The following is a 55,372-nucleotide window of genomic DNA, read 5'->3' on the forward strand; positions in this document are numbered from 1 at the left end:
ACGATCGCGTCCTTCGGCAGGCGGTCGCGCAACCAGGTCATGACCTGGCCGTACTGGAACGTGCCCGGTAGCTCGCGCGCCTTCTCGGTCCAGGCGAGATAATCGGCATGCGCCTTGGCGGCCTCGCCCTTCCAGGCGACCGCACCTGCGGGCTTCAGCGTCTCGACGGCGGCAGCGAATGCGGCAGGCGTCGCCTGGATCGCGAGCGCGGGCTGATAGAGGCGACCGAGCTCTTCGGAGCCCGGATGCACGTGGATCAGCTTCTGTTGCGGCATCGGAATGTCGAGCAGCGTGTAGGACGAGGACGGCATCTCCGACATGCGGCCGCCGACGAGCAGAATGACATCGGCGTTATCGATGCGCGCCTTCAGGCCCGGACTCGGCCCGATGCCGAGATCGCCGGCATAATGCGAATGATCGGCGTCGATCAGCGACGCGCGGCGAAACGAGGTCGCGACCGGCAGGTCGAACCGCTCGGCAAAGCGCGCGATGCTCTTGGTGGCTTCATCGCTCCAGCGCGAGCCGCCGAGGATGACCAGCGGCGCCTTGGCGCTCGCAAGCATCGCACCGACCTGCTCGATATCGGCGGGCGCGGGCCAGCTCACCGCCGGCTCGATGCGCATGGCGTCGGCGACAGTGGCGGTCTCCGTCAGCATGTTCTCCGGCAGCGCGATCACGACGGGACCCGGACGGCCCTGCATCGCGACGCGGAAGGCGCGCGCCACCAGCTCGGGAATGCGGTCGGGACGATCGATCTCGACCGCCCATTTCGCCATGGAGCCGAACACGGCTTTGTAGTCGAGTTCCTGAAACGCCTCGCGCTCGCGCATGCCGGTATCGACCTGGCCGACGAACAGGATCATTGGCGTCGAGTCCTGCATCGCGATGTGAACGCCGTGGCTGGCATTGGTCGCGCCGGGGCCGCGGGTGACGAAGCAGACACCGGGCCGGCCGGTCAGCTTGCCATAGGCCTCCGCCATCATCGCCGCACCACCTTCGGCGCGGCAGATCACGACGTCGATCGGGCTGTCATGCAGCGCGTCGAGTGCCGCGAGGTAGCTCTCGCCCGGCACGCAGGTGACGCGATCGACGCCCTGGGCGACCAGCTGATCGATGAGGATCTGGCCCCCGGTGCGGGTGTTGCGAATGGTCATGACAGCTCCCTGCAGGCTTTGGCGATGCGCTTTAAGGCTTCGCGCAGATTTTGTTCCGAGGTGGCGTAGGACAGGCGGAAATAAGGTGCAAGGCCGAAACAGCTGCCCGGCACCACGGCCACGTCATGCCTCTCCAGCAGGAAGCGGCAGAACGTCACGTCGCTGTCGATGATGGCGCCATCCGGCGTGCGGCGGCCGATCAGGCCGGCGCAGCTGGCATAGGTGTAGAACGCGCCCTCCGGCCGACGGCAGGTGACGCCGTCGATAGCATTGAGCGCGTCGACCACGATATCGCGGCGACGCTGGAACGCAGCGCGGCGCTCGACCAGCACGCCTTGCGGGCCGGTCAGCGCGGCGATCGCGGCGGCCTGGCTCACCGAAGACGGATTGGTCGTGCTCTGGCTCTGCACCACCGCCATCGCCGCGATCAGTTCGCGCGGGCCGCCGCCATAACCGACACGCCAGCCGGTCATGGCATAGGCCTTGGAGACGCCGTTGACGGTCAGCGTGCGCGATTTCAGGCTCGGCTCGAGCACTGCTGCCGTGACGAACGGCATGCCGTCATAGATCAGGTGCTCGTAGATATCGTCGGCCATCAGCCAGACATTCGGATGGCGCTTGAGCACGTCGAGGATCGGGCGAAGCTGCGCCGCGGAATAGGCCGCGCCGGTCGGGTTGGACGGCGAGTTCAGCAGCAGCCAGCGCGTCTTCGGCGTGATCGCGCGCTCGAGGTCGGCCGCGTCGAGACGAAAGCCGTTGTCCTCGCGGCAGAGCACGTCGACTGGCGTGCCGTCAGCGATGCGGACCATGTCGGCATAGCTGGTCCAGTAGGGCGCGGCGAGGATCACCTCGTCGCCGGCGCTTAAGCTCGCCATGAAGGCGTTGTGGATCACCTGCTTGGCGCCGGCGCCGGCAGTGATCTCGTCGGCGGCATAGACGAGATCGTTCTCGCGGCGGAATTTTTCAGCGATTGCCGCCTTCAACTCCACCGAGCCGTCGAGGATGGTGTATTTGGTCTGGCCGCCGCGGATGGCGCGCATCGCCGCGTCCTTGGCATGGTCGGGCGTGTCGAAATCGGGCTCGCCGGCGCCGAGCACGATCACCGGCCGCCCCTCGCGCTTCAGCCGCTGCGCGACCGCGCCGATCTTGAGGATCTCCGAGACGCCGATCGCGCTGATGCGCTGGGCCGGGCGAAACGTCGACGCGGGAGCCTGGACGGTCACTACCGGCCCCTACTTGCGCGCCGCGATCGCGATCACTTCGATACGGAAGGCGGGATCGGCGAGCTCGACCTTGCCGCAGGCGCGGCTCGGCGTGTTGCCCGGCACGACCCAGGCATCATAGACCGCGTTCATGGCGTCGAAATCGTCCATGGTCTTGAGCCAGACCTGCACGCTGAGCAGGCGCGACTTGTCGGTGCCGGCGCGCGCCAGCATGTCGTCGACCTTGGCCAGCGCCTCTTTGGTCTGCTGGGTGATGTCGGCGGTCTTGGTATCAGCCACTTGCCCGGCGAGGAAAACGAGATCGCCGAACACGGAGGCGCGGCTGCGGCGGGCGTTCTGGTCGATGCGGGTGATATCCGACATGGGATGTCCTTCTGTCTTTACTTGCCGGTGGCGATGATGCGGCGGCAGTGATCGAGCGCCGCGCCGATGAGGTTGTCGCTCGCCTCGGGCGTACGGAACGCCGAATGCGCCGACAGCGTCACGTTCGGCAGTTTTGTCAGGGCATGACCGGCCGGCAGCGGCTCGACGGTGAAGACGTCGAGGCCGGCATGCGCGATGTGGCCGGAGCGCAGTGCATCGAGCATCGCGTCCTCATCGACGACAGCGCCGCGCGCGGTGTTGATCAAAATGCTGCCGGGGCGCATCTGCGCGATGCGCTCGCGCGACAGGAAACCCTTGGTCTCGTCGTTCAGCAGGAGATGCAGCGAGATGACATGGCTCTCGGCCAGCAGCTTTTCCAGCGAGACGAACTCGACACCGGGATGCGTCTTCGGCGACCTGTTCCAGGCGATCACCTTCATGCCGCAGCCCGCCGCCATGCGCGCGGCTTCCGCGGCGATGCCGCCGAAGCCGATCAGGCCGAGGGTCTTGCCGGTGAGCTGCACGGCATCGCGACGCAGCCAATTGCCCTCGCGCATGCCGCGGTCCATCTCGCCGAAGCTCTTGGCGGAGGCCCACATCAGAGCGATCGCGCATTCGGCGACGGCCGTGTCGCCATAACCCTTGATCGTATGCACGGAGATGCCGCGCTCAGCGAGCTCTTCCGGGTTCATGTAACTGCGCGCGCCGGTGCCGAGGAAGACGACATGCTTCAGCGCCTTGCACTGCTCGGCGATCGCACTCGGCACAGCGGTGTGATCGACGATCATGATCTCGGCATCGCCGAGCAGGCCGGGCAGATCGTCGGGCTTGATCGAGGGATTGCGGTTGATGCTGACCGGCAGCTTCTGCGAGGCCAGCAGCTTGTCGGTCACCGCCGCCAGGGTCTCGTTGGCATCGACGAATAGGGCGCGCACAGGCCTCTCCTTCAGCACATCTCGATATTGCGTTCAGTCTTGTATTCAGACTTGAATGCGACTTGCAATCCCTGGCTTTCAGGAATTTTGCGCAATCCTGCCAAGATATTGGGCTCATTTCTGCCTTGCCGCCCAAATGGTCAGCAAGTCGAAATACCGTATTGCATTTTATCCTGAATACAGAAATAGTCCAGTGGCCGGAGACGATCCGACCCAAATTCCAGGGAGACAGAGACCATGAATCGCAGGGACGCTCTCACCACTGTCGCGCTCGCGGGCGCTGCGATGGCTGCCGCAAGCGGTTCGGCCAAGGCCGACGCACCGACCTCCACGCTCGACCGCATCAAGAAGAATGGCGTGCTGCGGGTTGCCGTCATCGTCGGACAGGAGCCCTACTTCCACAAGGATCTCGCCACCAACGAATGGTCGGGCGCCTGCATCGATATGGCCAAGGACATCGCGAGCAAGTTAGGGGCCAAGCTCGAGACGCTGGAATCGACCTGGGGCAACCAGATCCTCGATCTCCAGGCCGACAAGGTCGACCTCGCCTTCGCCGTGAACCCGACGCCGGAGCGCGCCCTCGTCATCGACTTCTCGACGCCGATCCTGGTGCACTCCTTCACCGTCATCACCAAGAAGGGCTTTGCCAAGCCGCAGACCTGGGCCGACCTCAACAAGCCCGAGGTCAAGATCGCCGTCGACATCGGATCGACGCACGAGACCATCGCGCGCCGCTATTGCCCGAAGGCGAACATCCTCGGCTTCAAAAACCGCGACGAGGCGATCCTTGCGGTTGCGACCGGGCGTGCCGACTGCAACGTCTCGCTCGCCGTGCTGTCCGTCTCGACCCTGAAGAAGAACCCGAACCTCGGCGATCTCGCCATCCCGCGCCCGCTGCTGACGCTGCCGACCAACATGGGCATCCGGGCCGAGAGCGACCGCCGCTACAAGGACTTCCTCAGCGCCTGGGCCGACTACAACCGTTCGATGGGCCAGACCCGCGAATGGATGCTCAAAGGCTTCGAAGCGGTCGGCCTTACCGCCGACGATCTCCCGCCCGAAGTTCAGTTCTGATCGATCATGTATGTCTGGGACTTCGCGGCCCTCAAGCCGTATTGGGGCCTGATCTGGCAAGGGCTCCTGGTCACCCTGTTCTACACGGTGACCACGGTGGTCGCGGGTCTCGCCATCGGACTGTTCGTCGGGATTCTGCGCACGACGGCGCCGCGTTGGGTCACGGTGCCGCTGCGTTTCTATATCGAGGTGTTCCGCTGCACGCCGTTACTCGTGCAGCTGATCTGGGTCTATTACGCCCTGCCCGTCCTGATCGGCGTCGACATGTCACCGGCGATGGCCTGCTTCATCGCGTTGTCGCTCTATGCCGGCTCGTTCTACGCCGAAATCTTCCGCGGCGGCATCGAGGCCGTTGACACCGGCCAGTGGGAGGCCGGCCGCGCCATCGGCATGCGCCGCGGCAGGATCTTTCGCCGCATCGTGCTGCCGCAGGCGACGCAAGTGATGATCCCCTCCTTCATCAACCAGACCATCATGCAGTTGAAAAACACCTCGCTGGTGTCGGTGGTCGCGGTCGGCGACCTGCTCTACCAGGGCACGGTGATCACCGCGTCGAGCTATAAGCCGCTCGAGGTCTACACCACGATCGCCGTGCTTTATTTCGTCGTGCTGTTCCCGCTGACGCTGGTCGCCGATAGGGTCGAGCTCAAGATGGGAGCGCATCGATGAACGCTCTGGTCGCAAACAACATCCACAAGGCGTTCGGCGACCACGAGGTGCTCAACGGCGTCTCGCTCTCGGTCGCGCGCGGCGAGGTCGTCACCCTGATCGGCGCCTCCGGCTCCGGCAAGTCGACCTTCCTGCGCTGCCTCAACCTGCTCGAAATGCCGCAGCAGGGCGAGCTTGCGATCGGCTCGCACAGATTCTCTTTCGGCAAGGGCGTGCGCGCCGCGGGCGATGCCCAGCTTGCGCTGCTTCGACGCAGCGTCGGCATGGTGTTCCAGCATTTCAATCTGTTCCCGCACATGTCGGTGCTATCAAACGTCACCGAGGGCCCTGTGCAGGTAAAGGGCATGGCGCAGAACGAGGCCGACGCACTCGGCCGCGACCTCCTGGCAAAAGTCGGCCTCGCCGACAAGGCCGACGCGTTTCCGAGCCGCCTGTCCGGCGGCCAGAAGCAGCGCGTCGCCATCGCGCGGGCGCTCGCGATGAAGCCCGACGTGATGCTGTTCGACGAGCCGACCTCGGCGCTCGATCCCGAACTGGTCGGCGAAGTGCTCTCCGTGATCCGCAGCCTCGCCGCCGAAGGCATGACCATGGTGCTGGTCACCCATGAGATGGCCTTCGCCGCCGACGTCTCCACCCGCGTCGGCTTCATGAACGACGGCGTCATGGCCGAGATCGGCACCCCGGACGAGACCATTCGCCAGCCGCGCAGCGAACGGCTGAAGGCGTTTTTGAGCCGGTTTCACGAGACACATTGACGCGGATGCCCCGAGCAAACCGGGACGCTGATATGCGCTCTGCCTTACGTGGCGCTTCCGGTGTTGACGCGGACTGATGCGGGTTTAAGTAGAGTGCATAAAAGCTGCAGGGGTGGCGACGTTTGCCGGGCTGGTTCCCCTCGACGCCACCAATGCAGGACACATGACGCCCTCGCCTCACGCGACCTCGCCAAGCGCGCCATCGAAGCCGGCTTCCGCGCCCCCTCATCTCGCCATCGTCCTGTTCTCGCTTGCGATGGGCGGCTTTGCGATCGGGACGACCGAATTCGCATCGATGAGCCTGCTGCCGTTCTTCGCGGCTGACCTTCATATCGACGAGCCGACGGCCGGACACGCGATCAGCGCCTATGCGCTGGGCGTGGTGCTCGGCGCGCCGCTGATTGCCGTGCTGGGCGCGAAGTTCGCGCGGCGTACGCAGCTGCTGGCCCTGATGGCCGTGTTCGCGCTCGGCAACGCCCTCACCGCGCTTGCACCCGGGTTCGGCGCAATGATCGCCGCCCGCTTTCTCTCGGGCCTGCCCCACGGCGCCTATTTCGGCATCGCCGCGCTGGTTGCGGCCTCGCTCGTTCCGCAACATCGCCGTTCGCAGGCGGTTGGCCAGGTGATGCTGGGCCTGACCGTCGCCACCATTATCGGCGTTCCCCTGGCCAATCTGATTGGGCAGGCGGTCGGCTGGCGCGCGAGTTTTGGCCTCGTGTCGGTGCTGGCGCTGCTCACGATGCTGCTCTGCGCACTGTTCGCGCCGCGCGACCAGGCTGGCCGGTCGGATCCGCTGCGCGAGCTCGGCGCGCTCAGGAGCCGCCGCGTCTGGAATACGCTCGCGATCGGCGCGATCGGCTTCGGCGGCATGTTCGCCGTATATACTTATCTGGCGACAACGTTGATCGAGGTCACCAAGGTCAGCACCGAGGTCATTCCGTTCTTCCTGGCGATCTTCGGCATCGGCGCCACACTCGGCAATCTGGTCGTGCCGCGCTTCGCCGACCGCGCGCTGATGCCGACGGCAGGCGGCATCCTGGTGTTCGCATTCGTGGCGCTGCTGGCCTTTCCGCTTGCCGCCGGCAATCCCTGGCTGCTCGCAATCGACATTTTTGCGATCGGCGCCAGCGTCGCGCTTGGAGCCGTCTTGCAAACGCGGCTGATGGACGTTGCCGGAGATGCACAGGGGCTTGCTGCCGCGCTCAACCATTCGGCGTTCAATACCGCCAATGCGCTGGGTCCGTTCCTCGGCGGCCTCGCCATTCGCCAGGGCTTCGGCTGGACCTCCACGGGTCCCGTCGGCGCCGGGCTGGCGGTCCTGGGCTTTCTGATCTGGATTGTCGCCTGGCGCGACACCGGCCCCGCGCCGGTCAAGCAGGTCTCAGACAGCGACACGGCGCCACGAGAGGACGCTCCCCTGAAGCGCGCACCGCCGCTGGCGCCGCGTGAGCGGAGCCGTTCGGAGGATCCGGTAGCCTGACGGATTGCAGTCGCCCCGACGGCGCAGGGCAATCGCATTCGCGCTAGTCGCGCGAGATCCGCGGCGTCGAGGGCGTGACGTTGGCAGGCGTGTGGAAATCGAGTCGCGCCCGGTTCTCCTCGCGCACGCCGCTATTATCTCCGAACTCGATGTAGTTCTGGTTTCCCTCAACCCATTGCGGCCATGGCGTTGCCGGTGTGGCGGGATTGCCTGATCGCGCGAAGGCAACGAGCGTGTCCATCATGCGTTCGGACAGCGCGCGGTCGAACTCGGTCCAGTTGCGCGTGGTGCGAAATTTGTTGAAGGCGTCCTGCGTTCCGAACCAGTAAGGCACATCAGAGGTGTGATAGGCGCCGATCTTCTGCGGGCTGTCGAAGAATTCCACACCCGGCGCGAAGGGATGCACCCGCGAGAACATGTACATGTAGAACGGCGCCCTGCCGGTCTTCGCCTGGGCTTCGGCCCAGTTGCGCGTGCCGATCTCGACCAGGCCCTCGCGCGCGGCGAGCAGACCCATCGCCTTCGCCTCGCCGTCGGTCTTGGCAGGATAGAGCGCGAGGAAGCGGTCGGCCTGGTCGCCATAGAGTTTTCGCGCAGCCGCGACATAAGCTTCGAGCGTTCCCGCGGTACGCAAATCGTTCGAGCTTTCGTCGCTGGTGAAGCCGGCGACGGTGGCGACGTCGTTCTGCTTGCCCGCGGCAAAGATGTTCGGAACGGTGTCAGGCAGCACATAGCCGTCGATATCGGGCGTGACCGAGATCGTACCGGCGCAGCCGAGCTGGCAGTCCTTCTGGATCGCCAGAATCTTGTCGGCCTGGATCTGCCGCATCTCGGCCAACGACGATGCGCCAAGCGCAGACTGCACCTCGAGGCCGATCTTCTCGGCCGCCGGCAGCGCCGGGAATTTGAAGCGGTTGTCGAACATGCTCAGGCTCATCGCGAAACCGCGATTGAACAGGCCCTTCGCCAATGGGCTCGCTTCCAGCGCCGACACCGACATCGCACCGGCCGACTGTCCGGTGATGGTGACATTGTCAGGGTCGCCGCGGAACTGCGCGATGTTGCGCTTGACCCATTGCAGCGCCGCGACCTGGTCCATCAGGCCGTAATTGCCGGAGGCATGGTTTTGCGACTCCGCGGTCAGTTCGGGATGGGCGAGATTGCCCAAGATGCCGACGCGGTAGTTGAAGCTGACGAAGACCGTGCCTTTCCTGGCGACGTTCTCGCCGTCATACATCGCCATGCCGCTGGAGCCGAGCGTGAAGCCACCGCCATAGATCCAGACCACGACCGGAAGCTTCGCACCTTGCTTGGCATCGGCGCTCGCCCAAATGTTCAGATAGAGGCAGTTCTCGCTGGTCGCCTCCTCGCCGAAATAATGATTGAGATTGTGCCGGCGCAGCACCTGGATGCATTCCGGCGCCAGCCGGTCGGCGTGATAGACGCCCTTCCACGCCTCGACCTTTTGCGGCGCGCGCCAGCGCAGATCGCCGAGCGGCGGCGCGGCAAAGGGAATGCCGAAATAGGCCCTTACGTTCGACGGCAGCACCTTGCCGGAGACGGCGCCGCTATCGATGCTGACGGGATCTCCGGGAACAGGCGTCGCGACGATCTGCGCTGATGCGGACGAAGCCGCCAGCATCACAAGGAGCGAAGCGATCGACATAGCGGAACACGTAGCATTCCTGTTCAAGATGCTCATACGGCCTCCCTGATGTTGTTTTTATCGTTGGTGCCGGTGCTCAGTTCCGCCCACAGGCGGGAGCGCATGCCTTCGTTGAGAGGCACAATATGAAACGGCTGGCCGAAGATTGCGAGCGGCTCCTTGGGCAGCTCGAACCGCGGCCAGGCTTCAGCGACATCGGGCGCACCTGACGTCACGAAGCGCAGCAGACTCGTCTGAAACCGCGCCGCGACGTCGATATCGGCCGGGGTCATCGGGCCGCCCTTGCGCTTCAGGATCGGGCGATCGATGAAGTCGGGCAGATGCGCCCAGAGGCAGGCATTGTCCGCACCGTGGGTCGGCCCTTGCGACAGGAACGGTTCTAGCGCGGGGCGATGATCGAACCGGCTCAGCCACACCGCGCCACCCGCGGCTGCGTGGCTTCGCGCAAGATCGGCCATCGGGCGGTGCCAGAACGCATCCGACAACAGCGCCTCGTACGGATCCTCGTCAACGCGCGCCGAGCCGCGATAACAGGCGAGCAGCCGCTCCCACCCGGCATCGCCGAAGGCGGCGCGCACATTGCGCTCGGTGGTGCGGATCATCGCGGCCGGCGGCGTGCTCTTAAGGAACATCACCATCTCGTCGCGGCAGGAGCCGAGCCAGAGCGGAATGTCGCGCAAGCTGCCATCAGCGAAGACATCGCGCGGCTCGCGCGAGATCACGGTGCCGTCGAGCACCGGGCCGAACACGGTGCCTGAGGTGGTTTCATCAGCGATTCTGCGGCCGACGCGCTCGACCGCGGCGAAGAGTTTTGGCAACGGCACGGAGGCGATCCCGCTCGCGTCGTGCTCGAGTTCGGCCAGTACGCGGCGCGCGACGTGGTCGGCATGGTCGGCGCTCATGATGTTGCGCCCCGGCGCACTCAGCGCGAGCGCGCGCGCGAATTTGCCCTTGGCCTGCGGCAGCGTTGCGAGCGCAATCACCATCGACGCGCCGGCTGACTGGCCCGACAGCGTCAGCTGGTCCGGATCACCGCCGAAATGAGCGATATTGGCTTGGACCCAGTCGAGCGCGGCAAGCGAATCCGAGATGGCGAGATTGTTGGCCTCGCTTAATCCATGGCGATGCAGCTGCAGGAAGCCGAGCGGGCCGAGCCGGTAGTTGATGGTGACGATGACGGCCGGGCCGTGCGCGGCGAGGAAGGCGCCGTCATAGTCGGCGCCGCCGCCGGTGACGAAGGCGCCGCCATGGATGAAGAACAGCACCGGCAATGGGCGCTTCGCGCCCGCGGGCGTCCAGATGTTCAAGCTGAGACAGGATTCTTCCGGCTGATCGAGATGGCCGGGCTGCGGCGCATAAGCGCCGTAATCCGTGCATTGGCGCGGCTCCGTCCACGCTGGCGGCAGTGTCGCCCTGGCGAAGCGCCGCGCGGTTGCGAACGGCACGCCCTTGAAGGCGCGGACGGTCCCCTGCCCGGCCCCGATGATCGGGCCGAGCGTGGTCGGAACTGCGTTGGTCAACATTTGAACGTTGCCTCTTATGTGCGCCGCTTGCCGAGATCGGCGATGTCGACCTTATGGGTTTCGCGCGCGGTCGATGCGGCCGCGGCCGAAGCGACGCAGCAACCGGCGACGAAGATCGCAACCGGGATCCAGCCGTTCGGTCCTTCGCCGACGAGGCTCGCGCTCACCAGCGGCGTGAAGCCGGCGGCAAGGAAGCCGAGCTGGGTGCCGATCGCGGTGCCGGAATAGCGCACCCGTGCCTCGAACATCTCAGCATAGAACGACGGCCAGATCGCGTTGGGCGCGGAGTAGATGATGTACAAGCCGATCGCCGCGGCGAAGATCGCGGGCGTGCTGCCCGACGTCACCAGCATGAAATAGGGGAACAGCAGCACGGCGCAGCCGAGCACGCCGCCGATGAACACCGGCTTGCGGCCGATCCTGTCGGCGAGCAAGGCCCAGAGCGGCTGGGCGAACAGCGCCACGACATTGCCGAGCACGCCAGCCCACAGCATGGTCGGACGCGCGACGCCGAACTTGCTGGTGGCATAGCCGAGCGCAAACACCGCGGTCATGGTGCTAACGGTCGCGATCAGCGCGCAGACGATGACGCGCAGCACGTCGGGCCAGTAGTCGCGCAGCAGAGTGACCACGGGGAAACGCGCCACCTGCGCCTTGTCCTTGATGTCTTCGAAGACGGGCGTTTCCGGCATGGTCCGCCGCACCAGATAGGCCACCAGCAGCACCAGCGCGGAGAGCAGGAACGGAATGCGCCAGCCCCAGCTCAGCAGCTGATCCTCCGGCATGCTGGAGACGGGAATGAACACCAGCGTCGCCAGGATCGCGCCGGCCTGGGTGCCGCTCAGCGTCCAGCTCGTGAAGAAAGCGCGGTTGGAGTTGGCGGAATGCTCCAGCGTCAGCGAATTCGCCCCGCTCTGCTCGCCGGCGGCCGACAGGCCCTGCAACAGGCGCAGCAGCGTCAGGATGATGGGGGCGGCGTTGCCGATCGTCTTGGCATCCGGCAACAGGCCGATCGCGAGCGTCGAAGCGCCCATCACCACCAGCGTGAACAGCAGCACCGTCTTGCGGCCGATGCGGTCGCCGAAATGGCCGAGGATGACGGCGCCGACGGGCCGCGCGATGTAGCCGATGCCGAACGACAGCAGCGCGAGCAGCGTGCCGGTCGACGGATCGACATTGGCGAAGAACACTTTTGGAAAGATCAGCGCCGCCGCGGTGCCGTAGATGAAGAAGTCGTAGTATTCGAGCATGCTGCCGACGAAGCTGACGAGCGCGGCGCGCTTCGGCAGCTTGGCTTGCGAGACGTCCGCGCTGGACGGCGCGTGCAGCGACGCGATTGAGGTCGAGCTCATCAAAATTCCTCCCCGTGTGTGATGGCGGTTGCGTCCCGCGTCATGCCCGTCCGGCCGTGCGCGCGTTTTTTGCTTTTGGTTGCCGCAACCTTGGTTTCGTCACATAATGTACGAACTAGTACGTTTACGCAAGCCCGCGACGAAAGACGTCGGATTGGCCGAAATTTGCCTTCACATTCAAGGTGATCCATAGAAGCGGGCGGGAGAAACAGTGATGCTCGAGCGCATGCCACCCCCATCGAAGCGCACCAACGACCCCGAGCGCACCAAGCGCGACATCCTCGAAGTCGCGATGGCCGAATTCGCCTCGGAGGGCTATTCCGGCGCCCGCGTCGACGCGATCGCGGCGCGGACGCGCACCTCGAAACGGATGATCTATTACTATTTCGGCGGCAAGGAGCAGCTCTACCTCGCCGTGCTGGAAGAAGCCTATCGCAGCATCCGCGCGCTGGAGGATCAGCTCGACATCGCCAGCTGCGACGCGCGCGAGGGCCTGCGCCGGCTGATCGAGGCGACCTTCGACCACGACGAACGCAATCCGAACTTCATCCGCCTCGTCTCAATCGAGAACATCCACCACGGCAAACACCTGAAGCAGAATCTGCAATTGCGCCAGCTCAACGCCAGCGTGATCGCAACGCTCGACGGCATTTTGAAGCGCGGCCGCGCGGAAGGCGCCTTCCGCGACGATGTCGACGCTATCGACCTGCATCTGGCCATCTCCTCCTACTGCTTCTTCCGCGTCGCCAACCGCCACACTTTTGGGGCGCTGTTCGACCGCGACCTCAGCGAGCCCAAGGTGCTGGCGAGGAGCAGGAGCCAGATTGTGGAGATGATCTTGGCGTGGCTGGCGAAGGGGTGAAGCAGAGGCGAACCCACAATTTCGCTGTCGTCCCGGCGAAGGCCGGGACCCATACTCCCAGGGAGAAGTTCGGCGAAAGCTCGCAGTTAACCTTCGTCGGTACGAACACCGCCCTTCCTCGCTAGATCACGCGGTATGGTCCCGGCCTTCGCCGGGACGACGAGGGGGCTCCGCCCTCACCCACCCCTCTTCTGCCGCGCGCTTGCCGCGAGCACCAGCATGAACGACGCCGCCGTCATCAGTGTCGAGATGGCCGCGATGGTGGGGTCGATCTCGTCGCGCAGCGCAGTGAACATGCGCTTGGTCAGCGGCTGATACTGGCCGCCGGAGATGAACAGCGCGACGATGGTCTCGTCCATCGCCGAGATGAAGGCGAAGATACCGCCGGCGACCACGCTGGACTTGATCTGCGGCAGCGTCACCGCGAAGAAGCTGCGCAGGCGGCTCATGCCGAGGCTGCGCGCCACCATCTCCTGCGCGGGGTCAAAGCTTTGCATGCCTGCGAGCACCGAGATGACGACGTAGGGCAAGCCCAGCATCACATTGGCCAGCACGAGGCCCGGCAAGGTCGCGACCAGGCCGACCTTGGCATAGACGAAGAAGATGCCGACCGCGGTGATGATGATCGGCACCACCAGCGGCAGCAGCAGCGCCATGTGGATCACCCGCATGATGCGGAGCTTCGACTGGCTGATGGCGTAGGCAGCGGCGACGCCACACGGCGTTGCGATCACCACCGTGAGGAGCGCAACCGTCAGCGTCACCTGCGTCGCCTGCATCCAGGCCGGATTGGCGAAATATTGCTGGTACCAGCGCAGCGAGAACGACGGCGGCGGGAAAGTCAGGAAGCGCGCGCTGGAGAACGAGATCGGGGCGATGATCAGAACGGGGAGGATCAGATAGACCAGCACCAGCGTACTGATGACGTAGAGGGCAATTCGGGCGGGCGAGATGCGCGTCATTTCTGCCCCAATATGCGATCGAGGGAAATGAAGCGGCTGACGACGGCGAAGATCAGGAGCACGCTTAAGAGCAGAACCACTGCGACCGCGCTCGCCGCACCGAACTGGTTATAGAGCTCGACATTGCGGCTCACCAGCATCGACACCATCACCGTGCGGCCGCCGCCGAGCAGTTCCGGCGTGATGTAGAAGCCGAGGCAAAGCACGAACACCATGGTGCAGCCCGCGAGCACGCCCGGCAGCGACAACGGCAGGAACACGCGGACAAACGTCAGCGACGGGCTCGCACCCAGGCTGGCGCCGGCCTGCATAAGATCGCCGGGGATCTTCTGCATGGTGGCGTAGAGCGGCAGCACCATGAACGGCAGCAGGATGTGCACCGTCGCCACCACCACGCCGAACGTGTTGTGCACGAGGGCGAGCGGTTCGCCGATCACGTCGAGATAACGCAAAAACTGATTGATCACGCCGGTGCGCTGGAGCAGCGCCAGCCACGCATAGGCGCGCACCAGCACGCTGGTCCAGAACGGCAGCACCACCAGCGACAGGATCAGGATGCTCCACCCCTTCGGCACGGAATTGGCAAGATAAGCCACGGGATAGCCGAGCAGCAGCGCGATGACGGTGACCGCGAGGCTGATCTCGAAAGTCAGCGCAAAGCTTCGCCAGTAGATGTCCTCGGTGAAGACGCGGCGATAGTTCTCCAGCGTGAAGCCGTCATGGTAGATCGACTGCCAGGCCAGCCAGCCGACCGGCAGCACGATCAAAAGCAGGATCACGAGCAGCGCCGGCGACACCAATGCCAGCATCAGGCCGTGCTCACGGCGCTGATGCTTTTGCGATGGATCTGGCACGGATGTCGCCAAGGCTGCCTCACCTACTTCTGCATAAACGACGCCCAGCGCTTCTCGGCGGCTTCGCCCGCGGGCGACGACCACCAGGCGTAGGACATCAGCGCCTGCTTGGCCGCATTGGCCGGCTCGCTCGGCAATTGCGCGGCGCGCTCGGGCTTGATCACGCTGGTCTCGAACGCCTTCGGATTGCCCGGGCCATAATCGATGTTCAGCGGCAGATTGGCCTGGTGCACGGGATCGACGGCCTCATTGAGGAATTTCACGGCGGTGTCGAGGTTCGGCGCGCCCTTGAGGATGCACAGCGAGGTGCTCTGCAGGATGCCCTGGTTGTAGGTGAAGGACACCTTGGCGCCTTCCTTCGCGACCGCGCTGACGCGGCCGTTCCAGGCCATCTCCATGTCGACCTCTCCGTCATTGAGCAGCTGCGCCGACTGTGCACCTGAGGTCCACCACACCGTGATGTTGGGCTTGATCTCCTCCAGCTTCTTGAAGGCGCGGTCGACATCGAGCGGGTAAAGCTTGTCGGGCGCAACGCCGTCGGCCATCAGCGCCGCTTCCAGCGTGGCGATCGGATGATTACGCAGTGCACGGCGGCCGGGGAATTTCTTGACGTCCCAGAAATCGGCCCAGCTCTTCGGCGCGTCCTTCGGGAACGTCTTCTGGCTGTAGGCCAGCACGCTGGAATAGAATTCGTACGAGACGGAATAAGGGCTGCGATAGGCCTCCGGCATCGCCGCCGCGTTTGGAATCTTCGAGAAGTCGAGTTTTTCGATCAGCCCCTGCTCGCCGCCGCGCAGGCAATAGCCGGTCGGCGTATCCACCACGTCCCAGATCGGCTTGCCGCTGCCGACCTGCGTCTTGATCGCGGGCCAGGCGTCGGGGATGGAGTCCTGGTTGATGGTGATGCCGAGCTTCTTGGCGGAGGGATCGAGGATCGCCACCGTCTGCGCCTGCTGATAGGCACCGCCCTGTGAGACGAAGGTGATCTGCTCGGCGCCGCTCGCCGCGGTGGTCATTCCGATCGCGCCCAGCAGCGCGCAGCCCAATCCCAGATTCTGCTTCATCGTCATCCTCACCTCCTCCAAAGAGATCTCACTGACCAATCGCATCGAGAAACTGGTACCAGCCGGCGACCATGCGCACGGCGGGCTCGCGCAGCGGATAGAACGGAATGGCCTTCATGCGGCTGACGTCGAGCAGCCCGACCTCGGGCGTCTCGCCGCGCACGAAGGCGGCGAGATAGCGGCCCATCAAGCTCGACATCGCCACACCCGCGCCGTTGTAGCCGAGCGAGACCAGCGTACGGTCGTCGATCCGGCCGATATGCGGCACAGAGTCCAAGGTCATGCCGACCAGGCCTGACCATTTGTATTCGAGCGGGACGTCGGCCAGATCAGGAAAGATGCCGATCATCGCCTTGCGCAGCGCGTCGAAGGCGGCTTGCGAATCCTGCTTTCCGAACGCGCCACGGCCGCCAAAGATGACGCGGTTGTCGACCATGCGGAACCAGCGCATCATGCGCTTGGTCTCGGTGTAGGTGCGTCCCGTCGGCATCAATTGTCCCGCGAGATTGCGCGGCAGCCGTTCGGTCGCGATCAGCGCGCTGCGAAACGGGATCAGCGTGCGCTGCAGATGCGCGGTCGCGCCGGTCAGATCCGAATAGCTGTTGGTGGCGATGATCGCCTGTTTGGCGCGCACCGCGCCTTGCGGCGTCTCGGCGACGACGCCGTCCTTGTCGCGCCGGAGTTTTAGAACCGGCGATTCCTGGAAGATCGGAACGCCGCGGCGCGCCACGCCATCGGCAAGGCCACGCAGATAGTTCAGCGGATGAATACCGCCCGAACCGGGATTGAGCACGCCGCCGACAAAGATGTCCGAGCCGGTCTCGTCGCGCACGCCGCGCTTGTCGAGGATGCGGACCTCGGCAGAGCCCATCTCGCGCGTCATCCAGTTGGCTTCGTCGATCGCGGCCTTCAGCGTCGTCTCGTTATGCGCAGCCTTGACCTGACCGGTGCGGGTCAGGTTGGCGCTGGTGATGCCGAGCTCCGAGACCAGCTCCTCGACCATATCGGTGGATTCATGCGCGATCTCGTACATCCGCTTCGCCATGGCGCGGCCATGGGTGGCGTCGATCTCGCGGAACGACAGCCGAAACTTTGCGGTGATCACCCCGCCATTCCGGCCGCTCGCACCCCAACCGGGCCGGTTCGCTTCCAGCACGATCGGCGACAGCCCGCTCTTGGTGATGTGGTGCGCAGCGGAGAGCCCCGTATAGCCCGCACCGATGATCACCACATCCGCCTGATACTCGCCGGACAGCACGGGAAACGCGCGCGCCGGCTCCGCCGTGGCTTCCCACAGCGAATTGGCGGATGGCGGCGCGCTCCAGTCCCGTGTCATGCCGGCACTCACGGATTACGCCGCAGGCCCGATGGCCGCGTCGGCCAGCGCCTTCAGCGTCGGGAAATGGAAGTCCGGCCTGGTCAGCGTCTCCACGGCAGGCGTGCCGCCGAATCCGGCGACGCCCTGGCGGCGTTCGATCCAGCACACCTTGTAGCCGAGTTTCCGCGCGATCCCGATGTCGTGATACTGGCTCTGCGCGACATGCAGGATATCGGACTGCTTGTAGCCGAACGCGGACTGACGCCCCTTGTTATAGGCGAAGAACTCGGGATTCGGCTTTGCGACGCCGGTGTCGTCAGCGCAGACAGTGTCGTCGAAGGGATTGCCGAGCGCATGTGCGTAGCAGGACAGCGCGACACGGTCCGCATTAGTCATCGCCACCAGCCGAAACTTCGTGCGCAGGCGCTTCAGCGCTTCGACCGAATCCAAGAACGGCCCCCAGCGCAGCACGGAGAGCTGGAACACATCGCAGGACGCATCGTCCGCCGGCAGCCCAAGCTCGGTGGCGAGATGGCGATAGACGTGGAACATCGCCTCGCTGGAGCGCTCGTAATGCTTGTCACGGCCGCGCTTGTAGGGCTCGAAGATCTGCTCGTCGCTGAGCTCGGCCGGCGTCTTGCCCGAGATCTTGCGCACCGCGGAGAGCACGCCGGTTTCGAAATCGATCAAGGTGCCGACGACGTCGAAGGTGAGAACCTTGAAATTGCTGAACGCGGCTTGGGTCGACATATCAGTTTCTTCTCTCGGTTGGACAAGGTTTTGGTCAGTCCACCCGGGGCACGACGATGGTGTCCTCGGGGTGAAGGGTGACGGTGAGGCTGCCGCCGAGCGGCGGGATGCGGCTGTAGGCCTGGTGGTAGCTCGGCTGGCGCAGGCTGAGCGCGATGCCGCCGGTGAGCGAAAGAAAGATGCGCAGGCTCTCGCCCTGGTAGACGATATCGGTGACCGTCCCGGTCAGCCGATTGCAGGCGGCATCCTGCGCGCCGTCGTCGATCAGGAGCTTCTCGCTGTGCACGGCGAGCATCAGCGCGTCGCCGTCGGGAATGGCACGGGCGCTGCGCAAAAGCGCATTGCCGAGCGCGACGCTGGAGGCATCGACGCGGCGGACCGGCAGCATCGTCGCCTCGCCGATAAAGCTCGCGACAAAGGAATCGGCGGGATGATCATGCAGCCGCTCGGGCTCGTCGATCTGGATCAGCCGGCCGTCCTTCATCACCGCAACGCGGTCGCTCATGGTCAGCGCCTCGCGCTGGTCGTGGGTGACATAGATGATGGTGGCGCCGATGCGCCGGTGCAGCGCGCGCAGCTCGATCTGCATGGATTCGCGGAGCTGCTTGTCGAGCGCGGAGAGCGGCTCGTCCATCAGGATCAGCTGCGGCTCGAAGATCATGGCGCGCGCGAGCGCGACCCGCTGGCGCTGGCCGCCGGAGAGCTGCGCGATGCCGCGCTCCTCGTAGCCGGTCAGGCCTACCATCGCGAGCGCCGCGTGCACCTTGTCGGGCCAGTTCGCTTTCGGCAGGCGCCGCGCGCGCAAGGGAAAGGCGACGTTCTCGCCGACGCTCATATGCGGGAACAACGCGTAGTTCTGGAAGACGACGCCGATGTCGCGCTTGTGCGGTGGCATGTAGGTGACGTCGCGGCCGCCGAACAGAATTGTGCCTGAGGTCGGCAGGATGAAGCCGCCCAGAATGCCGAGCAGCGTGGTCTTGCCGGAGCCGGAGGGACCAAGCAGCGAGACGAACTCGCCGGCGCCGACATTGAGGGAAACGTCGTCGAGGGCGCGAACGGCGCCGTACGCCTTGCTCGCAGACCTGATCTCGACGCTTTCCGCTCGTTTGTCCAACGATCGACCTCGCCTCGTTCCCTGCAATGGCGTGCCTCACTGCGCGCCATAAGCCTGCATTATAGACAGCGTTTTGAAGCATTCGCTGGCACAGCGTGCGCCGCACCAAATCTTCGCTCGAACGCCCTGTGTTTAGGCTGTGATGCCAATGACACCAGACTTGGCAAAACTCGGCAATTGCCAAATTCTCACCGCCCTCATAACATGACGTTATGCCCGAGCTGCGCCGGATGCTGCCTTCCAGTAACGCCCTGTTCGTCTTCGACGCAGCGGCACGTAATGGCAGCTTCACGGCGGCCGCCGCTGAATTGAATGTCACGCAGCCAGCGGTGAGCCGCATGCTCGGCCAGTTCGAGGAACATCTTGGCGTCCGCCTGTTCGACCGCAAAGCGGGCCGTGCGGTCCTGACCGAGGAAGGCGAGCTGCTCTATCGCCGCGTGCTCGAAGGCTTTCGCAGCATCGAGACCGGTCTCACCGAGATCGAGCGGCGCCGCAAGGGCACCGAGACGGTGACGCTGTCGGTCTCCTCCGCCTTCACCACACATTGGCTGATGCCGCGCATCGACAAGCTGCAGCGGCAGTTTCCACAGGTCGATCTGCGCTTCCAGCTGATCTCCGGTGCGCTGCGCGGGGCGGTCGAGAATGTCGACCTCGGCATGCGTTTTCGCGATCGCGACGAGCCGTCGTCGGGCGGAACGCTGGTGATGAAGGAAGTCATGCTGCCGATGTGCAGCCCCGGCTATCTCGACGAGACCGATTCCGCCGAAGGCAACACCATCATCCGCCTCGCCGAGACGCCGGGCGACTGGGCCGCGGATTATTCGTCGCTGCTCACCGGCCGCCGCGGCGCCGCCAAGGCGTTGAGCTTCACCGATTATGCCGTCGTGGTGCAGGCGGCCCTGCTCGGCCAGGGTATCGCGCTCGGCTGGCTGACGGTCGCCTCGCACTGGTTGTTGACCGGCGCGCTGGTGCCGGCCTCCGACAGGCTCACCACCACCCGCCGCATCTGCGAATTCTTGCCGCCGCGCAACCGGCCAATGCGCCCGATCGCCGCGGAGATCCGCGACTGGATCATCACGCAGATGCAAAGCGAGATTGCGGCGATCGACCGGCTCTATCCGAAGCTCGGCGCGATGGCCGCCTGCTATTGAGCAGCGCGCTACCCGGGCCGGAAGCGCAGATTGGCGCGCGACAGCTGGCTGATCGACGTGCACCCCATCAGCTTCATGTCGCGCTCGAGTTCGGCGCGCAGCTGGCCGAGGGCGCGTTCGACACCGGGCTGGCCGGCGGCGGCAAGCGGATACAGATAGTATCGTCCAAGCCCCACCGCCTTGGCTCCGAGCGACAACGCTTTCAGGATATGGGTTCCGCGCTGGATGCCGCCATCCATCATCACGTCGATGCGGTCACCCACGGCGTCGACGATTTCGGCGAGTTGATCGAAGGCTGAGCGGGAGCCGTCGAGCTGGCGGCCGCCATGATTGGACAGGACGATCCCGGCGCAGCCGATATCGACCGCGCGGCGCGCGTCCTCCACTGACATGATCCCTTTCAGGCAGAACGGCCCGTTCCAGGTCCGCACCATCTCCGCGACATCGTCCCAGTTCATCGCGGGATCCAGCATCTCCGTGAAATAGCGGCCGATCGACATGGCGCCGCCGCTCATGTCGACATGCTCGTCCAGTTGCGGCAGCCTGAATTTCTCGTGGGTGAGATACTCGATGCCCCATCTCGGCTTGATCGCGAACTGCAGCATGCCGGCAAGCGTCAGGCGGAAGGGGATGCTGAAGCCGGTGCGCAAATCGCGCTCGCGATTGCCTCCGGTGATGCTGTCGACCGTCAGCATCATCACCTCGACGCCCGCCTCCTTGGCGCGCTGCATCATGGCGCGGTTGAGACCGCGATCCCTGTGGAAATAGAACTGATAGACCTGCGGTGTGTCGTAGGCCTTGCGCAATTCCTCGAGACTCACCGTGCCCAGCGAGGAGACGCCGAACATGGTGCCATATTTCGCGGCCGCCGCGGCGACGGCGCGCTCGCCGTCATGATGAAACAGCCGCTGCAAGGCGGTCGGCGAGCAATAGAATGGCTGCGCGAGCTTCTGGCCCATGACGGTGACCGAGAGATCGACCTGCTGCACGCCGCGCAGCACGTTGGGCAGCAAATCGCAATGCTCGAAGCTGGCGCTGTTGCGGCGAAGGGTCGTCTCATCGTCGGCGCCGCCGTCGATATAGTTGAAGATCGGGCCCGGCAGCCGGTGACGCGCCAGCCGCCGGAAGTCGTGGAAGTTGTGACACTGTGCCAGACGCATCTCTCACTTTCGCTCACACACCGCCGCAGATCTCCTATTGATGCTCGATCGCGCGGACCGCACCGCGGAGCTCGGCGAGGCCGCGGAGGCGACCGATTGCAGTATAGCCGGGATTGGTCCGCTTGGTAGCGGCGAGATCGTCGAGCATGCGGTGACCATGATCGGGACGGAATACGATTCGCTTGTCCGGCGAACGCCGCGCGTTCTCCTTCAACAGCACCTTCAGCACTGCGATCATGTCGACGTCGCCATCGAGATGATCGGACTCGTAGAACGTCAGGCCGTCGGCCTCGCGCTTGGTCGCACGCAGATGGGCAAAGGAGATGCGCGGGCCGAAGCGTTCGGCGATCGCAGGCAGATTATTCTCTGCGCGCACGCCGAGTGAACCCGTACAAAAGCAGATGCCATTGGCCTTCGATGGCACCGCATCGAATAGCGCCTGATAGTCGTCCGCGGTGGAAGCAACACGCGGCAGGCCGAACAGCGGACGCGGCGGGTCGTCAGGATGCAGGGTCAAAGAGACACCAAACTGCTCGGCGACTGGCGCGACGCGCGCGAGGAATTCAGCGAGATGCTGCCGCAGGATCTTTGGCGTGATGTCGCGATAGGTCTCCAGCCGGTCGCGGAATTGCGGAATAGTCATCGACTCCGTGGTCGAGCCCGGCAGCGCGCTGGCGATGGCCATGATGAGGTAGTCGACGTCCGCCTGGCTCATCTTGTCGAACAGCGCTTTCGCGCGCACGCGCTGCTCCGGCGAATATTCCTGCGTTGCGGCCGGGCGCTTGAGGATATGCAGCTCGAACGCCGCGAAGCGGTCCTGGTCGAAGCGCATGGCGCGGGCGCCGTTCGGCAGCTCCCATTCCAGATCGGTGCGACACCAGTCGACCACAGGCATGAAATTGTAGCAGATGATCTTGATGCCGCTCGCCGCGACCGCCTCCAGGCTCGCGATCCATGCCTCGATTGATTGCGTCGCCTTGGCCCCGAGGCGCTTGACGTCATCGGGGATCGGAATCGATTCCACCACCGACCAGGTCAGCTGCGAGCGCCCGGGCTGGCCGCTCTCGATGAAATTCTTGCGCTCCTCGACCGCCTGGCGCGTCCAGGCCTCGCCGATCGGCACCTGATGCAGCGCCGAGACGATATCGCTCGCCCCGGCCTGCCTGACATCATCCAGGGACACGGGATCATTAGGCCCGTACCAGCGCCATCCTTCGAGCATCATGTGCGTTCTCCCAAAGCGTTTTCGAGCGAAGTGGATACCGGAAAATCTGTCAAACAAGAACCTGGAGCCCGTTTCGGTGCGCGGCGCGCGGTGGAGATGCTGGTTTCGGCATGATCATAAAGTGGGCATCAATGCTGCACTGCGTTCAAAGTCGGACTGAAGTCGCGCTTGATTTTTGCCTGCCATTGGCCCACCCGAGAGGCATGGCAAAGGACAACAAAGTCATCGCCGCGAACGCGGCTTTTTACGCCGCCTTTTCGACCGGCGATTTTGACGAAATGAAGCGGATGTGGGCGGATGACGACGCCATTTCCTGCATTCATCCCGGCTGGCCCGCGATCGTCGGCCACGCCACCGTGATCGGCAGCTGGCGCGACATCCTACAAAATCCAGAGCGTCCGCAGATCGTCTGCGCCGAGCCGCAGGCCATCGTCGACGGCGACAGTGCGCGCGTGCTCTGCATCGAGATCGTTGACGGCACCGCGCTCGCCGCCGCCAACCATTTTCGGCGCGTCGGCGACGGCTGGCGGCTCGTGCATCACCAGTCGAGCCCAATCGCGCAGATTGTCGAGCAGGCTGAGGACGATAGAGCGAGCCACCGGGTGCACTGACCGCGGCGGCGTTCTACTGTGCATGGGGTTGTTTTGCGGTTTCTTGTTCGGCGGCGAGTTCCGACAGATCGTCCAGTACGAACCGGGCCGCACTGAAATCATCATCTCGGAAAAACAAGCTGCGCGTGATGAGCACGCGAATCCCGGCCCGCGAGGCAGCGATCAACCCGTTGGCGGAATCCTCGATCGCGACGCAGTCGGACGGCTCCAATTTCAGCCGCGCCAGGACCTCGAGATAGACATCCGGCGCAGGCTTCTTGTGCCTCACATCATCACCGGCAACGATCGCATCAAAATCCGCAGCCCAGCGCGTCCCCAGCGCCGGCGACAGCAACGCATCGATGTTGCCGTGCGAGGTCGTGGTCGCAATCGCGAGCCGCTGGCCGCGCGCCTTGGCAGCAGTGAGCAGGTCCGTCACACCGGGCCGCAAGGGGCAGCGACCGGTCTCGACCAGTTCGGCATAATGGGCGGTCTTGATGCGGTGGAGCACGGCGATATCAGCATCTGACAGGGGCGCCGCGGTCTGCTGCCTGGTGTGGAAGGCGCGGATGCGTTCCTTGCCGCCGGTCACGCGCAGCAGGTCCTTGTAAGCTGCCCGGTCCCAATGCCAGTCCAGGCCGTGACGGGCAAAGGCGTGGTTGAAGGCCCGCCGATGCAGCTCCTCGGTCTCGGCCAGCGTCCCGTCGACGTCGAAGATCAGCGCGGCCGCGTTCCGGATCAGCTCCGCCGCGCCGGATGGCGCTATGGTGTCCACTTCCGCCTGCATGGTCGCCCCCTCCCTGTAAAGGCGTGACCATCGCCTGCCCCGGTGGGCAAAGTAAAATCGCAATGTCTTTTGCCGGACCCAATAATCTCTTATGAGCGGAGGTGCGCGCCCTCGCGCGAATGGGAACTCACGGGAGACGCATGCGGCTCTTCATCCTTGGCCTCGGCTACAGCGCCCGGCATTTCGTCCGCAGGTTCGGCGGCAGCTTCTCGCATGTCGCCGGCACGGTTCGCGATCCCGCGACGCGGGACGACCTTGCGGGGATCGAGGTGCATGGCTTTTCCGGCGGCCGTCCGGCTGACGCGACGGTCGACCGTATCAGCGATGCCGATGTCCTTCTGATCTCGATTCCGCCGGGCGGCACGGGAGATCCTGCGCTTGCGGCGCTCGGCGAATTGCTGGCGGCGGGCCGCCGCAAGGTGGTCTATCTCTCCACCATCGGCGTCTACGGCGATCACGCCGGCGGATGGGTGGACGAAAACACGCCGCCGCAGTCCAGTCTCGATCGCGCGCGGATGCGGGTCGCGGCGGAGCAGGCCTGGACGGACACGGCACACGGCGACGTCGCGGTGCTGCGGCTTGCCGGCATCTACGGCCCCGGCCGCAACGCGCTGGTGACGCTGCGCAACGGTATGGCGCGCCGCATCATCAAGCCCGGCCAGGTCTTCAACCGCATCCACGTCGACGATATCGCCAGCGCCATCATGGCCGCGATCAACCACAACAGCGGCGGCACCTGGAACCTCTGCGACGACGAGCCCGCACCGCCCCAGGACGTGATCGTCTACGCCGCGCAGCTGATGGGCATCGCCCCGCCGGCTGAGGAAGCCTTCGCGACCGCCGAGATGTCGGCGATGGCACGCAGCTTCTATGCCAGCAGCGCCCGCGTCTCCAACGCAAAACTGAAGCGCGAGCTCGGCGTCGCGCTGGCCTATCCGACCTATCGGCACGGCCTCGACGCGCTGTGGCGTGAAGGCGACGGACGATAAGGTTCCTAGCCCGTCCCAGACATGCCCTGCCCGCGCTCAAGTAGAAAGGGCGGCCGATTGGCCGCCCTTTGATATTCAGCGTCAGCTCAACACGCCGTACTTCTTGAACTAGGCCTGCGCCTGCGCCCCTGCGTCTTCCGCCGCATCCTTGCGGTAGCTGCCACGATAATCGGCATGGAAGCCGGGCGCCGCGTCACGTCCTTGATGTACTCGTGCAGACCAAAGATCTCCATCGCGACGATGATCACCGGCGCTTTGGTGTTGCCGGCGGGGCGGGCGAAATAGGCCGGCATCTCCTCGGAACAGACCTTGATCTTGGCATCGCCGGCCTGGAGGCCGCTGGTGTCGGTCGTGATCACCTCGGCGCGGACCGGACCTGCCGCAAGCGTGTAGCCCGCGGCACACTCTCGAATTCCCCGGTGATTGTGTGTCCGATTTAACCGCGTGACCGCATCGCGTCGCAACATCCGTTAACCGAAAAGAGGGGTTCTCCCGCCGCCCGCGGCGCCATCACGTGTTGCAGGCTGTGTGCGGTTTCGCGCAATTCGAAACGTTTCGCCGCAACATTCGGCTCGATCGTGCCGCAACGACACATCATGTTGCCCAGGCACAGCACATCACCCGATATTCGAGCGCGAGCCCGCGCCATTTGACTGAAATTTTCAGATCAGTTGAGCCGTCATATTTACTCGAACTTTCTTCGTGACGCTCTAGTTCCACTCCCGAATGTTCCATCTCCAGAACGGAGAAGCGTCTTCCAAGCGCGGCAATTGTTTCCGCTTCGAGCGAAGCTCGACAGCCTCATTCTGACCCGCAGCGATTGCGCACCCAACCGCACAATTGAATAACGCTTTATCCGATCTGGCATCGATATGAATTTGGCTCGCGAAGCAATTGAATTATTGGGACAGGTGGCGCGAATCCTGTGGTTCGAAGGCACCAGGCACGGCATGCGCGATCGCGAGTGGATGGCGCTGCGCTTTCTCTCCCGCGCCAATCGGTTCTCGAGGACGCCTTCGGCGCTGGCAAGCTATGTCGGCACCACGCGCGGCACCGCCTCATTCATCATCGGCGAGCTCGAGCGTCTCGGCTATGTGGAGCGGAAGCGCTCCGCCAAGGACAAGCGCTCGGTGATGCTGAGCGTGACGCAGCAGGGCAAGAAGTTCCTGGCGCGCGATCCCGTCAATGGCCTCGTCGAGGCCATCGCGGTCCTCGATGACGACGGCAAGGTCCGCTTTCGCGACACCTTGCGACACGTGCTCGATCAGGCGGATGTCGCCGAACAGCGGCACCATACCGACGTCTGCAAGCGATGCATTTTCCTCCGGGAGGATCGCACTGCTTCCGAGAACAAGACGACGGTCGAATTCACCTGCCGGCTGTTTCGCGCGCCGATCGCCGAAGCCGAAATCGACCTGCTATGCACCAGCTTCGAGCATCACCGCCAATAGAACTGTCCGCCGCTCATTTTCGCGCTGAGTAGACGACGCCGCCGCTGGTTTCCACCACCAGACGGCCGTTCTCGTTCCTGATCTCCTCGATGCGACCGAGATTCGGGACCTGCTGGCCGAGCATGGCCTCGACGACGCCGCTCGGACCCTGCAGGATCGCGATGCCTTCATAAGCCTGGCGGACCGACCAGCCCTTGACCGCCTTTCGCGGTGCCGAGCTGCGTTCGGCCGGAGATACCGAGCCCGTGGTCTCGGGTGCCGCGACCGAGGCCATCATCGGCATCGCCGGAGACGGCTGCGCTGCAACGGGAGTCGGCGGCTGGACCTGGGCCTGAGCAAGCCTGTCGAGCTTCGCGGTCGAGGACGAGCTCACACGCTCGATGCGATCCAGATTCTCGGCGAACCGGCCGAAACGATCGCTGGTCGCCTTGCTCGACTGATCGACCGCTGTTCGCAGGCCGTCGAGATTCTCGGACACGCCGGACAATTGCTTGCGCAGCTGCGCGACCGTATCGCGCAGATTCCTGATCTCCGCGTTGGCCGCGGCATTGGTCTGGCTCGGCTGCGTGGTGAGATAGGCAATGACACCGGTGCAGGCGCAGACCACCAGGATGGCGGCAACCGCCAGTGTCGCGAGCGGTGCGACCCATGTCGGACGCGGCGGCGGCGGCTTGGCCACGATCACCGCCGGCTTGATCACCACCGGCGCAGGCTTTGGTATCGCCATCTTATCAAGGCGCGCCTTGGCACGAATGCGCTTCAATCCCTCCAGCGCTGCTTTGGCTGCAACTTCGTCGCTCGCTGCCGATACGGGCTTCACGCCTGACGCGGGCTTGGCCGCACGCGGCGCATTATTGGTCTTCGTGTCGCGCGCTTCCGGAGCCGGCTTCGCCGCTGCATCCGCGGTTTCGGCGGGACGCGTTTTTCCATCGGACAACATTTGAAAATGCTCCGTTCGTTTTCGATCTGTTGAACGAAGCTAGTTGGCGAAGCTTGCCTGAAACGTGCGCATCAAAAAATCTCTTCGTCACAAACAACGCGACATCGAATGAGTCCAACGCGTCATGCACGCGGCGAAAGTGCGACTCGAAAGACACACACTCGCCAAGATTTCGCCAAGCTGGAGTCTCGCCGCCACACATGAGTCGAATTGTCGCAGGCGGGTGCGCGGCCAGGAGAGTCAATCCGGGGTTGAAAACCCCACCCTGCGGTGGCCCCACAGCACTACCCAAAATAGCTGTGTTTTTATGGGCATATGGAACTGTATAACCGTCGCGGTGCAGAAGTAGTTTGAATTTCAAATCAACTGATGAGCTCAGAGATATAAAGAAACAATTAGAAACAAACCAACAGCATCAAGCACACGTAGCAAACGCTTTGTTCCGCACGCTTGATCGGAAATCGGCAATTGTTACGGTCCTACTCAAGTGATTCTCGCCAGTTGGCGAGGAGATCGACTGAGTTCAGTAGCGTTCGGACGCAATAGGCAACGTGGCGCAACTGTTCTAGGTCGCTATCTCACCGCTCCGCAGGGTGATCCGTAAGACACCCGCCGGGCCTCACGCAGTAAGCGTTCAGTATCGAGTCGAAGTAGCAGGCCTGCTCACGCAGGCACTGAATGCGTAGGGCTGCCCGCGAACATCGAAACCATAACAACGGTTCGCGGGAGGGAAATATCGTCAAACAGCATGGCGTCGAGCCGGGGCATCACAACAACTCCCGGCCGCTGCAAGTGCGAAACAGGGGCGACAGACTAATGTATATAATCGTTGATGATCGCGAGAGCGTCACGAACAGCTATGTAGGAGGGCTCGTTCGCGAAGGCGTATCGTCGATCGGATTCTCCTCCGGAGAATTCTGGGACTGGCTGCAATCCGCGAACGAATCGGACCTGGCAGCGGTCGATGCCTTCCTTCTGGGGGACTGCGATGCCCGCGGAAGCCTGCCACGGGCGATGCGCAAGCGGTCCACGGCTCCGATCATCGCCATGAGCGGCCAGAAGATGCTCAAGAACACGCTGGAGCTGTTTGAATCCGGCGTGGACGACGTGGTTCACGTGCCGATTCACCTGCGTGAGATCCTCGCCCGAACGGCCGCGATCGCCCGGCGCCGGGTAGGCGAGCTGCCGAGGCCCTGCGAGACCAGGATCCAGGTCTTCTTCAACGGACGTGACCCCGAGATCGCGGGCCACGCCCTCACGCTGCCCCGCCGCGAGCTGCGCATTCTAGAGTATATGGTCAGCAATCACGGCAAATGGGTCACCAAGACGCAGATCTTCAACGCGGTCTATGGCATCTTCGAATCCACGTTCGATGAGAGCGTGATCGAAAGCCACGTCAGCAAGTTGCGCAAGAAGCTGCGTGACCGACTCGGTTTCGACGCGATCGTGGCACGGCGCTACGTCGGATACCGGCTCAACATCCCCGCCAATGAGGCCATCGACGAGCCGATGCAGGAGTTCGACGAGGTCGGCATCCTCCTGAACCGGGCACATGCCGCCCCGGCGGCGTACCCGGCCGGCAACTGAGCCACGGCTTGCAAACGACCACCGGCCTCTGCGGGGACATCCGCAGAGGCCGGTTTGTCTTCAGCAGCAGAAAACGTCGTTAAGCCGGTGCAGCCTCGCGGCCCGGCGCGTTACGGTTTCTGCTGGAATTCTTCCTTGGAGACGTAGTTGAAGTCCTCGAGGAGCACGTCCTGGATGATGTCGGCCTGCATCCGCTCGTTGACGCGCTGCTTGATGGCGGCGGTGAGGACGGTGAGGTCGTAGCGGGCGAGCTTCCTGAAATCGAGCTTGTCGTCAGCGTAGATCCTGCGGAAGGCCTCGTCGACGACGAACGGCTCGGGCGGAACGGTGAGCTGATGCATGGTTCGCGCCTCCACCGTGTAGACGAAGCGCGCGACGATGTAGCCCTGCACGGCGCCGCCCTCGACCATGGGTATGCTCAGCGCCCGGGTCTTCTGGTATTGCAGCCCGTCGAGATATTCGTCTTTCGCGGGCAGCAGGGTGCCGTTTTCCTTCCAATAAGCCACGCCATAGCTCGTGCCCGCGGTGAGGATGCATACCCAGAGCCCGGCCAGCACCAGTTTGATCATTTTCCGTCCCGCGCTACGCGACCGGTATAGGTGCCGTCGGACTCGGCGTCCTTGATCGCCCTGACGATGATGGTCGCGACCTCACGCACGGCGTCGTAATGCATTTCGAGGAGCGAACGGTTTCGCTCGAGCTTCTCGCGCAGCCGCTGGATCTCCTCGGTGATCTCGGTTTCACCGCCGAGATGCATCCGCGCCCGCATCAGGCGGACGAATTCCAGCATGCTCCGGCTCTTGCGCATGCTGAAATCGTCGAAATCGACTTTCTGTCCGGTCGCGAGCGCGACGGTTTCCGCCTCGACGATGTTCTCGAGCCGGCGAATCGCGGATAGCAGGCCACTAACCTCCTCGGCCCGCGTCGCCTCCAATCTTGCCGCTTCAGCCTCGTCGAACGCCATGTCGCCGCCGGCATTCGGCAGGAGCACGGGCAACAGAGCATCGCCCGGCGCGGTCTCCGTCATCACCTCGGAATCCAAGACCTGAGAGTCCAAGGCTTGGGAGTCCAAGACCTGCCGTTCAACGACCGGTTGCTCCATCACCGGAAGCGTCGCGCCTTGTTCTACCTGCATAGCAAATTCACCCTTCAACTTTCGTCATCCATGTCCCAGACCCATCAGCCCGACTTGCCCGTCACATCCGGACCAGGCGGGTGCGCGGACGCGAGCTGCTTGGCAATCCCGATCCCTTTGCCCTTCGCAAGCTGGGCGCCGAGCTGCTCGGCCAGCATCGATTTCCAGACGCCGCCGGCGGTGCCCTTGCCGAACACCTCCTCCGATTCCTTCGGCAGCATCGTCTCGACGAAGGTCTGGAGGATGAACGCCTCGAACTTGCGATAGACCTCGTCCGGGCCGGGCTTCTTGATCACCTGCACCGGCGGCCCGTTCACCACCCCCGACTGCGCTTCCGTGACCTTTGCGGCGGATTGATCGGCCGCCTTGCTGGCCTCGGCGTCCATCGTCGCGGCGAAATCGGCGCCCGACGATTTCAGCGCGTCGAGCTTCGCCGTCGCGGCGCGCTGCGTCACCGGATCGGCGGCGTCGAGGACGTCGAGGACGAGGTCGGATGTCGGCGTCACGATCATGTCTTGTTCCGGCTGGCTGGCCGTGGCGTCAAATCGCGCACGGCGGCATGTGTCTCCGTCATTTCCGCAAGCGATCGCTTCTCGGCGTCGCGCAGTTTTTCGGCCAGCGCCACCTTGGCGACCTCCTCGAGCTGTTTCACGCGCCTGCTCTCCGAGCGGACCCTGTCGAGCTGCATCGCAGCACGCTCCTGCACGGCGCGCGCACCGACGGTCGTCCTGTTGAGGCGCCTCGCAAGCGAGTCGCTCGACGACCCGGCCGGCGGTTTTCCCTCGTTCAAAGTCCCGACCAGCCAGGCCTGCTCATCCTGCATGGTCTGCTCCTGCTGCCGCAATTGCGCGAGCTGCCATTCGGACAGGCGGAGCTGAAGCTTCACCAGCGAGACGATCCGACCGAGCTTGTCCGCGCGCGAGGTCATGGCCGTCATCCCGCCAGCCACGACGACATGCCGAGCATGAATTGCGTCAACAACTCGTCGCTGATGAGGTAGAGCAGCAGGAGACCGCCAACCAGGACGAACGGCACCGAGACGAAATAGACCGCAATCGACGGCGTCAGCTTGTTGATGAGGCCGACCGAAAAATTGACGATGACGGAATAGACGATGAAAGGGCTGGTGATCCGCAGCGTCAGCACGAACGCGTCGGCAAGGCGGCTCGTGAGCTGGTTCAGCGCCATTTCACCAGTCAGCTTCTCGCCGGGATGCCAGACGTCGTAGGAGTTCATCAACCCGCGCAGGACCTGCCAATGCTGGTCGGTCAGGAAGAACAGGGTGGTCACCGCGGCCATGATCAGCGGCACCGAAGCCGGCGTCGGATCATTGTCGCCGATCGGTACGCCCGGGATGTTGCTGAGCCCGATCGCGCTCGCCATCACGGTGGACATGGTCTGGAGCGCGAGGAAGAACACGCGCCCGCCGAGACCGATGACGCTGCCGACCAGGAGCTCGGTGCCGATCAGCAGCGCGAGCGTCAGCGGTGGTGCATCGTCCACGAGCGGCTTCAGGATCGATATCAGAATCGGCGACAGCGCGAACGTCGTGACGAGCGCGACGAACAGGCGGATCTGTGGCGGAATGTTCGTGCTGGAATAGCCGGGCACCAGCATCAGGCAGGACCCGATACGGCAGAACACGATGAACGTAGCGAGCACGTTGTCGGCGAGGCCGCTGATCACGAGATGGCTCCGAGCGCCCGGATCTCGGCGCTGCGAGCGACCTCGACATGCGACAGGATCGGCAATGTCGGGAACACCCGTTCCAGGATCATGCGGACATAGGGGCGGGCTTCCGGGGTCACCGCCAGCACCACGCTGGTGCCGTCCTCGGTGAATTTTCGGATCGCAGCACTGGCTTCGGTCGCGAACTGTTCGATCAGGCGCGGATCGGCGTCGAACTCGACGACCTCGCCCTTGCCATCGCGCTTCAGGCTCTGGTGGAAGGCGAGATCCCAGCGATTGCCGAGACGAAGGACATTGAGCACGCCATTGTCGGAGAGATCGCCGCAGATCTGCTGAGCCAGGCGCATGCGCACGTGCTCGGCCACCTGCTCGGACCGCCGGACATGAGGTGCGATCTCGGCGATCGCCTCGAGGATCAGATGAAGATTCCTGATCGACACCCGCTCGCCCAGCAGGATCTTCAGGATCGCCAGCAGGCCCGAATAGGAGATCTGTGACGGACAGAGATCGTCGACCAGGCGCTTGTACTCCGGCTCGAGCCGGTCAAGCAGTCCGCGCATGTCCTTGTAGGACAGAAGCTGGGGAAGGTTCGCCCTGAGCACCTCGCTCAGATGCGTGAGCAGCACCGACAGATTGTCGACCGGCTTGCAGCCCTGCCGCCTGACTTCGTCGGTGAAGGCTTCGGTCACCCACAGCGCCTTCATGCCGAACGCGGGCTCGATGACCTCGTCGCCGGGGACGTCGGGCTTGCCGTCCTTGTCCACCAGCACCATCACCTCGCCGATCCTGAGCTCGCCATGGGCGACGCGGGTATCGTGGATGCGGATCTGGTAGCCCTTGGGGTCGATCGACAGATTGTCCGACAGCTTGATCTCGGGAATGACGAAGCCGTACTGCTTGGCGAACTTCTTGCGGATCTTGCTGACGCGGTGGGCAAGCTCGTTGCGCGAGCCGAGCAGATGGACCGACAGATGGCTGCCGAGCGACAGCTCGATCTCGGCGGTCTTGAGCGACTCCTTGACGGATTCCTTGGCATCGCTCTGCGCACGCTCTTCCGCCTTGCGCGCCGCCTCCTTCTGCTGCGCGGCCGCCTGCCGCTTCGGCAGCGAGTAGCCGACGAAGGCCATGACACCGCCCAGGAGCACGAATGGCGCCATCGGCAGCCCAGGCATCAAGGCGAGCACGAACATCATCAACGATGCCGCCGACACCGCGCGCGGATAGCCGCCGAGCTGCCGCAGCACCGCCTGCTCCGCCGAACCCCTGGTGCCGCCCTTGGAGACCAGGAGGCCCGCCGAAAGCGACACGATCAGTGCCGGCATCTGCGTGACCAGACCGTCGCCGACGGAGAGCTTGGTGTAGACGTCGGCGGCGCGCGACAGCGTCAGACCGTGATGGGTGACGCCGATGATGATGCCGCCGAAGATGTTGATCGCGGTGATGATCAGGCCGGCGATGGCATCGCCGCGGACGAATTTCGAAGCACCGTCCATCGCGCCGAAGAAGGAGCTTTCCTCTTCGAGCTCGCGGCGCCGGCGCTGAGCTTCCTTATCGTCGATCAGGCCCGCCGACAGGTCCGCGTCGATCGCCATCTGCTTGCCCGGGATGGCGTCCAGGGTGAAGCGGGCGCCGACTTCGGCGATACGCGTCGCGCCCTTGGTGATCACGACGAAATTCACCGTGACCAGGATCGCGAAGATGATCAGGCCGATGACGAAGTCGCCGCCCATGACGAACTTCGAGAAGCCGGCGACGACATGGCCCGCGGCCTGTTCGCCCTCCCCACCTCGGGACAGGATCAGGCGGGTCGTCGCAACGTTGAGCGCCAGCCGCAGGATCGTCGCGATCAGCAGCACCGTCGGGAAGGCGGAGAAATCGAGCGGCCGCTGGATCCACAGCGCAACCATCAGGATCAGGGCCGACAGCGCGATCGAGAAGGCAAGGCCAAGATCGATCAGGATCGGAGGTATCGGCAGGAACAGGATCGTGAGCATGGCCACGATACCGCCCGCGAAGAAGGCGTCCGCGCCCAAGCGTCGCGCGTTCGGCAGGCTAGCAGCTAAAGTATCGGCCATGGGTCACCGGCAGCAGGGTCCCCTGCAATTTGCCCCGCAAAGCTTACGCGAGGGTGGTGGCCGGAGCTCTCCGCGGATCAGAAGCCGTGCTCGATTCGCGAATAGACCATCTCGGTGAAGGTGGAGATATGCGCGCCGATGAAGGAGCCGGAGACGGCCACGACCACGAGGATGACGACGATCTTCGGAACGAAGGTCAGCGTCGCCTCCTGGATCTGGGTCAGGGCCTGCACCAGCGCGATACCGATGCCGACCAGCATGCCCGCGCCGACCGCGGGTCCGCAGGCAACGAGGATGGTCCAGATCGCCGCCTGGACGATGTCGAGGGCGTCCCGCTCGTTCATGGCTAGCTGATCGTCAGGCCGGGACCGACCGCGACCTTGGTGCCGTTATCGAGGGTCGCGACGGAGCCATTGCTGTTGATGGAGATCGACGCAACCTTGCCGGTGAAGGTCGCTCCGGTCGAGTCGGTGAAGCTGACGTTTTTCCCGATCAGCCCGTCCGCCTGCGACAGCGCCTGCGAGGACAGCAGCGAATCCAGCTTCGTGTTTGTCTGCATCGCCTGCTCGACCGACGACAGCTGGGCGAACTGGCTCATATATTGCGACGTATCCATCGGATTGGTCGGATCCTGGTTCTTCATCTCGGCGATGAGGAGCTGCAGGAACGTGTTGTAGTCGACGGTGTTCTTCGACGTCGTCGTGGTGGACGAGGTCGAGCCGGTGGAATTGGTGCCTGTGGTATCGGTCGCGCTGGTGACGTTCATGTGCCTCTCCGCTGTCAGGCAGCCTCGAATGGGGATTCGGTGGTGGCGCCGGCGAGGATCGCCTGCTCCAGGGGAAACAGCGTCCGGATTCGCTTGAGTGCCTCGAAGTAGCGGGTCCCGCCGACCATCTCGTCGATCGCGGCGAGCCCGTCGAGCATCTCGCGGTTCTCGCACACCGCGAGCAGGGCCGCGTGATGCTGCCCATAGAGCGAGGCGGCGGCGCCGACATCCGTCGGGTTCATCAGCATGAGCTGGACGATGAAATAGAGCTGGCGCATCGCCGTGGTGGCGTCGGAGGCTTGCATGACCTGCCCTTCGAGCAGGAACATCACGTCGTTGACGAGCTCGAGCGAGACCTTGCGGTCCACGCGCAGCACCGCGCCGTTGATGTAGACCCGTTCGCCCGCCCGCAAGGAAATCTTCATTAAAGCGCGTCTCGGATCATGCGGTTGATTTCGACGAGCTGCATCACGTCGTTCGATCGTTCCTCGCGAAGGCGATCGGCTTCCTTGACGACCCACAAGCCGATCGAGATGATGTCGGCGCGCAGCTGTTCGGGCAGTCCGTTCTCCGGATGCGCGAGATCCTCGATGAAGATGGTCCACAGCCGCCGGACGTAGAGCAGGCTCTGGACCTGATCCTCCCTGCTGTGGTCCTCTTTCTGGAGCCGCTCCAGCCGGTCGATGCCGAGGCTGAGCGCCTGGCGCTCGCGCCCCCGCGCCTCGAAGCCGCTGTCTTCAACGACCGTTTCGTAGGCTTCAAAAGTCATCCGGACAACTCTGCGCAGAAAATTGCAAGAAACTAAAAGCGAACGCGACCGCCGCGCAGGCTCAGAGATAGTTGATGAGGCTGATCTTCTGGAGCCGCGAGGTGAGCGCGAGCGCCGTCTGGATCTGGGTCTGCAGCGCATTGACGCGCACCGACGCCTCCGTCGGATCGACCTGCTCCATGCCGACGATCTGATTGTTCAGAATGTCCTTCTGGGTCTTGAGCTTGTCGGTCGCAGTGGTGAGCCGCTGCTGGACCGTGCCGACGCTGCCGCCGAGCGCAGCAAGGTCGGTGATGGCACTGCCGACGAGGCCGATGGCCTTGTCCACGACGACCTGGAACGTCGACTGGCTCAGGTTCGCATTCCCGAGATCGGCCATCATCGTATAGGCCTCGGCAAGCTTGCGGAAGCCGGTCTGGTTGGCGCTGACGGAGGTGTCGGCGATCTCGGTCGTGGAGATGCGGCTTTGCATGACCTGGTCGGTGGCCGATGACCAGTTGGTGTTCCAGGCCGGGCTTGCGAACTCGGCATCGAAACTGGTGTTGAGGAAGCTCTGCATTTGAGCCGGGGTAATGCTGCTCACGCTGGCCGAGGATTGCGAGAAGCCGAAGGCCGCAAGGAAATCGCTATCGACCTTGTTCTTGCTGGCCGAGCCGGCGGTGTAGGCCGTGATCGGCTGGTTCTGCGTGTTGATGCCCGAGAACAGATACGAGCCGTTATAGGAGATATTCAGCGCGCCGATCAAATCCTGGAGGTTGGAGGACGCAGGCGGCAGGATGATGCGCCCGCCGCCGTCGGTGCTGCGGGCCGCGATCAGGTCCTTGAGGAAGTCCGTTGCGGTCGAGCTGAGCTGGGTGATGCGGTCCTGGGTCACGTCCAGGCGTCCCGAGACGAGTCCGTTGGTATCGACGAGCTGATCGGCGAAGCTCAGGTCCGCCCTTAAGGTGACGTCGCCTCCCGTCGTGGCACCAAGCTCGAGGCCGACATCGGCGAAGCGGCCGGTGGTCGCCTCTGTCGACGCCTTGCTCAACGCTGCCTGGTTGCTCGTGATCGAATACCTCAATGACGAGGACAACATCAGGGTGGAAATGTAGTTGGCGCTCATCATGACTAATTCCCCACGGCGGCTAGCAAGGCTTGCAACATCTGGTCGACGGTCGAGATGATCTTCGACGACGCCGAATAGGTACGCTCGACCTGCAGCATCAACGACATCTCGTCGTCCATGTTGACGCCATTGACGTTCGACAACGCCGTCGTGCTGCGGTCGAGCAACGTGCTCTGGTACTGGGAGTTGGCATTGGCGGTCTTGCGCTGGTTTTCGATCCAGCTCGTCGACGACGACGCGTAGTCGATCAGGCTGCCGCTCGGCTTGCCTTGCGTGGTCGCATCGAACGGCTGCGCCGCATCCATGTTGGTGATGAGCTGCTGAAGCCGGGTCGAATAGCCGCCGCTGCCGGCGGTGTTATATTGATAGGCGACGTTGCCGCTGATCGCGCCGTCGCGCAGCAGATTCGGGTTGCCGCCCTTGGCCGGATCGACCGATGCTGCAACCGAGATCGTGCCGGCGAGGCCCACCGAGACGGTGGCGCCCGCGGGCATCGTCGGCGCACCTGGATAGGTGAAGAGACCGGGAACGTCGGGCAGCGATGCGCCCGATTGATCGCTTTCCTTGAAACTGTTGATCAGGCCACGGGCGATTTCGTCGAGCTGGCTCTGATAGGTGACCGTGTCGTTGTCGCGCAATTGGGCGAGACCGGCGAGCTTGCCGGACTTGATCGGCATCACCGAATTGGCGCCGGTCACGGGCACGCCGTCGATAAAGACCGCATTCCCCGTGGTGCTCGCCGAATAGGCGGTGGTCGGGGCGAAGCTCACCGCGCGCGCCGTCTTGTCGAACAGCACCACGCCGCTGTCGGTGTAGAGCGCGGCGTCGCCGTTGGTGCGGATCGACATCGTGACGCCGACCTCCTGGGACAGCTTCGAGACGATGCTGTCGCGCTGGTCGAGATAATCGGTCACGTCGTCGCCGGCGATCGTCCCTTTCACGATCGCCGTATTGACGGTCTGGAACTGGGAGAGCAGCTGGTTGATGTTCTGGACCGAAATGTTCATGTCGGCGTCCGCACCCTCGCGGACCGACTGCACGGTCTGGGTCGCCTGGTTGAGCGCGGTCGCCATATCCTTGGCGGACGTGACGGCGGCCTGGGCCAGCGTGGTATTGTCCGGAGCGTTGGCATATTGCTGAAGCGCCTGCTTCAGCGCATTGAGCTGCGCCGTCGGGGACTGGTCGAGCTGCGGATCGTCCACCGTGGCCGACGCGATCTTCTGCAGACCGTCATAGATCGCGCTCTGCGTGGCGGCCGCCGAGGTCGCGGTCAGGACGTTGCTGTACAGACCTGAACTGGCGGCGCGCTGGATCGCCGCCACGTAGACGCCGGCGCCGGGAAGATTGTCCAGCACCGTGATCTTGCGCGAATAGCCGGTCGAGCTGGCGCCGGCGATGTTGCGCGAGACAGTCGACGACTGGATGCCCGACGCCATGAGCGAATTGCGGGCGGAGTCGAGGGCTGAGGTAAGGGACATGGCGTGCTTTTGCCCGGGATCGGTGCTGAAGGATTCAGCGCTTCAGGTTGACGACGACGTCGAGCAGATCGGCACCGGTCTGGAACGACTTCGAGTTCGCGGTGAAGCCACGCTGCGCCTCGATCATCGAGGTCAATTCGTTGGCGAGATCGACGTTGGAATCTTCCAGCGCGCCGGACTGGATGGTCCCGAGGCCGCCCTGGCCGGCCAGGCCGACCTGCACGTTTCCGGAGTCCAGGTTCGGCGAATAGACGTTGCCGACTTCGGGCGTCAGATGGTCCGGGCTCGGCACGGTGGCGAGCGCGATCTGGAAGCTCGGCAGCTGGGTGCCGTTCTTGAGCACCGCAGTGACCACGCCCTTGGCGTCGATGTTGACCTTTTCGACGGCGGACGGAGCGTTGCCGTCGACGGTCGCCTTGAAGTCGAAGCTCGATGCGACCTGGGTCATGCCCGACATGTCGATCTTGAAAGTGCCCGAACCGCCCGGGATTGCAACAGTGAGCGACGTCGCGCTCGGCGGCGGGCCCACCAGGTCCAGCTTGCCTTTTCCGGTCGAGCTGACGTCGAACTTGAACGTGGTCGCGGCAGAGGGACCGGCCGTCAGCGGAGTTGCGCCGTTGTAGACCTCGATGTCCCAGGTATTCGCGGCGGTCTTTGCAGCGTAGACGTCGAGCGTTACGGCATTGCCGATGTTGTCGTAGGTCACCATCGACGTCTTCGAGGTGTAGTTGCCTGGACCAGCCGCAGCGGCCGGTGTGCCGACAACCGCCGCACTCGGATCCAGGTTGGCAGCCACGGTCGCCAGCGTCGACGGCGATGCCTGCAATGCCATCTGATTGACGTTGATCACCTGGAGGCCGCCGAAGCCGTTGGCGGCAACGTTGGGCGCAGCACCATTCTGGATGTTGTAGCCCATCAACTGGAAGCCGGCCGTGTTGACGAGATTGCCCGAGCTGTCAGGCACGAACGACCCCGCACGGGTCAGGAAGTTGTTGCCGTTGGCGTCCTTCACGACGAAGAAGCCGTTGCCCTGGACCGCAAGGTCTGTCGTCGAGGTCGTGAACTGGAGGTTGCCGGGATCGGTGATGGCGTAGCGGACCGTGGTCTCGACCGCGCCGGAATCGTAATTGCCGGAGCCGCTCTTCAGGATCAGCGAGGAGAATTCCGTCGAAGCCCGCTTGTAGCCGACCGTGTTGACGTTCGCGATGTTGTCCGAGACCGTCGACAGCTTGTTGGACTGCGCGTTCATACCGGAAACGCCGGTGCGCATAACACCATACAGGCTCATGAATTGGGCTCCTTTGGTAGATTGTCGTTACAATGGGGTGTCTTGCTTGCGCGGGGCTGATGATCGGTGACCATGCACAACTTCATGCGACGCATCGTCATTTCACGTCGTTGATTCATGTTGTTTTGGGTTGGCAGAACGAGCGCGCCTTGTCGGTCCACGCGCCGAAGCCGCTGGAGACGAGATGCGCGACGATGTGGCAGACGTAGCGTTTCTGCGCCGGTTGATTGTTGGGGCCGGCGTTGTAGCGGGCGACCGCCATGGTCCAGCTTCCCTCGCGTTGCTTCAACTCCTTGAGGAAGCGCGCGGCGTAGTCGACGTTCCTGGCCGGATCGAACATCGCTCGCACCGACGTGAACTTGTCGCCGTGGAAGTAATGGTTGATCTGCATGCAACCGAGGTCGATCAGCTTGATGCCCTTGGCTCGCATCGCTTCGAAATTCGCCATCGCATCATTCATGTCCTTGGCGAACACGGTCTGCCCATCCGCACCGAGCGCGTAGGGATAGAGCGCGCCGCGCCGGCCGGTCTCGGTGAGGCCGACGGCATAGAGAATGCCGAGCGGAATCCCGTACTGCTGCGAGGCGCGCGCCATCTCGCGCTCGCAGGGGCGCGCAGTATCGGTCGCCGCCGCCTCGGCAGCGCCGGCGCTACAGATAAACAGGGCCGCGACGAGTATGCGGCGCCACGTCCTGGTCATGGCGTGCCTCCTGGTTGGGCTGCTGATCCTGCCGGGCTTGCCTGGCTCCGCCGTCCGATTGACCGGACGGCGTACCCGCGCCGCTGAACGCGCCTTGCGATTGAGATGATTGCTGTTGCTGGCCCGCGAGCTGCGGCTGCGACTGGCCGGATCCGGCCTGGAATCCATCGAGCGAGCCATGCTGTACGGGCGCGACGTCGGCCACGTAGCCCGCCGACTGCATCAGGTCGCGGATCTGGTCGCGCTGCTGATCCAGCATCGTGCTGGTGTCCTTGCGTTGGGCGGCAAGCTGAACCGATACCTCGGTGCCGACGAGACGAAGGCGCACGGTGACGTTGCCAAGATCAGGCGGCTCGAGATTGACGGTGAGGATCTTGACCGGCTGATCCGGTGCATTGTTCTGGGCGCCCACGAGATCGGCCGCGGCGGATGCGGCTGGCGCAGGCGAGCCCTTCAGCTCCGACACCACAGCGTTTGCGACCTGCTGGGTCGCGCTGAACTGCTGCACGGGAGGCAGGTGCGTCTCCTGCTGAACCACCGTGACCTTGGTGGTTTCCGGCAAGGCGTCGCGGCCTGCGGACTTTGCGGCGCGCTCGACATTCGCCGTGACAGCTTCGAACCCGGATGTGGCGGCGGGCATGGCCTTCGGTTGAACGGCGCTCTCCTCCGGCATTGCCTGCAGGGTCGCCGCGGCCGGCTGCGGGCGCGGCCCGGAGGCATCGGCCATGGAACGCGCGACAGTCGACGGCGCCACGGCCGATGACGCGGCGGCGGATCGCGCGACATCTGCCGTCGACGTCTTTGCGCCGGCGATGCTCTGAACGTCGCGCTTCGCCGTAGAGGACCGTTCGTCGCGGGTCGAGGTGTCCTTCCTATCGCTCGACGGCTGCGGCGTCTGCATCGTCACGGTCTGCGCGGCGGCGAGTTCCTGCCCCACGACGGTCGGAGCGCTCAATCTGCTCGGGACGTCCGCCTTCGCCGTTTGATCGACCGGGTCTTTCTTGGTCGGCGATTTGGGCTCCTCGGTGCGCTCGTGCACCGGCTCGTCCTTCGACGTATCGGGCTCGGTCAGCTTGGCCAGGCGCGGGCGTACCGAAGCAGCAGCCTTTGCGGTGGTGTCGCTGCCCTGATCGTCCAGCGCCCGCTTGGCCATGTTCGAGACGGTATGGAGCAGATCGTGAAACGATGAATCGTCCGCCATTTTCGTACCCGTCGTCGCCGTGCCCTTCGCGGAGCGGGACACCCCGCGCGTAAGACTTTCGGCGAGGCCTGCGAAAAGCTGTCCGGAAGTTCCACTTAGCTTGGTCATGGACGGCGATCCTTGGTGAGAAGCTCCAGTTCGCCGAGTTGCGTCTGGGCGCGCGCGAGCATTGCGTTCGACGACGCCAGATCGATCCGCGCCGGCGTGGGCGGCGGCTTGTCGGCTGACATCGCGGCAGCCGAGCCTGCAATCGGCTTACGGACGTCGAGCGCGAGCTGGAGGGTTGCATTGAGAAGAAGGACGTCGCGCTCCGCCAATTTCGCCCGGTCGAGCGCCTTCAGCTCGGCAAGGCCGCCGTCATACTCGTCAGTGAGCGCGCGGGATGCGCCGCGGTAGAAATGGGCGCGCTCGCGATCCGGCGTGGCATCGGCGCTGAGCGTCAGCGCCCGCTCGCCTGCGAGCCGGGTCACGGTGAGTTTCCCGCGAACCAGCGCGCCGCGCGCGATCACCAGATAGAGCTTGAGGCGGCTGGCGCGGTCGACCTGTTCGAGCAGCGCCGCGACCCGTGCAAAGCGGCGATCATCCAGCGCAAGACTCGATTGCGTCAGGCCCGTCGAGAAACGTTGCCAGAAATCGCCCGCATAGACCGAGTTGCGATAGTGGCGGATATAGGCCAGCGTCAGGAACTCGAACTTGTCGAAGTCCTCCGCCTGCCCGACCAGCAGGATCTCGCGCCGAAGCGCGGCCTCTTCGACCAGCGTGCCCGGCAGCAGCAGGCGCGCGTCGTCGAGACGCTCGATCGCGAGCGATGCCTCGGAACGTGCCAACAGCGCGCCCTGGACCAGCGCCACCTGCCCGCCCATGCCGGACGAGATCGTGCGCGGCTTGACGTCCTTGAGCAGGTCCCTCGCCTCGTCCTGCCGGCCTTCGACATAAGCGAGCGCGCCGTCGAACAGCCGCGAATCCACATTGATCTTGTCGCGCGGCAACTTGCGGACGATCTGCGGGGCGCCGCCGCTAAGCAGATAGATCACGACCGCCTGGCCGTTCTGCGGATTGCTCCACACGCTCGCGTCGGCGGCAAGGAATTTTTCGCCGATCTGCCGGATCAGCGCGATGTGGCTGGCATGCGCCGCGGTGTCGCCATTGGCGATGCCGTCCTGCACCGCCTGCAGCGCGCGGACGAGCTCAAACGGCTCCCCGGACGGCGCGGTCGGCTCGGCAGATGCGCGTGTCGCCACGAGCGACAGCACCATCAGCATCACGGCGCGGAGCAACGGCCTGGTCAAGGGCGCTTCTCCCGGATCAGGATCTCGATACGTCGGTTTTGCGCGGCGGCCGGATCGTTCGGAAGCTTTGGTCGGCGGTCGGCATAGCCTTCGACATGCTCGATCCGCTGCGCATCGACGCCGGAGCGAACCAGCATGTAGTAAGCCATCTGCGCGCGCGCAGTAGACAGCCGCCAATTGTCGTAATTGTCCGACTTGTAAGGCCGGTTGTCGGTGTGACCACGGACGATGATCAAGCCGCGGCGCTTCGCGATCAGCGGGCCGATCTTGTCGATGACGCGAACGAGCTCGGGCCGCGGCTCGGCCGAGCCGACCGCGAACATTCCGAAGCTCGCGTCGTCGGTCAGGCTGACCAGCAGACCGTCCTCGACCTGACGGACCTCGGCCACCGGCCCGGCGCCGGCCTTGATATCCGACAGGGCATCGGCGATCGCGGACTGAAGCTGCTTGACGGTTGGCTGCTGGGTCTGGGCCGCGTCACGTGGCTCGGATTCCTTCGGAGCGTCGGTCGGACGTGCCTGCGGCGCCGCGTTGGCCTGAAGGTTGGCCTGCGTGCTCGACTGAACGCTGCCGTCGCGCGCGGACGATGATGGCGCCGGTCCCGGCGGCAATAGCGGCGACTGGCTCGCGGACGACGCCTGCGCGTCGGGGGCCACGCTACCGCCGGTATCATCCGTGCTGCCGCGACGCGGCTCGCCCTGATTTGTGCCGGCCGAATTGTCGCGCGCGGAAGCATTCGGCTTCGGCTCGCCCTCCATGATCCTATCGGCTTCCTTCGAAGCCTCGGGCGCGAGCTTCCAATAGCCGGGATCGAACGGGTCGCGATAGGCATCACCGCCCTTGAGGCCATCCTCTTCGGCCGACGTCAGCGCACCGGCGCGCCGCTGGCCCGAGGCCTGGTTCGAGCTCGCCGCGATTTCGGCGAGCGTTGCGTAGGGATCGCGAAACAGAACCTTCTCTTCGTAGAAGGGCGGCTTCTCGGCCGTCGGCGAGTCGCCGCGGCGCTCCTCGCTCGGCCCGGACGGCTGGCGCTTGCCATCCTGCCCCTCGAACGTCGTCGGCTCCTTCTTGGTGAGATCCTTCAGTCCCTTCGGCGCGGGTGCGTTCTCCGCGAGCTTGATCGGGTTGAAGTAGCTCGCAACGACCTGCTTCTGGTCCTGGTTGAGCGCATTGAGCAGCCACATCACCAGGAAGAACGCCATCATCGCGGTCATGAAGTCCGCATAGGCGATCTTCCAAACGCCACCGTGCGCCTTCTCGTCTTCGAAAGCGCTCCGCCGACGGATAATGACGAGCTCGTGCTTGACCTCCTCCATGGTGAAACTACCGGCGCGCCTCTTTCAGCCGATCCATCCAGGTCGAGATCTGCGTCTCGATCGTGGTCTGATCGGCGAGGACGCGAACCTCGACGGTGTCGGCGGACTGGTACTCGACGCCAGAGCGGCCGGCCAGATTGAGTTGCGTCCTGACGAGGTCGATGAGTTCGCTCGGGCCGGTGACGCGGAACGCCGGCACCGGGGAATTCGAGGTCAATGCCGAGATCTGCTCGACGAGGGATCCGATCGCCTTGTCGCGGACCGCATCGGCGAGGAACGGCAGCAATATCCGCGCGACCGAGCTTGCAATGTTGCTCTCGATCTCGCGGCAGGCCGTGTCAAAACCGTTGACGATCGCGACCGCCTGCTGGTCAGACCACTTGGCCCGCTCCTCGCCGAGCCGGATCGCGCTGCGGACCCGCTCCTCGGCGAGCTTGGCTTCGCCTTCCGCAAGGCCTGCGGTATGGCCGCGTCGGTAGGCGTCTTCGAGCAGATTGACCGACGCTGCTTCCGGCGCGGGTGCCGCAGGCGGCTGAAGTTGCGGCTGGGCTTGTGACTGACGCTGCGCTTGAGGCTGCGGCTGCGATTGAGGCTCGCGCCGGATCTCCTTTCTCGCCAGAACGTCCTGGATCTTGGGCGGCGCAGGCAGCGGAGACTTGGTCCGGCCGTTCGCGTCGAATTGCGTCAGGAGTTTTCCGATTGCCGCGTTCATGCCGCCTCCTCGCGTCGCATCCAGTCTTTAAGGATTGCTGCCGCCTGCATCTGGTCGAGGCGAACGATCTGCTCCAGCCGCTTCTGCGGCGTACGCTGCATCTTGCCTTCAAGGTCCTCGACGAGGTTGAGTTCGGGATCCTGGCTGTCGGCCAATGCGAGGGCCGTGGCAGCCTCGAGCTCGGCGGCCTCCGCCGCCTCGGTCTGCTCCTGCGCAGCGCGATGGGTCAGGATGCCGTTGACCGCGGGCCGAAGTCCGAACCAGACCAGCATTGAAGCGACGGCCAGGATCGTCACCGCGTTGATGACGCTGCCGAGCTGCTTGTTCATCATCTCCACGAAGCTGATCGGCGGCACCGGCGCGAGCTCGCGCGAGCCCTCCACGAAGTCGACCGCAGTCACCTGGATCTGGTCGCCACGCGCCTTGTCCAGTCCGCCGGCGGTCGCTGCGAGCTGGCTGATTTCGGCGAGCTTGCTGTCGACGATGGCCTGGTTGGTCTTGTCGCCGAGGTCGGCGACGAGCCGGGCGCGATTAACCAGGACGGCGATGAAGAGTTTCTTGACCGAGTAACCGTCGCTGACCGTCGTCGTGGTCTTGGACGATACCTCGAAATTGGTAACGTCCTCGCGGCGCGTCTTGTCCTCGCTGGAGTTCTTGGTGCCGCCGGCGTTGACCTGCTGGTCCGGAAGGTTCTGCTGGACGGTCGTCGGCGTCGATCGGTCGGCGTTCGACGACTTTTCGTTTTCTCGGACATTGCGGACCGAACGCTCGGCGCGGGTCTCGGGATCGTAGACCGTCTCGTTGACCTGGCGCTTGTCGGTGGAGAGCTGCGGCGCGACGCTGACCTCGAAATTGTCCAGGCCGAGATAGGGCGTCAGCGCCTTGCGGATGTTTTCCTGCACCATTCCGCCGACCGTCTTCTGGAGACTCGCCATTCTGGTCGGCGCGGCGCTGGCCTCGTCCTCTTCGGCCAGCAGCATCGATCCGTCAGCGTCGAGCACGGTGACCTTGTCGCGCGTCATGCCGGGAATGGCGGCTGCGACGAGGTGGCGGATCGACTGCGCCGTGCGCGCTTCGATCGCACCGTCAGTGCGCAGCACGACCGATGCGGAGGGCGGCTGCTGCGTCGCGCGGAACGAGCCGCGCACCGGCATCACGATATGCACCCGCGCCGCCTTGACGCCCTTCATCAGCTGAACGGTGCGCGCGATCTCACCCTCGAGCGCGCGAAGCTTCGTGACCTCCTGCATGAAGGAGGTCAGTCCGAGCGATCCGATCTTGTCGAACAGCTCGTAGCCGGAATTGGCGCTGGTCGGCAGCCCCTTCTCGGCCAGCAGCATCCGCGCCTGTGCGGTCTGGCTCGGCCGTACCGAGACGGCATCGCCGGCTGCACTGATATCGAAGGCAATGTTCTGCTCGCGCAGCGCGGCGCCGATACGCGTCACGTCTTCGCGGGTCAGGCCGGTATAGAGGGATTCGAATTCCGGCCGGCTCAGGTAGTAAGCACCTCCGACCACGGTGACGAGGACGGCAAAGCCGATCAATCCCAAGGCCATCAGACGTCGCGGCCCAAGTTCCAGCAGATTGTTGAGCAGCTGCTGTAGCTGCGCGCGACTGAGCATATGACCTCGTACCAATGCGAATGGTAAGGACACTCTGCCGTCAACCTTGTCTGAAGGTTGCGCGAAAACGCGAATGTGCCGCGTCGCAGGCGAGGCGTTGCAATTTTACAAGAACCTTGGACGACGCAGGCAGGTCGACGGCAACGGGCGGGCGATCGAACGCGTTACCGCGGGATCGGCTGCAGCCTATTGCATCAGGTCTGGCGTCGGGAGGTCGATTACGGGCACGTCATGTGCCGTCACTTCCGCCGGTCACGGCGGAGACCGTGCCCCATTGGGAGCACGGTCGTTTTCGAAGCGGGAGCTTACTTGAACAGCGAGAGGATGCTCTGGCTGTTCTGGTTGGCGATCGAGAGCGCCTGAACACCGAGCTGCTGCTGGGTCTGGAGCGCCTGGAGGCGGGTGGATTCCGCGTTCATGTCGGCGTCGACGAGCTGACCGACACCGCGCGTCACCGAGTCCATCAGGGTCTTGACGAAGTCCGTGTTGGTCGCGATGCGGTTCTTGACGGCGCCGAGGTCAGCGGCGGCAGAAGCCACCGAATTGAGCGCAGTGGTGACCGCCGTGATGTAGCTGCTGAGCGTGGCCTGGTCGGTCGCGGCGTCAGTCAGCGAGGTGATGTCGATCGTGTTGATCGACACACCGGCGCTCACCTTGTCCAGGATGCCGGTGGTGGACGTGCTGTAGAGCGAGTAGTTGGAGATCGTCAGGGTGATGGAGCCGATGGTGGGCGTGCCACTGACGCGGGAGAACGACGACACGAGGTCGAAGGTCGCCGGCGTTGCCGTCGTCACGCTCAGCCAGTTCACGCCGTTGAAGGTTGCCGCATCGGCGGTGCCCTTCATCTGCTGCTGGATCTGGGTGATGTCAGCCTGGATCTTGGTACGGTCGATACCGGCGGTCTTGGCTTCGACCAGCAGCGCCTGGAGCTTGGTCAGGCCGCCGGTGTTGTCACCGACAACCGCGGTCAGAGCGGTATATTCGGTGTCGACGGTCGCGGCCGACAGACCGAGCGAGTCGGAGACGGCGGAGAGCGCGGCATTGTCAGCACGCATCGAGGTCGCAATCGACCAGTAGGCGGCGTTATCCGAAGCCGTGGCCACGCGCTGACCGGTCGAGATCCGGTTTTCGGTGGTCTGGAGGCTGGAGCTGACGTTGCGGAGGGTCTGCAGCGCGGTCATTGCTGCGGAGTTGGTGAGCAGGCTAGAACTCATGTTCGACGTCCCCTTGAAAACGATTTGAAATTTTTGGGACATACCGGGCTTGCACCGGTACGACAGGGCGGCATCATGCCTTTGAGCTGCGAAAAAGCGCGCTCAACCTGTCGTAACGGCGGCGATAGCACGCGAAGTTTGCGCGAGGCTTGTGGCTCTGTGACCGGACCGCAATTCGAGGCGCGAGATCGCGCCTTTGACGCCCGAACAACACGCGTCAAAATGAAAAGGGCCGCGCTTCGTGAGAAGCGCGGCCCCCTCAGATGGTTCTCAGGCTTAGCGGAACAGCGAGAGGATGCTCTGGCTGTTCTGGTTGGCGATCGAGAGCGCCTGAACGCCGAGCTGCTGCTGGGTCTGGAGCGCCTGGAGGCGGGTGGATTCTGCGTTCATGTCGGCGTCGACGAGCTGACCGACACCACGATTCACCGAGTCCATCAAGGTCTTGACGAAGTCCGTGTTGGTCGCGATGCGGTTCTTGACGGCGCCGAGGTCGGCGGCGGCCGAAGCCACCGAGTTGATCGCGGCAGTCACTTGCGTGATGTAGCTGCTGAGCGTGGCCTGGTCGGTCGCCGCGTCGGTCAGCGAGGTGATGTTGATCGTGTTGACCGACACACCGGCGCTCACCGTGTCGAGGATTCCGGTGGTGGACGTGCTGTAGAGCGAGAAGTTGGAGATCGTCAGGGTGATGGAGCCGATGGTCGGCGTGCCACCAACGCGCGAGAACGACGACACGAGGTCGAAGGTCGCGGGCGTTGCCGACGTCACGCTCAGCCAGTTCACGCCGTTGAAGGTCGCCGCATCGGCGGTGCCCTTCATCTGCTGCTGGATCTGGGTGATGTCAGCCTGGATCTTGGTACGGTCGATACCGGCGGTCTTGGCTTCGACCAGCAGCGCCTGCAGCTTGGTCAGGCCGCCGGTGCTGTCACCGACAACCGCGGTCAGAGCGGTATATTCGGTGTCGACGGTCGCAGCCGACAGACCGAGCGAGTCGGAGACGGCGGAGAGCGCGGCGTTGTCGGCACGCATCGAGGTCGCGATCGACCAGTAGGCGGCGTTGTCCGAAGCCGTGGCCACGCGCTGGCCGGTCGAGATCCGGTTTTCGGTGGTCTGGAGGCTGGAGCTAACGTTGCGGAGGGTCTGCAGCGCGGTCATTGCTGCGGAGTTGGTAAGCAGACTTGAACCCATTTTGATGTCCCTTTGAAGATTGAGTTGATTTGGGGACATACCGGACTTGCACCGGTACGACAGGGCGGCGTCATGCCTTTGGGCTGCGGAAAAGCGGTTAGGCCCAACCTGTCGTAGCGGCGACCGTAACGCGCGAAGCTTGTGCGGGGCTTGTGGCTCTGTGTCCTGGCTGCAACAGCGTAGCCGAAATTGCGGCGTGCGCGGGACGTCACGTCAAACGAAAGGGCCGCGCTTCGCGAGAAGCGCGGCCCTCCCCCAGATGGTCTTCAGGCTTAGCGGAACAGCGAGAGGATGCTCTGGCTGCTGCTGTTGGCGATCGAAAGCGCCTGAACGCCGAGCTGTTGCTGGACCTGGAGAGCCGACAAGCGGGTGGACTCCTGGTTCATGTCGGCGTCGACGAGCTGGCCGATACCGCGAGTCACCGAGTCCATCAGCGACTTCACGAAGTCCGTATTGGTCGAGATACGGTTCTTGACGGCGCCGAGGTTCGCGGCGGCCGAAGCCACCGAGTTGATCGCAGAGGTCACCTGCGCGATGTAGGTGTCGAGCGTGGCCTGGTCGGTCGCCGCGTCAGTCAGCGTGGAGATGTTAATCGTGTTGACCGACACGCCGCTGCTCACCGTGTCCAGGATGCCGTTGGTGGACGAGCTGTAGAGCGCGTAGTTGGCAGTGGTCAGCTGGATGGAGCCGGTGGTCGGCGTGCTGCCGACGCGGGAGAACGACGACACCAGGTCGACCGTCGCCGGCGTGGCCGTCGTCGTGCTCAGCCAGTTCACGCCGTTGAAGGTCGCCGCATCGGCGGTGCTCTTCATCTGCTGCTGGATCTGGGTGACGTCCGCCTGGATCTTGGTGCGATCGATACCGGCCGTCTTGGCTTCGACCAGCAGCGACTGCAGCTTGGTCAGGCCGCCGGTGCTGTCGCCAACAACCGAGGTCAGAGCGGTGTATTCGGTGTCGACGGTCGCAGCCGACAGACCGAGCGAGTCGGAGACGGCGGAGAGCGCGGCATTGTCGGCACGCATCGAGGTTGCGATCGACCAGTAGGCAGCATTGTCCGAAGCGGTCGAGACGCGCTGGCCGGTGGAGATGCGGGTCTGCGTGGTGGCGAGTTGGGAGCTCACAGACCGCAGGGTCTGGAGGGCGGTCATAGCGGTCGAGTTCGTAAGCAGGCTTGACATTGCGAATGTCCCTTTATGTACGCGTTACATTTTCACGAGGGGACATACCGGGCTTTCACCGGTACGGAGGGGCGGCATCATGCCTTTGGACTGATGTGGGTGGGGTCCAACCCGCCGTGCCGCATTGCTAGCACGCCGAATCTTGCTTCCGAATTAAGACGGGCTTGAATTCTGCAGCAAAATCATATGGTTAATGTTACTCTTCGCTAACCTTAACCAACCCTTAGGTTGATGATCGCGGCTATGAGAACGACCGCACCAGTCCGGAGGCAAGCAGGTTCCAGCCGTCGATCAGCACGAAGAACAGCACCTTGAACGGCAGCGCGAGGATCGACGGGGGCATCATCATCATGCCCATCGACATGGTCAGCGTCGCCACGATCATATCGATGACGAGGAATGGCAGGATGATGAGGAAGCCGATCTCGAACGAACGCCGGAGCTCGGAGATCATGAACGCCGGGATGATCACGCGCATGTCGATGCGCTTGTCGTCGAACTTCCTGCGGAAACTTTCGGCGGCCAGCGACTCGAATGTCTGCAGGTCCTTGTCGCGGACATGTGCCAGCATGAATTCGCGGAACGGATCGCTGATCTTCAGATAGGCCTCCTCCTCCGAGATCTCGTTCTTCATCAGCGGCTGCACGCCGGTTTCCCAGGCGCGATCGAAGGTCGGCGCCATGACATAGAAGGTCATGAACATGGCGAGGCTGATCAGCACGAGATTCGGAGGCGTCGTCTGAAGGCCGAGGCCGGCGCGCAGGAACGAGAGCGCGACCGCGAAGCGCGTGAAGCTCGTCACCATGATGAGCAGCCCCGGTGCGACGGACAGCACCGTCAGCAGCGCCATGAGCTGGATGATGCGGCCGCTGGTCGAGCCGTTGCCCGGCGGCAGCAGCGAATTGAGGTCCGGGATCTGGGCGAACGCTACCTCGGGCAGCACGACCAGCAACAAGGCAAGCAGCAGGACTCTCAATTTCACTGGATCACCAACGTCTCAATGATCAATTCGCGGACTTTGCCGGACGAGCGGATGCTGGCGCGTTCGGACAGATCGTCGCGCAGATGCTGGAGCCCACGCGTACCTTCGAACTGCGTGACCGAGGCGGACCGCAGATAAGTGACGATGTCCTCGCTGATATGAGCGGCCAGGATGCCGGCATCCTCGTCGCTCATGCTGTCGGTCACCATGGAGGCTTCGACCCGGGCCCAATTGTTGGCCGGCGCCGCGAGGTTGGTCACGATCGGAGACAGCTTCCTGAGCCGCGCGCTGCCGGCGTAGCTCGACGCAATCGGCGGCGGAGTGGCCCCCTTCTTTGCGTCGGCAACACGTTCGGCTGCGGCGAACAGGTGCAAGCCCGCAAGCGCGCCCGCGCCGATCGCGACCAGGGTCAGCACGAGGATGGCGGCAATCAGGCGCATGACGCCCCCTGCTCCCACGGCGCGCGAGCCTCAGAACGGTGCCACGGCGTCATAGATCCGGTGCCCCCATCCTGGTTGCTGTACGTCAGACAGATTTCCGCGACCGCCATAGGACACGCGCGCCTCGGCGATCTTCTCGTAGGAGATCGTGTTGGTTCGCGAAATATCGCGCGGACGCACGATACCGCCGACATTGAGCACGCGCATCTCCGTGTTGATACCGAACTCCTGCGACCCGCTGATCATCATATTTCCGTTCGGCAACACGTCGGTGACGATGGCCGCAATGGAAAGCTTGATGTCTTCGGAGCGGTCGATCTGGCCGTTGCCCTTGATCTGGGTATTGGTGTTGAGGTTGGCGTTGGCCTGGCCTTTGTCCTGCCATCCGGCGACGTCCATCAGCCAGTTCAGCCCGAACTGGATCTGCGAATCGCGCGAGCGGTCGGTCTTGTTGTCGAGCTTGGCCTTGTCCTGCATCGAGATGATCACCGTGACGACGTCGCCAATCCGCCGGGCACGGGGATCGCGGTAGAGATCGGTGCCGTCGTCCCAGGTCGAGCGATAGCTGACCGGCGTGCGCATGCGGGGCGTCACCGGAATCGGTTCGGCGGGCGCCCTCAGGCCGCTGCCAACGGGCGACAGTTTCGGGCCGGTCAGGATTTCTGCCGGATCATGGGAGCATCCGCCAAGAAGCACGAGCGACAGGATGAGGATCAGCGTCTTCATTTACTTGGTCTTCCGTCATCCACGCGACGCATTCCACCGAGCAGGTCGGCGAGATGTGCTGCGCGCCCGGTCTCCATCTCGTTGAAAATTGCGCTCGAGCTCCTCGGGCTGAGCTTTGCGAGCACCGCAGCGGCCGTCTCGTCAGCCATTCCGGCGATCTGGGTGGCGGCAGCGTCCGGCTTCATGCGCGAATAGATCTCGACAACGCTCGCTTCGGCCTTCTTCAGGAAGTCGTCGCGCAGCGCCATCCACTTCTCGTATTCGGCGCGCTTGGCCTCGACTTCGGCGATCCGCTCCCGCAGCAGGCTCTCGGCCTTCTCCAGCTCTTTCAGCTGCCAGGCGAGCCTGGCGTCGACGGCGGGATCGGCGACGTTGCTGCAGAACAGCGCAACTTCGTTGTCCGCAGGCACGGCAGCTTGAGCCGGCGCCGGCTTCGGCGGTGCCGTGACGTTGCCGGACTTCGCCGGACGCGTCGGCACGGGTGCGGGGGCCGGCGCCGGCGGAGGAGCTTCCGTCGGAACCGCTCCCGTGATTGCAGGACCCGAATCTTCGGCTGCCCAGGCCGTTGCCCGTGAATTATCGCCCGGGACTGGCGTCGCCGGCGCGTGTGGCTTCTGCGGCCCGGGCGCGCGGGCGCGCGCGAAGGACAGCAGATTGAGCGGCTTCGACGGTTTCGGCTCGTCCAGCGCCAGCGCGGGCGACGTGCTCGCCAGCGCGAACATCGCCGCCAGCAGAAGAAGTTGCGCTATGTGATCCAGCTTCAGCATCAGCCCGCGTGCGATTCTCGGTCGAGACCAGAGCATTGAGCGACCAAGCTTGCACGACGCTTATGCATCATTGCACGATGACTTCGGCCTGCAGTGCGCCGGCCGTCTTGATCGCCTGGAGGATTGCGATGATGCCGGACGGCTTCAGTCCGATCTGGTTCAGCCCGCGCACGAGACGCTGGAGGTCGACACCGCTCAGGATCGCCACCTGCGATCCTGCCTCGTTGGCCTCGACCACGGTCTGGGGCACCACGACCGTCTGGCCCTGCGAGAACGGCGCCGGCTGCGACACCACGGGCATCTCGGTGACGCGGACCGTCAGATTGCCATGGGTGACGGCGACGGTGGAGATTCGCACGTCGCGCCCGATCACCACCGTTCCGGTGCGTTCGTTGATCACCACCCGCGCCGGCGTGTCTGGCTCGACGGTGAGCTCGCCGATCTCAGCGAGAAAGCGGACCGGGCCGACATAGCGCGGCTTGGACAGCACGATCGTCCGGTAGTCGCGCTCGAACGCGATCTGGGCGCGATAGCGACCGCCGGCATAGCGATTGACGGCGTCCAGGATTCGCGTCGCGGTGACGAAATCGGGGTTTTTCAGCTCCAGCACCAGGTATTCCATCTCGTGGAGGCTGCCCTTGACCTCGCGCTCGACCAGCGCGCCGTTCGGAATGCGGCCCGCCGTCGGCGTACCCTGGCTGACGTTTTGGGCCTGGCCCCCGACGCTGTAACCGGCGACCGTGACCGCGCCTTGCGCCACCGCATAGACCGCACCGTCGGCCGCGCGCAGCGACGTCATCACCAACGTGCCGCCGAGCAGTGATGTCGCATCTCCGAGCGACGACACCGTCACGTCCATCCGTTCGCCGGCGCCGATCGACGGCAGTAGATCCGCGGTCACCATCACGGCGGCGACGTTGCGCGTGCGCAGCGTGGTCGGCCGCGCCGGGTTGGTCGTGCTGGTCGTCTCGTTCCGGACATTGATGCCCATGTTTTCGAGCATCGACTGCAGCGACTGTTCCGTGAACGGCGCGTTGCGCAGGGTGTCGCCGGTACCGTTGAGGCCGATGACAAGGCCATAGCCCACGATCTGGTTTTCGCGCAGTCCCTTGATGTCCGCGATGTCCTTGATGCGGACGGCGGCCTGGGCGCTGGCGGCGGAAACGATGAAGAGAAGCGCGATCAGGAATCTGGTCATGACCCGTCCACGACCTTGACGGTGCCGTCCGGCTGAACGATGGCCCGGATCATCACGCCCGTGTCGGTGTTCCGCACGGTAATGAGCGAGCCCGGCGCACCTGATTGCATGGCCGCGCCGTAGGTCACGATCGACAAGCCGGAGTCCTCGACCACGACCTTGACCATGGCGCCGCGGGCGATGGTGAAGGGATCCTCCACCGAATTGGTCGGGATCGGCTGCCCCGGCAGCAGCGCCCGCCGTGCCATGCGGCCTACGAGGACCTGACGCCCTTCAATGAACATGGCGACACCGAGCGCGTTCGTCGCAAAGATGCGCTCGGTGATCATATCGTCCCTGATCAGCTCGCCGGCGCGGATCGCTACCGCCGGCACCGGAAGCCGCTTCTCGTCTGCGGCGGCGAGCCGCGCAGAGACGAGAACCAGCAGCGCGGCGGCCAACCCGCGCGCGATCAGGCCCACCCTGTTCAACATGGACACACCGGAACTAGCGACTGAGATTCTTCGACACCGTCTGCGCCATCTCATCCGACGCCTGGATGACCTTGGCATTCATCTCATAGGCGCGCTGTGCCGAGATCAACTCGGTGATCTCCTTGACGGGATCAACGTTCGAGGCCTCGAGATATTGCTGGTTGATCTTGCCGTAGCCGGCATCGCCGGGGAGCCCGACGACCGGCGCACCCGATGCCGTGGTTTCGCGATAGAGATTGCTGCCCAGCGGCTCGAGACCCGCCTCGTTGGCGAAATTGGCAAGGTTGAGCTGGCCGATCTGCTGCGGATTAACCACCGTATCCAGTTTGGCGAACACTTGCCCGGTCTGGTTGACGGTGACCTGCACCGTTCCCTGCGGCACCGTGATGTTGGGATCCAGCAGGTAACCGTCCATCGTCACCAGCTGGCCGGTGGCGTTGGTGTTGAACGAGCCCGCGCGGGTGTACTGCACCTCGTTGTTCGGGCCGAGCACCTGGAACCAGCCGCGACCGTTGATTGCGAGGTCATAGGGGTTGCCGGTCTGCGTCAGCGCGCCCTGGATGTGCAGCTTGCGGATCGCGGCCGACTTGACGCCGAGGCCGAGATTGGCGCCTTCCGGGATCGGCGAGGCGCCGTTGACGTTCGCGACACCCTGCATGCGGTCCATCTGGTAGAACAGATCGGTGAATTCCGCACGTGCGCGCTTGAACGACGTGGTGTTGATGTTGGCGATGTTGTTCGCGATGACTTCGATATTGGTCTGCTGGGCATTCATGCCCGTGGCCGCGATGGCGAGCGATTTCACAGCGTCATTCCTTCAGATCAAATCGACATACGAACGACTTCTTGGTAGGCCTGCACCACCTTGTCGCGGACCGCGACCGCGGTCTGCAAGGCCTGCTCGGCCGACATCAGCGCTTCGACGACTTTCCGCGTCGACTCCTTGCCCTGCATCGCCGAGATTGACGCGCTCTCACCGGCCTTCAGCGTGCCGATCGCGTCCGTGGTCACCTGCTTCATCACGGAATCGAAGCCAACGTCGTCGCCGGCCTGAACCGGGGAC

The 55,372-nt window shown here is 64.2% G+C and carries 57 protein-coding genes and 1 pseudogene (2 of these 58 cut by a window edge); 10 read left to right on the forward strand and 48 right to left on the reverse strand.

From position 1 onward, the window contains the following. The 4 genes in view from ACLFLU_RS33195 to ACLFLU_RS33210 are tightly spaced (at most 17 nt apart) and all read right to left on the reverse strand, a layout consistent with a single transcriptional unit that may run on beyond the window. A protein-coding gene (locus ACLFLU_RS33195; RefSeq protein WP_426408924.1) for a thiamine pyrophosphate-binding protein crosses the window boundary here: on the reverse strand, positions 1-1,154 show its 5' portion. The gene continues 508 nt to the left of window position 1, outside the view; the window shows 1,154 of its 1,662 coding nt (coding positions 1-1,154); the start codon lies at positions 1,152-1,154; its stop codon lies off the left edge, out of view. Continuing rightward, positions 1,151-2,377 (reverse strand): pyridoxal phosphate-dependent aminotransferase, encoded by a 1,227-nt coding sequence (locus tag ACLFLU_RS33200; RefSeq protein ID WP_426408925.1) that lies wholly within the window; start codon positions 2,375-2,377, stop codon positions 1,151-1,153. Before ACLFLU_RS33200 ends, ACLFLU_RS33195 begins: the two co-directional genes overlap by 4 nt. A gap of 9 nt (positions 2,378-2,386) precedes the next feature. Beyond that, the gene (locus ACLFLU_RS33205) at positions 2,387-2,740 is read right to left on the reverse strand and encodes a RidA family protein (protein WP_426408926.1); all 354 of its coding nucleotides are present in this window, start codon (positions 2,738-2,740) and stop codon (positions 2,387-2,389) included. A gap of 17 nt (positions 2,741-2,757) precedes the next feature. Beyond that, complete coding sequence (locus ACLFLU_RS33210) at positions 2,758-3,675, reverse strand: NAD(P)-dependent oxidoreductase (RefSeq protein ID WP_426408927.1); 918 nt, start codon at positions 3,673-3,675, stop codon at positions 2,758-2,760. Between the two features lie 237 nt (positions 3,676-3,912). Between ACLFLU_RS33210 and ACLFLU_RS33215 the strand changes: the two genes are divergently transcribed. The 4 genes from ACLFLU_RS33215 (at position 3,913) to ACLFLU_RS33230 (ending at position 7,653) form a co-directional block, all read left to right on the forward strand. After that, positions 3,913-4,749, forward strand: a complete 837-nt coding sequence (locus ACLFLU_RS33215) for a transporter substrate-binding domain-containing protein (protein WP_426408928.1) — start codon at positions 3,913-3,915, stop codon at positions 4,747-4,749. A 6-nt stretch (positions 4,750-4,755) separates the two neighbouring features. Further along, positions 4,756-5,418, forward strand: coding sequence for an amino acid ABC transporter permease (locus ACLFLU_RS33220; RefSeq protein WP_426408929.1), 663 nt, complete (start codon positions 4,756-4,758; stop codon positions 5,416-5,418). Next, positions 5,415-6,173: an amino acid ABC transporter ATP-binding protein gene (locus ACLFLU_RS33225; RefSeq protein WP_426408930.1), complete on the forward strand. Its 759-nt coding sequence runs from the start codon at positions 5,415-5,417 to the stop codon at positions 6,171-6,173. Before ACLFLU_RS33220 ends, ACLFLU_RS33225 begins: the two co-directional genes overlap by 4 nt. A gap of 163 nt (positions 6,174-6,336) precedes the next feature. Beyond that, positions 6,337-7,653: an MFS transporter gene (locus tag ACLFLU_RS33230; RefSeq protein ID WP_426414123.1), complete on the forward strand. Its 1,317-nt coding sequence runs from the start codon at positions 6,337-6,339 to the stop codon at positions 7,651-7,653. A gap of 43 nt (positions 7,654-7,696) precedes the next feature. Here ACLFLU_RS33230 and ACLFLU_RS33235 read toward each other — a convergent pair whose 3' ends face one another. From ACLFLU_RS33235 to ACLFLU_RS33245, 3 genes are read right to left on the reverse strand one after another with little or no spacing between them, the layout of a single operon-like run. Beyond that, positions 7,697-9,319, reverse strand: coding sequence for a carboxylesterase/lipase family protein (locus tag ACLFLU_RS33235; protein WP_426408931.1), 1,623 nt, complete (start codon positions 9,317-9,319; stop codon positions 7,697-7,699). A 32-nt stretch (positions 9,320-9,351) separates the two neighbouring features. Beyond that, on the reverse strand, positions 9,352-10,842 hold the full coding sequence (locus ACLFLU_RS33240) for a carboxylesterase/lipase family protein (RefSeq protein WP_426408932.1): 1,491 nt from the start codon (positions 10,840-10,842) through the stop codon (positions 9,352-9,354). A 14-nt stretch (positions 10,843-10,856) separates the two neighbouring features. After that, on the reverse strand, positions 10,857-12,194 hold the full coding sequence (locus ACLFLU_RS33245; protein ID WP_426408933.1) for an MFS transporter: 1,338 nt from the start codon (positions 12,192-12,194) through the stop codon (positions 10,857-10,859). Positions 12,195-12,408: 214 nt separating this feature from the next. Here ACLFLU_RS33245 and ACLFLU_RS33250 point away from each other — a divergent pair, with 214 nt between their 5' ends. Next, positions 12,409-13,056 (forward strand): TetR/AcrR family transcriptional regulator, encoded by a 648-nt coding sequence (locus tag ACLFLU_RS33250; RefSeq protein WP_426408934.1) that lies wholly within the window; start codon positions 12,409-12,411, stop codon positions 13,054-13,056. 176 nt (positions 13,057-13,232) lie between these two features. Here ACLFLU_RS33250 and ACLFLU_RS33255 read toward each other — a convergent pair whose 3' ends face one another. From ACLFLU_RS33255 to ACLFLU_RS33280, 6 genes are all read right to left on the reverse strand, one after another. Further along, entirely contained in the window at positions 13,233-14,018 is a 786-nt protein-coding gene (locus tag ACLFLU_RS33255; RefSeq protein ID WP_426408935.1) for an ABC transporter permease, read from the reverse strand. Next, positions 14,015-14,827: an ABC transporter permease gene (locus ACLFLU_RS33260; protein WP_426414124.1), complete on the reverse strand. Its 813-nt coding sequence runs from the start codon at positions 14,825-14,827 to the stop codon at positions 14,015-14,017. Before ACLFLU_RS33260 ends, ACLFLU_RS33255 begins: the two co-directional genes overlap by 4 nt. Before the next feature lie 68 nt (positions 14,828-14,895). Further along, positions 14,896-15,942 carry an ABC transporter substrate-binding protein gene (locus ACLFLU_RS33265; RefSeq protein WP_426408936.1) on the reverse strand — a complete coding sequence of 349 codons (1,047 nt, stop codon included), beginning with the start codon at positions 15,940-15,942 and terminating at the stop codon, positions 14,896-14,898. Between the two features lie 22 nt (positions 15,943-15,964). Then, positions 15,965-17,272 (reverse strand): NAD(P)/FAD-dependent oxidoreductase, encoded by a 1,308-nt coding sequence (locus ACLFLU_RS33270; RefSeq protein WP_426408937.1) that lies wholly within the window; start codon positions 17,270-17,272, stop codon positions 15,965-15,967. Positions 17,273-17,287: 15 nt separating this feature from the next. Next, complete coding sequence (locus ACLFLU_RS33275; RefSeq protein WP_426408938.1) at positions 17,288-18,004, reverse strand: HAD family hydrolase; 717 nt, start codon at positions 18,002-18,004, stop codon at positions 17,288-17,290. Between the two features lie 34 nt (positions 18,005-18,038). Further along, positions 18,039-19,118 (reverse strand): ABC transporter ATP-binding protein, encoded by a 1,080-nt coding sequence (locus ACLFLU_RS33280; protein WP_426408939.1) that lies wholly within the window; start codon positions 19,116-19,118, stop codon positions 18,039-18,041. A gap of 212 nt (positions 19,119-19,330) precedes the next feature. On the opposite strand from ACLFLU_RS33280, the gene ACLFLU_RS33285 reads away from it, so the two are divergent. Beyond that, positions 19,331-20,269 carry a LysR family transcriptional regulator gene (locus ACLFLU_RS33285; protein ID WP_426408940.1) on the forward strand — a complete coding sequence of 313 codons (939 nt, stop codon included), beginning with the start codon at positions 19,331-19,333 and terminating at the stop codon, positions 20,267-20,269. Between the two features lie 8 nt (positions 20,270-20,277). Here the strand turns inward: ACLFLU_RS33285 and ACLFLU_RS33290 are convergent, their stop codons facing one another. Together ACLFLU_RS33290 and uxuA are read right to left on the reverse strand one after the other, a co-directional pair. Then, positions 20,278-21,429 (reverse strand): alpha-hydroxy acid oxidase, encoded by a 1,152-nt coding sequence (locus ACLFLU_RS33290; RefSeq protein ID WP_426408941.1) that lies wholly within the window; start codon positions 21,427-21,429, stop codon positions 20,278-20,280. Positions 21,430-21,463: 34 nt separating this feature from the next. After that, complete coding sequence (gene uxuA, locus ACLFLU_RS33295) at positions 21,464-22,654, reverse strand: mannonate dehydratase (protein ID WP_426408942.1); 1,191 nt, start codon at positions 22,652-22,654, stop codon at positions 21,464-21,466. Positions 22,655-22,857: 203 nt separating this feature from the next. Here uxuA and ACLFLU_RS33300 point away from each other — a divergent pair, with 203 nt between their 5' ends. Then, complete coding sequence (locus ACLFLU_RS33300; protein ID WP_426408943.1) at positions 22,858-23,265, forward strand: nuclear transport factor 2 family protein; 408 nt, start codon at positions 22,858-22,860, stop codon at positions 23,263-23,265. 13 nt (positions 23,266-23,278) lie between these two features. Here the strand turns inward: ACLFLU_RS33300 and ACLFLU_RS33305 are convergent, their stop codons facing one another. After that, positions 23,279-24,031: an HAD family hydrolase gene (locus tag ACLFLU_RS33305; protein ID WP_426408944.1), complete on the reverse strand. Its 753-nt coding sequence runs from the start codon at positions 24,029-24,031 to the stop codon at positions 23,279-23,281. Positions 24,032-24,171: 140 nt separating this feature from the next. Between ACLFLU_RS33305 and ACLFLU_RS33310 the strand changes: the two genes are divergently transcribed. Further along, positions 24,172-25,020 carry an SDR family oxidoreductase gene (locus ACLFLU_RS33310; RefSeq protein WP_426408945.1) on the forward strand — a complete coding sequence of 283 codons (849 nt, stop codon included), beginning with the start codon at positions 24,172-24,174 and terminating at the stop codon, positions 25,018-25,020. Between the two features lie 134 nt (positions 25,021-25,154). On the opposite strand, the pseudogene ACLFLU_RS33315 reads toward ACLFLU_RS33310, so the two are convergent. Next, positions 25,155-25,433: pseudogene (locus tag ACLFLU_RS33315) on the reverse strand (dienelactone hydrolase family protein); the annotation flags it as partial. 459 nt (positions 25,434-25,892) lie between these two features. Between ACLFLU_RS33315 and ACLFLU_RS33320 the strand changes: the two are divergent. After that, the gene (locus ACLFLU_RS33320; RefSeq protein WP_426408946.1) at positions 25,893-26,471 is read left to right on the forward strand and encodes a MarR family winged helix-turn-helix transcriptional regulator; all 579 of its coding nucleotides are present in this window, start codon (positions 25,893-25,895) and stop codon (positions 26,469-26,471) included. Between the two features lie 13 nt (positions 26,472-26,484). Here ACLFLU_RS33320 and ACLFLU_RS33325 read toward each other — a convergent pair whose 3' ends face one another. Continuing rightward, positions 26,485-27,411 (reverse strand): hypothetical protein, encoded by a 927-nt coding sequence (locus ACLFLU_RS33325; protein WP_426408947.1) that lies wholly within the window; start codon positions 27,409-27,411, stop codon positions 26,485-26,487. Positions 27,412-28,227: 816 nt separating this feature from the next. Between ACLFLU_RS33325 and ACLFLU_RS33330 the strand changes: the two genes are divergently transcribed. Then, positions 28,228-28,998 carry a response regulator transcription factor gene (locus tag ACLFLU_RS33330; RefSeq protein ID WP_426414125.1) on the forward strand — a complete coding sequence of 257 codons (771 nt, stop codon included), beginning with the start codon at positions 28,228-28,230 and terminating at the stop codon, positions 28,996-28,998. A 110-nt stretch (positions 28,999-29,108) separates the two neighbouring features. On the opposite strand, the gene ACLFLU_RS33335 is transcribed toward ACLFLU_RS33330, so the two are convergent. From ACLFLU_RS33335 to ACLFLU_RS33480, 30 genes are all read right to left on the reverse strand, one after another. Continuing rightward, positions 29,109-29,567 (reverse strand): hypothetical protein, encoded by a 459-nt coding sequence (locus ACLFLU_RS33335; protein ID WP_426408948.1) that lies wholly within the window; start codon positions 29,565-29,567, stop codon positions 29,109-29,111. Then, on the reverse strand, positions 29,564-30,133 hold the full coding sequence (locus ACLFLU_RS33340; RefSeq protein ID WP_426408949.1) for a flagellar biosynthesis protein FlgN: 570 nt from the start codon (positions 30,131-30,133) through the stop codon (positions 29,564-29,566). The genes ACLFLU_RS33335 and ACLFLU_RS33340 overlap by 4 nt, the downstream gene beginning before the upstream one ends. A 44-nt stretch (positions 30,134-30,177) precedes the next feature. Next, positions 30,178-30,645, reverse strand: coding sequence for a rod-binding protein (locus tag ACLFLU_RS33345; protein WP_426408950.1), 468 nt, complete (start codon positions 30,643-30,645; stop codon positions 30,178-30,180). Further along, positions 30,642-31,061 carry a hypothetical protein gene (locus tag ACLFLU_RS33350; RefSeq protein WP_426408951.1) on the reverse strand — a complete coding sequence of 140 codons (420 nt, stop codon included), beginning with the start codon at positions 31,059-31,061 and terminating at the stop codon, positions 30,642-30,644. Before ACLFLU_RS33350 ends, ACLFLU_RS33345 begins: the two co-directional genes overlap by 4 nt. Before the next feature lie 5 nt (positions 31,062-31,066). After that, positions 31,067-31,819 carry a flagellar biosynthesis protein FliR gene (gene fliR / locus ACLFLU_RS33355; protein WP_426408952.1) on the reverse strand — a complete coding sequence of 251 codons (753 nt, stop codon included), beginning with the start codon at positions 31,817-31,819 and terminating at the stop codon, positions 31,067-31,069. Continuing rightward, complete coding sequence (gene flhA / locus ACLFLU_RS33360) at positions 31,816-33,897, reverse strand: flagellar biosynthesis protein FlhA (protein ID WP_426408953.1); 2,082 nt, start codon at positions 33,895-33,897, stop codon at positions 31,816-31,818. The genes fliR and flhA overlap by 4 nt, the downstream gene beginning before the upstream one ends. A gap of 77 nt (positions 33,898-33,974) precedes the next feature. Continuing rightward, entirely contained in the window at positions 33,975-34,241 is a 267-nt protein-coding gene (fliQ, locus tag ACLFLU_RS33365) for a flagellar biosynthesis protein FliQ (protein WP_148772940.1), read from the reverse strand. 2 nt (positions 34,242-34,243) lie between these two features. Continuing rightward, positions 34,244-34,663 (reverse strand): flagellar hook assembly protein FlgD, encoded by a 420-nt coding sequence (gene flgD, locus ACLFLU_RS33370; protein ID WP_426408954.1) that lies wholly within the window; start codon positions 34,661-34,663, stop codon positions 34,244-34,246. A 14-nt stretch (positions 34,664-34,677) separates the two neighbouring features. Beyond that, positions 34,678-35,088 carry a flagellar biosynthesis repressor FlbT gene (flbT, locus tag ACLFLU_RS33375; protein ID WP_426408955.1) on the reverse strand — a complete coding sequence of 137 codons (411 nt, stop codon included), beginning with the start codon at positions 35,086-35,088 and terminating at the stop codon, positions 34,678-34,680. Then, positions 35,088-35,432: a flagellar biosynthesis regulator FlaF gene (gene flaF, locus ACLFLU_RS33380; protein ID WP_426408956.1), complete on the reverse strand. Its 345-nt coding sequence runs from the start codon at positions 35,430-35,432 to the stop codon at positions 35,088-35,090. Before flaF ends, flbT begins: the two co-directional genes overlap by 1 nt. A 61-nt stretch (positions 35,433-35,493) precedes the next feature. Beyond that, complete coding sequence (locus ACLFLU_RS33385; RefSeq protein WP_426408957.1) at positions 35,494-36,540, reverse strand: flagellar hook-associated family protein; 1,047 nt, start codon at positions 36,538-36,540, stop codon at positions 35,494-35,496. A gap of 2 nt (positions 36,541-36,542) precedes the next feature. Next, the gene (flgK, locus tag ACLFLU_RS33390; RefSeq protein WP_426408958.1) at positions 36,543-38,018 is read right to left on the reverse strand and encodes a flagellar hook-associated protein FlgK; all 1,476 of its coding nucleotides are present in this window, start codon (positions 38,016-38,018) and stop codon (positions 36,543-36,545) included. 34 nt (positions 38,019-38,052) lie between these two features. Next, positions 38,053-39,306, reverse strand: coding sequence for a flagellar hook protein FlgE (locus ACLFLU_RS33395; RefSeq protein WP_426408959.1), 1,254 nt, complete (start codon positions 39,304-39,306; stop codon positions 38,053-38,055). Between the two features lie 115 nt (positions 39,307-39,421). Next, positions 39,422-40,006, reverse strand: a complete 585-nt coding sequence (locus ACLFLU_RS33400; RefSeq protein ID WP_426408960.1) for a transglycosylase SLT domain-containing protein — start codon at positions 40,004-40,006, stop codon at positions 39,422-39,424. After that, positions 39,957-41,315 (reverse strand): flagellar hook-length control protein FliK, encoded by a 1,359-nt coding sequence (locus ACLFLU_RS33405; protein WP_426408961.1) that lies wholly within the window; start codon positions 41,313-41,315, stop codon positions 39,957-39,959. The genes ACLFLU_RS33400 and ACLFLU_RS33405 overlap by 50 nt, the downstream gene beginning before the upstream one ends. Beyond that, entirely contained in the window at positions 41,312-42,496 is a 1,185-nt protein-coding gene (locus ACLFLU_RS33410) for a chemotaxis protein (protein WP_426408962.1), read from the reverse strand. Before ACLFLU_RS33410 ends, ACLFLU_RS33405 begins: the two co-directional genes overlap by 4 nt. Then, positions 42,493-43,812 (reverse strand): MotB family protein, encoded by a 1,320-nt coding sequence (locus ACLFLU_RS33415; RefSeq protein WP_426408963.1) that lies wholly within the window; start codon positions 43,810-43,812, stop codon positions 42,493-42,495. The genes ACLFLU_RS33410 and ACLFLU_RS33415 overlap by 4 nt, the downstream gene beginning before the upstream one ends. A gap of 7 nt (positions 43,813-43,819) precedes the next feature. Further along, complete coding sequence (locus ACLFLU_RS33420; RefSeq protein ID WP_426408964.1) at positions 43,820-44,524, reverse strand: hypothetical protein; 705 nt, start codon at positions 44,522-44,524, stop codon at positions 43,820-43,822. Further along, on the reverse strand, positions 44,521-46,146 hold the full coding sequence (gene fliF, locus ACLFLU_RS33425; RefSeq protein WP_426408965.1) for a flagellar basal-body MS-ring/collar protein FliF: 1,626 nt from the start codon (positions 46,144-46,146) through the stop codon (positions 44,521-44,523). The genes ACLFLU_RS33420 and fliF overlap by 4 nt, the downstream gene beginning before the upstream one ends. Positions 46,147-46,451: 305 nt before the next feature. Next, positions 46,452-47,360, reverse strand: a complete 909-nt coding sequence (locus tag ACLFLU_RS33430; RefSeq protein ID WP_426408966.1) for a flagellin — start codon at positions 47,358-47,360, stop codon at positions 46,452-46,454. 276 nt (positions 47,361-47,636) lie between these two features. Continuing rightward, positions 47,637-48,545 (reverse strand): flagellin, encoded by a 909-nt coding sequence (locus ACLFLU_RS33435; protein ID WP_426408967.1) that lies wholly within the window; start codon positions 48,543-48,545, stop codon positions 47,637-47,639. 272 nt (positions 48,546-48,817) lie between these two features. Beyond that, a complete protein-coding gene (locus tag ACLFLU_RS33440) occupies positions 48,818-49,723 on the reverse strand; it encodes a flagellin (protein WP_426408968.1) in 906 nt (301 codons plus the stop codon). A gap of 241 nt (positions 49,724-49,964) precedes the next feature. Beyond that, positions 49,965-50,705 carry a flagellar type III secretion system pore protein FliP gene (gene fliP / locus ACLFLU_RS33445; protein ID WP_027535969.1) on the reverse strand — a complete coding sequence of 247 codons (741 nt, stop codon included), beginning with the start codon at positions 50,703-50,705 and terminating at the stop codon, positions 49,965-49,967. Next, the gene (locus ACLFLU_RS33450) at positions 50,702-51,145 is read right to left on the reverse strand and encodes a flagellar basal body-associated FliL family protein (protein ID WP_148772957.1); all 444 of its coding nucleotides are present in this window, start codon (positions 51,143-51,145) and stop codon (positions 50,702-50,704) included. Before ACLFLU_RS33450 ends, fliP begins: the two co-directional genes overlap by 4 nt. 30 nt (positions 51,146-51,175) lie before the next feature. Continuing rightward, positions 51,176-51,871: a flagellar basal body L-ring protein FlgH gene (flgH, locus tag ACLFLU_RS33455; RefSeq protein ID WP_426408969.1), complete on the reverse strand. Its 696-nt coding sequence runs from the start codon at positions 51,869-51,871 to the stop codon at positions 51,176-51,178. After that, positions 51,868-52,638, reverse strand: coding sequence for a MotE family protein (locus ACLFLU_RS33460; protein WP_426408970.1), 771 nt, complete (start codon positions 52,636-52,638; stop codon positions 51,868-51,870). Before ACLFLU_RS33460 ends, flgH begins: the two co-directional genes overlap by 4 nt. Before the next feature lie 67 nt (positions 52,639-52,705). After that, positions 52,706-53,836 (reverse strand): flagellar basal body P-ring protein FlgI, encoded by a 1,131-nt coding sequence (gene flgI, locus ACLFLU_RS33465; RefSeq protein ID WP_426408971.1) that lies wholly within the window; start codon positions 53,834-53,836, stop codon positions 52,706-52,708. Next, positions 53,833-54,309 carry a flagellar basal body P-ring formation chaperone FlgA gene (gene flgA, locus ACLFLU_RS33470; RefSeq protein WP_426408972.1) on the reverse strand — a complete coding sequence of 159 codons (477 nt, stop codon included), beginning with the start codon at positions 54,307-54,309 and terminating at the stop codon, positions 53,833-53,835. Before flgA ends, flgI begins: the two co-directional genes overlap by 4 nt. 13 nt (positions 54,310-54,322) lie before the next feature. Beyond that, positions 54,323-55,114 (reverse strand): flagellar basal-body rod protein FlgG, encoded by a 792-nt coding sequence (flgG, locus tag ACLFLU_RS33475; RefSeq protein ID WP_148772962.1) that lies wholly within the window; start codon positions 55,112-55,114, stop codon positions 54,323-54,325. Positions 55,115-55,131: 17 nt separating this feature from the next. Then, on the reverse strand, positions 55,132-55,372 hold the 3' portion of the coding sequence (locus ACLFLU_RS33480; protein ID WP_426408973.1) for a flagellar hook-basal body complex protein FliE. It continues 92 nt past the right edge of the window; the window shows 241 of its 333 coding nt (coding positions 93-333); its start codon lies beyond the right edge, outside the window — the gene reads right to left on this strand; it ends in the stop codon at positions 55,132-55,134.

Source organism: Bradyrhizobium ganzhouense, from assembly GCF_049949285.1.
GTDB classification, from domain to species: domain Bacteria; phylum Pseudomonadota; class Alphaproteobacteria; order Rhizobiales; family Xanthobacteraceae; genus Bradyrhizobium; species Bradyrhizobium ganzhouense.

Bases quoted from the DNA above. Each gene is read 5' to 3' on its own strand.
- flaF (WP_426408956.1), bottom strand. From the start codon at position 35,432: ATGACTTTTGAAGCCTACGAAACGGTCGTTGAAGACAGCGGCTTCGAG.
- flgA (WP_426408972.1), bottom strand. From the start codon at position 54,309: ATGTTGAACAGGGTGGGCCTGATCGCGCGCGGGTTGGCCGCCGCGCTG.
- ACLFLU_RS33325 (WP_426408947.1), bottom strand. From the start codon at position 27,411: ATGTTGTCCGATGGAAAAACGCGTCCCGCCGAAACCGCGGATGCAGCG.
- flbT (WP_426408955.1), bottom strand. From the start codon at position 35,088: ATGAAGATTTCCTTGCGGGCGGGCGAACGGGTCTACATCAACGGCGCG.
- fliQ (WP_148772940.1), bottom strand. From the start codon at position 34,241: ATGAACGAGCGGGACGCCCTCGACATCGTCCAGGCGGCGATCTGGACC.
- ACLFLU_RS33340 (WP_426408949.1), bottom strand. From the start codon at position 30,133: ATGCAGGTAGAACAAGGCGCGACGCTTCCGGTGATGGAGCAACCGGTC.
- ACLFLU_RS33330 (WP_426414125.1), top strand. From the start codon at position 28,228: ATGTATATAATCGTTGATGATCGCGAGAGCGTCACGAACAGCTATGTA.
- flhA (WP_426408953.1), bottom strand. From the start codon at position 33,897: ATGGCCGATACTTTAGCTGCTAGCCTGCCGAACGCGCGACGCTTGGGC.
- ACLFLU_RS33305 (WP_426408944.1), bottom strand. From the start codon at position 24,031: ATGCAGGCGGAAGTGGACACCATAGCGCCATCCGGCGCGGCGGAGCTG.
- flgI (WP_426408971.1), bottom strand. From the start codon at position 53,836: ATGACCAGATTCCTGATCGCGCTTCTCTTCATCGTTTCCGCCGCCAGC.
- ACLFLU_RS33400 (WP_426408960.1), bottom strand. From the start codon at position 40,006: ATGACCAGGACGTGGCGCCGCATACTCGTCGCGGCCCTGTTTATCTGT.
- ACLFLU_RS33245 (WP_426408933.1), bottom strand. From the start codon at position 12,194: ATGAGCTCGACCTCAATCGCGTCGCTGCACGCGCCGTCCAGCGCGGAC.
- ACLFLU_RS33235 (WP_426408931.1), bottom strand. From the start codon at position 9,319: ATGTCGATCGCTTCGCTCCTTGTGATGCTGGCGGCTTCGTCCGCATCA.
- ACLFLU_RS33255 (WP_426408935.1), bottom strand. From the start codon at position 14,018: ATGACGCGCATCTCGCCCGCCCGAATTGCCCTCTACGTCATCAGTACG.
- ACLFLU_RS33205 (WP_426408926.1), bottom strand. From the start codon at position 2,740: ATGTCGGATATCACCCGCATCGACCAGAACGCCCGCCGCAGCCGCGCC.
- ACLFLU_RS33435 (WP_426408967.1), bottom strand. From the start codon at position 48,545: ATGGGTTCAAGTCTGCTTACCAACTCCGCAGCAATGACCGCGCTGCAG.
- ACLFLU_RS33260 (WP_426414124.1), bottom strand. From the start codon at position 14,827: ATGCTGGCATTGGTGTCGCCGGCGCTGCTCGTGATCCTGCTTTTGATC.
- ACLFLU_RS33440 (WP_426408968.1), bottom strand. From the start codon at position 49,723: ATGTCAAGCCTGCTTACGAACTCGACCGCTATGACCGCCCTCCAGACC.
- ACLFLU_RS33250 (WP_426408934.1), top strand. From the start codon at position 12,409: ATGCTCGAGCGCATGCCACCCCCATCGAAGCGCACCAACGACCCCGAG.
- ACLFLU_RS33285 (WP_426408940.1), top strand. From the start codon at position 19,331: ATGCCCGAGCTGCGCCGGATGCTGCCTTCCAGTAACGCCCTGTTCGTC.
- uxuA (WP_426408942.1), bottom strand. From the start codon at position 22,654: ATGATGCTCGAAGGATGGCGCTGGTACGGGCCTAATGATCCCGTGTCC.
- ACLFLU_RS33395 (WP_426408959.1), bottom strand. From the start codon at position 39,306: ATGAGCCTGTATGGTGTTATGCGCACCGGCGTTTCCGGTATGAACGCG.
- ACLFLU_RS33405 (WP_426408961.1), bottom strand. From the start codon at position 41,315: ATGACCAAGCTAAGTGGAACTTCCGGACAGCTTTTCGCAGGCCTCGCC.
- fliF (WP_426408965.1), bottom strand. From the start codon at position 46,146: ATGCTCAGTCGCGCGCAGCTACAGCAGCTGCTCAACAATCTGCTGGAA.
- ACLFLU_RS33225 (WP_426408930.1), top strand. From the start codon at position 5,415: ATGAACGCTCTGGTCGCAAACAACATCCACAAGGCGTTCGGCGACCAC.
- flgD (WP_426408954.1), bottom strand. From the start codon at position 34,663: ATGAACGTCACCAGCGCGACCGATACCACAGGCACCAATTCCACCGGC.
- ACLFLU_RS33275 (WP_426408938.1), bottom strand. From the start codon at position 18,004: ATGTCGACCCAAGCCGCGTTCAGCAATTTCAAGGTTCTCACCTTCGAC.
- ACLFLU_RS33385 (WP_426408957.1), bottom strand. From the start codon at position 36,540: ATGATGAGCGCCAACTACATTTCCACCCTGATGTTGTCCTCGTCATTG.
- ACLFLU_RS33230 (WP_426414123.1), top strand. From the start codon at position 6,337: ATGACGCCCTCGCCTCACGCGACCTCGCCAAGCGCGCCATCGAAGCCG.
- ACLFLU_RS33300 (WP_426408943.1), top strand. From the start codon at position 22,858: ATGGCAAAGGACAACAAAGTCATCGCCGCGAACGCGGCTTTTTACGCC.
- ACLFLU_RS33265 (WP_426408936.1), bottom strand. From the start codon at position 15,942: ATGACGATGAAGCAGAATCTGGGATTGGGCTGCGCGCTGCTGGGCGCG.
- ACLFLU_RS33220 (WP_426408929.1), top strand. From the start codon at position 4,756: ATGTATGTCTGGGACTTCGCGGCCCTCAAGCCGTATTGGGGCCTGATC.
- ACLFLU_RS33420 (WP_426408964.1), bottom strand. From the start codon at position 44,524: ATGAACGCGGCAATCGGAAAACTCCTGACGCAATTCGACGCGAACGGC.
- ACLFLU_RS33450 (WP_148772957.1), bottom strand. From the start codon at position 51,145: ATGCGCCTGATTGCCGCCATCCTCGTGCTGACCCTGGTCGCGATCGGC.
- ACLFLU_RS33415 (WP_426408963.1), bottom strand. From the start codon at position 43,812: ATGGAGGAGGTCAAGCACGAGCTCGTCATTATCCGTCGGCGGAGCGCT.
- ACLFLU_RS33335 (WP_426408948.1), bottom strand. From the start codon at position 29,567: ATGATCAAACTGGTGCTGGCCGGGCTCTGGGTATGCATCCTCACCGCG.
- ACLFLU_RS33270 (WP_426408937.1), bottom strand. From the start codon at position 17,272: ATGACACGGGACTGGAGCGCGCCGCCATCCGCCAATTCGCTGTGGGAA.
- ACLFLU_RS33320 (WP_426408946.1), top strand. From the start codon at position 25,893: ATGAATTTGGCTCGCGAAGCAATTGAATTATTGGGACAGGTGGCGCGA.
- flgH (WP_426408969.1), bottom strand. From the start codon at position 51,871: ATGAAGACGCTGATCCTCATCCTGTCGCTCGTGCTTCTTGGCGGATGC.
- ACLFLU_RS33350 (WP_426408951.1), bottom strand. From the start codon at position 31,061: ATGACCTCGCGCGCGGACAAGCTCGGTCGGATCGTCTCGCTGGTGAAG.
- ACLFLU_RS33310 (WP_426408945.1), top strand. From the start codon at position 24,172: ATGCGGCTCTTCATCCTTGGCCTCGGCTACAGCGCCCGGCATTTCGTC.
- ACLFLU_RS33240 (WP_426408932.1), bottom strand. From the start codon at position 10,842: ATGTTGACCAACGCAGTTCCGACCACGCTCGGCCCGATCATCGGGGCC.
- ACLFLU_RS33430 (WP_426408966.1), bottom strand. From the start codon at position 47,360: ATGAGTTCTAGCCTGCTCACCAACTCCGCAGCAATGACCGCGCTGCAG.
- ACLFLU_RS33460 (WP_426408970.1), bottom strand. From the start codon at position 52,638: ATGCTGAAGCTGGATCACATAGCGCAACTTCTTCTGCTGGCGGCGATG.
- ACLFLU_RS33290 (WP_426408941.1), bottom strand. From the start codon at position 21,429: ATGCGTCTGGCACAGTGTCACAACTTCCACGACTTCCGGCGGCTGGCG.
- ACLFLU_RS33345 (WP_426408950.1), bottom strand. From the start codon at position 30,645: ATGATCGTGACGCCGACATCCGACCTCGTCCTCGACGTCCTCGACGCC.
- ACLFLU_RS33215 (WP_426408928.1), top strand. From the start codon at position 3,913: ATGAATCGCAGGGACGCTCTCACCACTGTCGCGCTCGCGGGCGCTGCG.
- flgK (WP_426408958.1), bottom strand. From the start codon at position 38,018: ATGTCCCTTACCTCAGCCCTCGACTCCGCCCGCAATTCGCTCATGGCG.